General features: G+C 72.1%; 47 protein-coding genes (1 of these 47 running past the window's edge). 31 read left to right on the plus strand and 16 right to left on the minus strand.

Features of this window, described 5'->3' with window-relative positions:
- Positions 1-33: 33 nt before the first annotated feature.
- Positions 34-1,929, minus strand: a complete 1,896-nt coding sequence (locus FLX08_RS27215; RefSeq protein ID WP_167530592.1) for an AfsR/SARP family transcriptional regulator — start codon at positions 1,927-1,929, stop codon at positions 34-36.
- A 163-nt stretch (positions 1,930-2,092) separates the two neighbouring features.
- Between FLX08_RS27215 and FLX08_RS27220 the strand changes: the two genes are divergently transcribed.
- A complete protein-coding gene (locus FLX08_RS27220; RefSeq protein ID WP_142622763.1) occupies positions 2,093-2,746 on the plus strand; it encodes a TetR/AcrR family transcriptional regulator in 654 nt (217 codons plus the stop codon).
- A gap of 19 nt (positions 2,747-2,765) precedes the next feature.
- On the opposite strand, the gene FLX08_RS27225 is transcribed toward FLX08_RS27220, so the two are convergent.
- On the minus strand, positions 2,766-3,188 hold the full coding sequence (locus tag FLX08_RS27225; RefSeq protein WP_142622765.1) for a maleylpyruvate isomerase mycothiol-dependent enzyme family protein: 423 nt from the start codon (positions 3,186-3,188) through the stop codon (positions 2,766-2,768).
- 108 nt (positions 3,189-3,296) lie between these two features.
- Between FLX08_RS27225 and FLX08_RS27230 the strand changes: the two genes are divergently transcribed.
- The 3 genes from FLX08_RS27230 (at position 3,297) to FLX08_RS27240 (ending at position 5,289) form a co-directional block, all read left to right on the plus strand.
- Entirely contained in the window at positions 3,297-3,485 is a 189-nt protein-coding gene (locus tag FLX08_RS27230) for a hypothetical protein (RefSeq protein WP_142622766.1), read from the plus strand.
- Between the two features lie 201 nt (positions 3,486-3,686).
- Entirely contained in the window at positions 3,687-4,064 is a 378-nt protein-coding gene (locus FLX08_RS27235; RefSeq protein ID WP_142622768.1) for a hypothetical protein, read from the plus strand.
- Between the two features lie 40 nt (positions 4,065-4,104).
- Positions 4,105-5,289, plus strand: coding sequence for a serine hydrolase domain-containing protein (locus FLX08_RS27240; protein ID WP_142622770.1), 1,185 nt, complete (start codon positions 4,105-4,107; stop codon positions 5,287-5,289).
- Positions 5,290-5,524: 235 nt separating this feature from the next.
- Here the strand turns inward: FLX08_RS27240 and fxsT are convergent, their stop codons facing one another.
- Positions 5,525-8,023 (minus strand): FxSxx-COOH system tetratricopeptide repeat protein, encoded by a 2,499-nt coding sequence (fxsT, locus tag FLX08_RS27245; protein ID WP_167530593.1) that lies wholly within the window; start codon positions 8,021-8,023, stop codon positions 5,525-5,527.
- Between the two features lie 182 nt (positions 8,024-8,205).
- On the opposite strand from fxsT, the gene fxsA reads away from it, so the two are divergent.
- The 4 genes from fxsA (at position 8,206) to FLX08_RS27265 (ending at position 12,592) form a co-directional block, all read left to right on the plus strand.
- Positions 8,206-8,373, plus strand: coding sequence for an FxSxx-COOH cyclophane-containing RiPP peptide (fxsA, locus tag FLX08_RS27250; protein ID WP_142622774.1), 168 nt, complete (start codon positions 8,206-8,208; stop codon positions 8,371-8,373).
- 114 nt (positions 8,374-8,487) lie between these two features.
- The gene (locus tag FLX08_RS27255) at positions 8,488-9,369 is read left to right on the plus strand and encodes an SIR2 family NAD-dependent protein deacylase (protein ID WP_142622776.1); all 882 of its coding nucleotides are present in this window, start codon (positions 8,488-8,490) and stop codon (positions 9,367-9,369) included.
- On the plus strand, positions 9,366-11,027 hold the full coding sequence (locus FLX08_RS27260) for an nSTAND1 domain-containing NTPase (RefSeq protein WP_142622778.1): 1,662 nt from the start codon (positions 9,366-9,368) through the stop codon (positions 11,025-11,027). The genes FLX08_RS27255 and FLX08_RS27260 overlap by 4 nt, the downstream gene beginning before the upstream one ends.
- Before the next feature lie 245 nt (positions 11,028-11,272).
- Positions 11,273-12,592 carry an HEXXH motif domain-containing protein gene (locus tag FLX08_RS27265; RefSeq protein WP_142622780.1) on the plus strand — a complete coding sequence of 440 codons (1,320 nt, stop codon included), beginning with the start codon at positions 11,273-11,275 and terminating at the stop codon, positions 12,590-12,592.
- 128 nt (positions 12,593-12,720) lie between these two features.
- On the opposite strand, the gene FLX08_RS27270 is transcribed toward FLX08_RS27265, so the two are convergent.
- Positions 12,721-14,235, minus strand: a complete 1,515-nt coding sequence (locus FLX08_RS27270) for an LCP family protein (protein WP_142622781.1) — start codon at positions 14,233-14,235, stop codon at positions 12,721-12,723.
- Between the two features lie 54 nt (positions 14,236-14,289).
- Between FLX08_RS27270 and FLX08_RS27275 the strand changes: the two genes are divergently transcribed.
- Complete coding sequence (locus FLX08_RS27275; protein WP_142622783.1) at positions 14,290-15,348, plus strand: glycosyltransferase family 2 protein; 1,059 nt, start codon at positions 14,290-14,292, stop codon at positions 15,346-15,348.
- Here the strand turns inward: FLX08_RS27275 and FLX08_RS27280 are convergent.
- Genes FLX08_RS27280 through FLX08_RS27290 form a run of 3 tightly spaced genes read right to left on the minus strand, consistent with a single transcriptional unit; the run spans position 15,325 to position 19,286 of the window.
- Entirely contained in the window at positions 15,325-15,939 is a 615-nt protein-coding gene (locus tag FLX08_RS27280; RefSeq protein ID WP_142622786.1) for a Uma2 family endonuclease, read from the minus strand. The genes FLX08_RS27275 and FLX08_RS27280 overlap by 24 nt on opposite strands.
- A 55-nt stretch (positions 15,940-15,994) precedes the next feature.
- Positions 15,995-17,845, minus strand: a complete 1,851-nt coding sequence (locus FLX08_RS27285) for a CDP-glycerol glycerophosphotransferase family protein (protein ID WP_142622788.1) — start codon at positions 17,843-17,845, stop codon at positions 15,995-15,997.
- A 34-nt stretch (positions 17,846-17,879) separates the two neighbouring features.
- Positions 17,880-19,286 (minus strand): bifunctional cytidylyltransferase/SDR family oxidoreductase, encoded by a 1,407-nt coding sequence (locus FLX08_RS27290; protein ID WP_142622790.1) that lies wholly within the window; start codon positions 19,284-19,286, stop codon positions 17,880-17,882.
- Between the two features lie 169 nt (positions 19,287-19,455).
- Here FLX08_RS27290 and FLX08_RS27295 point away from each other — a divergent pair, with 169 nt between their 5' ends.
- From FLX08_RS27295 to FLX08_RS27320, 6 genes are all read left to right on the plus strand, one after another.
- Positions 19,456-20,964, plus strand: coding sequence for a CDP-alcohol phosphatidyltransferase family protein (locus tag FLX08_RS27295; protein ID WP_280117136.1), 1,509 nt, complete (start codon positions 19,456-19,458; stop codon positions 20,962-20,964).
- A complete protein-coding gene (locus tag FLX08_RS43030) occupies positions 20,961-21,626 on the plus strand; it encodes a DUF5941 domain-containing protein (RefSeq protein ID WP_142622794.1) in 666 nt (221 codons plus the stop codon). Before FLX08_RS27295 ends, FLX08_RS43030 begins: the two co-directional genes overlap by 4 nt.
- A gap of 93 nt (positions 21,627-21,719) precedes the next feature.
- Positions 21,720-22,451, plus strand: a complete 732-nt coding sequence (locus tag FLX08_RS27305) for a phosphocholine cytidylyltransferase family protein (RefSeq protein ID WP_142622796.1) — start codon at positions 21,720-21,722, stop codon at positions 22,449-22,451.
- A gap of 44 nt (positions 22,452-22,495) precedes the next feature.
- A complete protein-coding gene (locus tag FLX08_RS27310) occupies positions 22,496-23,536 on the plus strand; it encodes an iron-containing alcohol dehydrogenase family protein (protein ID WP_167530594.1) in 1,041 nt (346 codons plus the stop codon).
- Complete coding sequence (locus FLX08_RS27315; RefSeq protein ID WP_142622800.1) at positions 23,514-24,272, plus strand: CDP-alcohol phosphatidyltransferase family protein; 759 nt, start codon at positions 23,514-23,516, stop codon at positions 24,270-24,272. Before FLX08_RS27310 ends, FLX08_RS27315 begins: the two co-directional genes overlap by 23 nt.
- A gap of 162 nt (positions 24,273-24,434) precedes the next feature.
- Positions 24,435-25,316 carry a glycosyltransferase family 2 protein gene (locus FLX08_RS27320; RefSeq protein ID WP_142622802.1) on the plus strand — a complete coding sequence of 294 codons (882 nt, stop codon included), beginning with the start codon at positions 24,435-24,437 and terminating at the stop codon, positions 25,314-25,316.
- A 22-nt stretch (positions 25,317-25,338) separates the two neighbouring features.
- Here the strand turns inward: FLX08_RS27320 and FLX08_RS27325 are convergent, their stop codons facing one another.
- Positions 25,339-26,217 (minus strand): GNAT family N-acetyltransferase, encoded by an 879-nt coding sequence (locus FLX08_RS27325; protein ID WP_142622805.1) that lies wholly within the window; start codon positions 26,215-26,217, stop codon positions 25,339-25,341.
- Positions 26,218-26,387: 170 nt separating this feature from the next.
- Between FLX08_RS27325 and FLX08_RS27330 the strand changes: the two genes are divergently transcribed.
- Positions 26,388-27,317, plus strand: coding sequence for an ion transporter (locus tag FLX08_RS27330; RefSeq protein WP_208761691.1), 930 nt, complete (start codon positions 26,388-26,390; stop codon positions 27,315-27,317).
- A gap of 27 nt (positions 27,318-27,344) precedes the next feature.
- Here FLX08_RS27330 and FLX08_RS27335 read toward each other — a convergent pair whose 3' ends face one another.
- Positions 27,345-28,094 (minus strand): acetoacetate decarboxylase family protein, encoded by a 750-nt coding sequence (locus FLX08_RS27335; RefSeq protein WP_142622807.1) that lies wholly within the window; start codon positions 28,092-28,094, stop codon positions 27,345-27,347.
- A 149-nt stretch (positions 28,095-28,243) separates the two neighbouring features.
- Between FLX08_RS27335 and FLX08_RS27340 the strand changes: the two genes are divergently transcribed.
- Both FLX08_RS27340 and FLX08_RS27345 read left to right on the plus strand, forming a co-directional pair.
- The gene (locus FLX08_RS27340; RefSeq protein ID WP_142622809.1) at positions 28,244-28,612 is read left to right on the plus strand and encodes a YciI family protein; all 369 of its coding nucleotides are present in this window, start codon (positions 28,244-28,246) and stop codon (positions 28,610-28,612) included.
- Positions 28,596-29,840, plus strand: coding sequence for an RNA polymerase sigma factor (locus FLX08_RS27345; protein ID WP_142622811.1), 1,245 nt, complete (start codon positions 28,596-28,598; stop codon positions 29,838-29,840). Before FLX08_RS27340 ends, FLX08_RS27345 begins: the two co-directional genes overlap by 17 nt.
- Before the next feature lie 4 nt (positions 29,841-29,844).
- Here the strand turns inward: FLX08_RS27345 and FLX08_RS27350 are convergent, their stop codons facing one another.
- The 4 genes from FLX08_RS27350 to FLX08_RS27365 form a co-directional block, all read right to left on the minus strand.
- Complete coding sequence (locus tag FLX08_RS27350) at positions 29,845-30,981, minus strand: glycosyltransferase (protein ID WP_142622813.1); 1,137 nt, start codon at positions 30,979-30,981, stop codon at positions 29,845-29,847.
- A 67-nt stretch (positions 30,982-31,048) separates the two neighbouring features.
- Positions 31,049-33,454: an acyltransferase family protein gene (locus FLX08_RS27355; RefSeq protein WP_142622814.1), complete on the minus strand. Its 2,406-nt coding sequence runs from the start codon at positions 33,452-33,454 to the stop codon at positions 31,049-31,051.
- A gap of 298 nt (positions 33,455-33,752) precedes the next feature.
- Positions 33,753-35,693 (minus strand): LCP family protein, encoded by a 1,941-nt coding sequence (locus FLX08_RS27360; RefSeq protein ID WP_244312914.1) that lies wholly within the window; start codon positions 35,691-35,693, stop codon positions 33,753-33,755.
- A 296-nt stretch (positions 35,694-35,989) separates the two neighbouring features.
- Positions 35,990-37,603: a hypothetical protein gene (locus tag FLX08_RS27365; protein WP_208761692.1), complete on the minus strand. Its 1,614-nt coding sequence runs from the start codon at positions 37,601-37,603 to the stop codon at positions 35,990-35,992.
- Between the two features lie 256 nt (positions 37,604-37,859).
- Here FLX08_RS27365 and FLX08_RS27370 point away from each other — a divergent pair, with 256 nt between their 5' ends.
- The 5 genes from FLX08_RS27370 to FLX08_RS27390 are packed head-to-tail and all read left to right on the plus strand — an operon-like array spanning position 37,860 to position 43,998.
- The gene (locus FLX08_RS27370; protein WP_244312915.1) at positions 37,860-40,007 is read left to right on the plus strand and encodes a hypothetical protein; all 2,148 of its coding nucleotides are present in this window, start codon (positions 37,860-37,862) and stop codon (positions 40,005-40,007) included.
- 19 nt (positions 40,008-40,026) lie between these two features.
- Entirely contained in the window at positions 40,027-40,956 is a 930-nt protein-coding gene (locus FLX08_RS27375; protein WP_142622816.1) for a permease-like cell division protein FtsX, read from the plus strand.
- Positions 40,953-41,879: a permease-like cell division protein FtsX gene (locus FLX08_RS27380; RefSeq protein ID WP_142622818.1), complete on the plus strand. Its 927-nt coding sequence runs from the start codon at positions 40,953-40,955 to the stop codon at positions 41,877-41,879. Before FLX08_RS27375 ends, FLX08_RS27380 begins: the two co-directional genes overlap by 4 nt.
- 53 nt (positions 41,880-41,932) lie before the next feature.
- A complete protein-coding gene (locus FLX08_RS27385) occupies positions 41,933-42,865 on the plus strand; it encodes a glycosyltransferase family 2 protein (protein WP_244312916.1) in 933 nt (310 codons plus the stop codon).
- Positions 42,862-43,998, plus strand: coding sequence for a glycosyltransferase family 4 protein (locus FLX08_RS27390; RefSeq protein WP_142622820.1), 1,137 nt, complete (start codon positions 42,862-42,864; stop codon positions 43,996-43,998). Before FLX08_RS27385 ends, FLX08_RS27390 begins: the two co-directional genes overlap by 4 nt.
- Here FLX08_RS27390 and FLX08_RS27395 read toward each other — a convergent pair.
- Complete coding sequence (locus FLX08_RS27395; protein WP_244312917.1) at positions 43,962-44,915, minus strand: lysylphosphatidylglycerol synthase domain-containing protein; 954 nt, start codon at positions 44,913-44,915, stop codon at positions 43,962-43,964. The two genes, FLX08_RS27390 and FLX08_RS27395, sit on opposite strands and share 37 nt — an antisense overlap.
- A 161-nt stretch (positions 44,916-45,076) precedes the next feature.
- Here FLX08_RS27395 and FLX08_RS27400 point away from each other — a divergent pair, with 161 nt between their 5' ends.
- The 5 genes from FLX08_RS27400 to FLX08_RS27420 all read left to right on the plus strand — a co-directional run bounded on the left by FLX08_RS27400 (position 45,077) and on the right by FLX08_RS27420 (position 50,407).
- Positions 45,077-45,931: a class I SAM-dependent methyltransferase gene (locus FLX08_RS27400; RefSeq protein ID WP_142622822.1), complete on the plus strand. Its 855-nt coding sequence runs from the start codon at positions 45,077-45,079 to the stop codon at positions 45,929-45,931.
- Positions 45,928-46,854: a lysylphosphatidylglycerol synthase transmembrane domain-containing protein gene (locus FLX08_RS27405; protein ID WP_142622824.1), complete on the plus strand. Its 927-nt coding sequence runs from the start codon at positions 45,928-45,930 to the stop codon at positions 46,852-46,854. The genes FLX08_RS27400 and FLX08_RS27405 overlap by 4 nt, the downstream gene beginning before the upstream one ends.
- Before the next feature lie 229 nt (positions 46,855-47,083).
- Positions 47,084-48,328, plus strand: a complete 1,245-nt coding sequence (locus FLX08_RS43475) for a glycosyltransferase family 4 protein (RefSeq protein ID WP_425280645.1) — start codon at positions 47,084-47,086, stop codon at positions 48,326-48,328.
- 11 nt (positions 48,329-48,339) lie between these two features.
- On the plus strand, positions 48,340-49,428 hold the full coding sequence (manB, locus tag FLX08_RS27415; RefSeq protein ID WP_142622826.1) for a mannose-1-phosphate guanylyltransferase: 1,089 nt from the start codon (positions 48,340-48,342) through the stop codon (positions 49,426-49,428).
- Position 49,429: 1 nt separating this feature from the next.
- Complete coding sequence (locus tag FLX08_RS27420; protein ID WP_142622828.1) at positions 49,430-50,407, plus strand: DNA-3-methyladenine glycosylase family protein; 978 nt, start codon at positions 49,430-49,432, stop codon at positions 50,405-50,407.
- Here FLX08_RS27420 and FLX08_RS27425 read toward each other — a convergent pair.
- Positions 50,392-50,739, minus strand: coding sequence for a hypothetical protein (locus tag FLX08_RS27425; RefSeq protein ID WP_142622830.1), 348 nt, complete (start codon positions 50,737-50,739; stop codon positions 50,392-50,394). The genes FLX08_RS27420 and FLX08_RS27425 overlap by 16 nt on opposite strands.
- A 184-nt stretch (positions 50,740-50,923) precedes the next feature.
- On the opposite strand from FLX08_RS27425, the gene FLX08_RS27430 reads away from it, so the two are divergent.
- The 3 genes from FLX08_RS27430 (at position 50,924) to FLX08_RS27440 (ending at position 56,393) form a co-directional block, all read left to right on the plus strand.
- Positions 50,924-53,566 carry a bifunctional FO biosynthesis protein CofGH gene (locus tag FLX08_RS27430; RefSeq protein WP_142622832.1) on the plus strand — a complete coding sequence of 881 codons (2,643 nt, stop codon included), beginning with the start codon at positions 50,924-50,926 and terminating at the stop codon, positions 53,564-53,566.
- A gap of 64 nt (positions 53,567-53,630) precedes the next feature.
- Entirely contained in the window at positions 53,631-54,443 is an 813-nt protein-coding gene (locus FLX08_RS27435) for a carboxypeptidase-like regulatory domain-containing protein (protein WP_142622835.1), read from the plus strand.
- Positions 54,444-54,635: 192 nt separating this feature from the next.
- The gene (locus tag FLX08_RS27440; protein ID WP_142622837.1) at positions 54,636-56,393 is read left to right on the plus strand and encodes a substrate-binding domain-containing protein; all 1,758 of its coding nucleotides are present in this window, start codon (positions 54,636-54,638) and stop codon (positions 56,391-56,393) included.
- Here the strand turns inward: FLX08_RS27440 and FLX08_RS27445 are convergent.
- A protein-coding gene (locus FLX08_RS27445; protein ID WP_142622839.1) for a coenzyme F420-0:L-glutamate ligase crosses the window boundary here: on the minus strand, positions 56,386-57,671 show its 3' portion. 13 nt of this gene lie beyond the right edge of the window; the window shows 1,286 of its 1,299 coding nt (coding positions 14-1,299); the start codon falls outside the window, past its right edge; its stop codon occupies positions 56,386-56,388. The genes FLX08_RS27440 and FLX08_RS27445 overlap by 8 nt on opposite strands.

The raw sequence follows: 57,671 nt of genomic DNA on the forward strand, positions 1-57,671 counted from the left end.
GAGCGAAGGGCGCTCCGCTTTCAAATAGCCACCCTAGACGGCCGAATTCCCGTTCGCGGGTTTTCCGGTGGCTCTGGCGATCTCCAGGGCGTACAGGCGGGTGAGGTCGTTCATCCGGTAGTGGTCCGGGGCGATCGGCTTCATCAGGCGGAGATCGGCCAGCCTGCCGAGCGCCGCCCACGCCGTACGCCGGTCGCGGCCCAGGAGCCCCGCCGCCGTCGCCGACCCGCAGTCGGCCATGCCGAGCTCGCCGAGGCGGTGGAACAGGGCGAGCGCGCTGCCGTTCGCCGTCCCCCCGCACTGCCGCAGGGCCTGGTAGTCGAGGTCGAGGGCGCTGCGCACGGAAAGGTCACCGCAGGTCAGCAGGTCGAGCCGGTGCTCCTCGCAGGCCAGCATGTCGGCGAATGCCGCCAGCGTCCACTCCCGCCGGACCGCCAGCCGCTTGCCCGCGATCCGCAGCGCGAGCGGCAGGTTGTCGCAGAGCCGGGCCACCCTCCTCACCTGCTCGGGATCGACCCGGTCCCGGCCGCAGAGCCGCACCAGCAGCTCGTACGCCGCGTCGTCGGTCAGGGGAGCGAGCGGCAGGTGGTCGACGTCGTCGAGCGCCCCGAGCACCATCCTGCTGGTGATGACGAGCCGGCAGCCGGGACAGGCGCCGATCAGCGGGCGCACCTGCCCCTCGTCGGTCACGTTGTCGAGAAGGACGAGCACCCGCCTGCCGGCCGTGGCGTTCCCGAGCTGGAGCACCGCGTCGTCGAGGTCGGCGGCGATCTCGTCGTCCGCCAGTCCCAGCAGCCCCAGCAGCCGGGCCAGGGTCTCGTACGCGCCGGGCCGGGGAAGGGTCCGCAGATCGACGTGGAACACGCCGCCGGGGAAGGCCGGGGCCGCCATCCGTACGGCGTGCAGGGCCAGGGCCGACTTGCCCACCCCCGCGGGGCCGTGCACGGCGACGGGGCGGACGGGCCGCGGGGGTGCGGCGTTGATCGCTGCCAAGAGCTCGTTCAGCTCCGGATCGCGGCCCACGAGATTCACGAGGCTTCCGGGACCCGCGACCGGCGCCGGTGTCGGCCCCGTCGTCGGCCCTGTTTTCGGCCCTGTTTTCGTTATGGGAGCCGGGTGGGACGGATCGAGGGCGGGGAGCGGGGGAACCGCCAGGAGCGCGGGATCCCGGTGGAGAACGCGCCGGTGCAGCTCGGCCAGCTCGGGACCGGGCTCGACGCCCAGCTCCTCTGCCAGGAACGCGCGCGCCTGCCCGTACGCGGCCAGCGCGGCGGCGGAGTCGCCGGTGCGATACAACGCGAGCATGAGGCTGCCCCACAGCCGCTCCCTGGTGGGATGGGCGGCCACCGTCTCCCGAAGCTCCGGCACCGCCTCGGCGTGCTCGCCCAGCATGAGGCGGGCCTCGGCCTGCGCCTCCAGGGCCAGGCAGCGCTGCTCGGCGAGCGCGTCCAGGCGCGGGCCGAGCGCCGCCGACCTGGGCACGTCCTCGGCCGGCGCGCCGCGCCATCGGGTGAGGGCGGCCGACAGGTGCCGCAGCGCCGTCTCCGGCCGCCCGGCCGACAGCGCCTGCCTGCCCTGCCGCAGGGCGTCGGCGAACTCGCTCACGTCGAGCTCGCCGGAACGCACGGTGAGGACGTAGCCGGGCGGCCGGGCCGTCAGCCGGTCGCCGTCGCCGAGCGTGCCCCGCAGCCGGTTGACGTAGGTGCGGACGTTGGCGACGGCCGAGCGGGGCGGCTCCTCGTCCCACACGGCCATGACCAGCCGGTCGATCGACACGACCCGATTGGGTTCGAGCAGCAGCGCGGTCAGCAGAGCGCGCTGTTTGGGCGAGCCGAGCGGGACGGGCCTGCCGTTCCTCCTGACCTCGACCGGGCCCAGCAACCCGAACCGAAGGTTCGATCCGCCCTCCGGATCGGATGATCGGTGCACGACGGGACCTCCGTAGGCGTCTCGCGAGGAGCGTCTGAAGAGAACCCCACGAAGATCCCTGCCCGCCGCGAACCCGCACAAGCCCGGCGAGCGTCCGGAACAGTTCCGGATCGGGCCCGCCATACGGTGATTAGGGGGGATCCAGGCGGGAACCGACTACCGCATGACGGGTACGGGCAACGGGGACCTGTCCGACCGCGTTCTCCAGGTGGCGACCCGCCTGTTCGCCGGGCTGGGTTACGACGGCACGGACCTACGGCAGATCGCCGATGCCGCGGGCACTGACGTGGCCTCCGTCAAGCGGCAGTTCGGCGACAAGCGAGAGATCTATCTCGAGGTCATGGACCGCATGAACAGCGCCCACAATGCCGTCCTGGAGAAAGGGATCAAGGACATCGTCGGCGCGCCGCCCGACCAGAAGATCGTCGCCCTGCATCGGCTCCTCGACCGCTACATCGACTTCTGCTGCAACCAGCCGGAATATCCGGCGCTCTACACCCACAGGTGGCTCGCCGACGCCACGGACATCCCTGAACTGGAGCCGATGTACGCCGCGCCGGCGGCGCAGTTCGTGATCGACACCATCGCCCCGATGGTGACCGCCCCGAACGTGGACGTGGACTACACGATCAACGCGGTGATCTGGTGCGTGCACAGCTTCGTGCAGAGCGGCGTGTACGACAGGTCGGGCCAGCGATACGACCACAACCACCCCGGCGCGCTGTGGCGCTTCCGCACCTATCTGCATCAGATGGTCCACCGCACGCTCCGCCTGCCGGGGGAACCCCCACCGATGCCGCGTCCCGCGCGCCGGTGAGACGGCCCGTCGCCGACGCTCATCGGCCGAGCCGGGGCGCCGGGCCCTGCATCCGTGCGGTCAGGACGTCCATCCCGGGACCGGACAGGCCGGCCAGCCCGGCCGGACGCCCCGTCGCGATCAGGAGCAGGTCGCCGGCCGTGCCGCTGATCTCCTGCCCGCTGCCGGACGTCCAGTCCACGTCGGTGGCGACGAGGTGAAGGTCTGCGAGACGCGCGGGCGCGTCGTAGAAGCGGTCGCCGGCGACGTAGGTCAGGGCCGCGACCGCGGGACCCGCCGGGAGCGGCCGGTCACGGTGCAGCGGGCGGGCGATGTCCTGCCCGTGCACCCGCTCCATCATCGACCGGCTCGACGCGATCACGCCCGGCCTCGACCCCGCGCGGCGATCCACCGAACGGCTGCGGGCCTTCGGGCTGGCGTATATGGAGGTTGCCCAGTCCACTCCCGGCTGGTACGAGCTCGCCTGCGCCTCGCAGGAGGCGCCGCCGGATGGAGTCGAGGAGGGGGCCCGCCCCCGCCCCACCTCATCCTGCTCGGCATTCTCGACGAGATGACGCGGGCGGGAGTCATGGCGCCGGTTCGCCGTACGGATGCCGAGTGGTCCTGCTGGTCCACCGTTCACGGCCTCGCCGAGTTGCGCGTCCACGGGCCGCTCCAGGCGCTGTCCGGGGAGGAGGCCGTCCGGCTGGCCCGCCTCGCGCTGGACACCCTCATCCTGGGCCTGACCGCGAAGTCATGAATCCTGGGCAGTCGTGGACGCCCCTCCTGCGACGTCCGGGCGGGGCCGCCGGCTTTCCGGGCCGTTGACGATGTCCCACCTCCTGATCTAACTTTGTCTCTGTAGGGGACGAAGTTACCGTAGTGTCTTTGCGGGGCTTCGTCGTGCCCGTGGTAGTAATGAGATCCGCGAAGGAGGCCGTACAGACAGAGTTGGTGCACCATGACCGAGCGGTACCTCGGCGTCGTCGGCATCGGCGAGGCGCTGGGCGTGAGCCGGCACGCGGTGCACAAGTGGCGCTCCCGCTATCCCGGCGGTTCCGAGCACCCGTTCCCCGAACCCGATGTCGAGGTCGACGGAGCTCCCGGCTGGCGGCCTGACCGGCTGGCGGAGATCGTCGAGTGGCGCTCCCGCCTGCCTGGCCGTGGCGCGGGCGGCGGACGTCCCACCGCCGCACGGCAGGAATACCTGAAAGAAGCGGCGGCGCGAGGCATGGACCGGGACGAGGCGCTGCGCGCGCTCGTCACGCTGTCCGAAGAGTTTCCCGAGATGACCGAGCCGGAGATCTGCGCCTGGCTCATCGGGCACTGGCGGAGATAGCACTTTCCCCCGATCAATCCCATAACGAAGGCGATGACGCATGCCCGGAATCGGCGGCGAGACCGCACCCGGATTCGAAGCGGTACGTGAGGCGTTCGCGGCCAATCTGGCCGGCGGGCAGGACGTGGGCGCCGCGGTCGCCGTCTACCTGCACGGCCGGAAGGTCGTCGACCTGTGGGGCGGGATCGCCGACCCCGGGATCGGCCGCCCCTGGGAGCGAGACACCCTGCAGGTCGTGTTCTCCACCACCAAGGGCGTCACCGCCGCCTGTGCGCACCTGCTGGCCGAGCGCGGCGAGCTGGACCTCGACGCGCCCGTCGCCGACTACTGGCCGGAGTTCGCGGCATGCGGAAAGGACCGGATCCCGGTCCGCTGGCTGCTCACCCACCAGGCCGGACTGCCCGCGCTCGATCATCCGGTCAGTCGGGCGGAGGCGATCTCCTGGCACCCGATGGTGACCGCGCTGGCCGCCCAGCGGCCGTTCTGGGAGCCGGGCACCGATCACGGCTACCACGCCCACACGTACGGCTGGCTGGTCGGCGAGGTGGTCCGCCGGGTGACCGGCCGCAGTCTCGGCACGTTCCTCGCCGAGGAGATCGCCGCGCCGCTCGGCCTGGACCTGTGGATCGGGCTGCCGGAATCCGAGCGGCACCGGGTCAGCCGGATCGTCACCGCCCCGATCGACCTCGACGCACTGGCCGGGATCGACCTGGAGGCCCTTCCCGAGCCCGCGCGCGAGGTGATGAGAGCCTATGCCGATCCCACGTCGCTGACCATGCGGGCGATGACGGTCGTCACGCCGATGCTGAACCACGACGACCCGGCCGAGCAGCTCGCGGAGATGCCGTCCACCAACGGCATCTGCACCGCCCGCGCCCTGGCCCGCTTCTACGCAGCGCTCATCGGGGAGGTCGACGGGCATCGCATCCTCTCACCCGCCACCCTGGCGGCGGCGACCGCAGAGCAGGTCAGCGGTGTGGACCGTGTCCTGCGCGTGCCCGTCCGGATCGCCACCGGGTTCGGCCTGCCGACGCCCGACGCCTTCTGGTACAGCCCGACCGCCTTCGGGTTCCCCGGCTACGGCGGATCGCTGGGCTTCGCCGACCCGGCGACCGGCCTGGCCTTCGGCTACGTCATGAACCACATCCGGGAAGGCGTACCGGACCGGAGAGCCGCCACGCTCCTCGACGCGGTCCGCGGCGCCATCGGGACGCAGGCCCGGTAGCACCTCCCCCGGCCGCCTCGCCCGATGACTTCACAGCCTCCCCTCCATCATCCAGCGCGAACTCGGCCCGGACGGCAGCAACTCGATCGTCGGAGGCACTCCCGCCCACCGGCTTTCCCCGCCACGGTCTTCTCTCCCCCTGACGGAGGCCGGGCGGCCAGGCCGGGGGAACCCCCACGGGTGCCGCGTCCCGCGCGCCGACGAATCGCTTCCCGCCTGCGGGGGGGGCGCCGGGTCACAGGACCGGCGGGTCGAAGTCGAAGTCGAGGCGGCGACCGTCCTGCGTCGCCAGGGCGTCGGGGTGGTCGGTGCCGAGCCCCCGCGAGTACCGGTCGATCGTGTCCGCCAGGAGTGCCTCCGCCTCGGCGACGGCCCCAAGCGCCTTCAGGTCCAAGACGAGGTTGGCCGCGCCCGCGAGGGTCAGCGGGTGATCCTCGCCGAGCAGGGCCCGCAGCCGTTCCAGAGTGTTCTCGCCGAGATCCCTGGCACCCTCGGGGTCGCCCAGCTCCGCCAGGTCGCTGGCGAGGTTGATCGCGCAGGTGAGCGAGAAGTGGTGGTCCCGGGTGAGCCGGCGGTCGAAGCCGTCCAGCGCCCGGGCGTCGATCTCCCTGGCCTGGTCCGCCTGTCCGTCCACGCGAAGCAGCAGCGCGAGGTTGGTCTCGCAGCCGTATTTGAACGGGTGGTCGTCGCCGTACATGCGCGGATAGCGGGCCGCCATGTCCTGCAGCAGGGTGAGCGCGTCGCCGATCGCTCCCGAGGCGCGCTGCGCGTTGGCCAGGCACAGCGCCGCGGCCATGGTGTCGGGATGGTCCAGACCGAAGGTGCGCTCCTGCAGCTCATAGGTGACCCGGGCCAGGTCCAGCGCCTCCTCGGCGAGACCGGCACGGCGTTTGGCGATCGACAGGTCCTTGGCGGTGCGCAGCGTCCAGGGGTGCTCGCGGCCCAGCTCCTGCACGCCGTAGTCGTAGGCGTCCTCACCGATGTCGCAGGCCTGTTGATATTCACCGTTCAGCCGCAGGATGCGGGCCAGGCCGTTCCACGAGGACAGCACGTTCTGCTTGCTGGAGCCCGACCCCGGCTGCCGTTGCATGGCGAACGTCCTGGACTGCAGCTCTCGCGCCGTCGTGTAGTCGCCGAGCAGCAGGTGGTCGAGCGCCAGGTTGTTCATGACGCGCAGCGTTCGCCTGTGAGACGGACCGAAGACCGCCTCGTGCCTGCGCAGCGACTCCCTGTCATGTTCCAGCGCCGCCTCGAAGTCGCCGCGGAAGCGCAGGTCGGCCCCGTGGCTGTTGGTGATGAGGAGCGTCTCCTCGTCGTCGTCGCCGAGGACCTGCCGCATGCGTGCCAGCACCCGCCGGTTCAGGTCGAACGACTCCTGGATGTCGCCCAGTTCCCTGATGACGATCGCCTGGTGGCGGTGGGCGGCCAGCACGTACCGGTCGTCGTCTCCGCTGTCGTCCCGCCAGCGATCGATGAACCGCTCGACCAGAGCCCGGGCCGACAGGAAGTCGCCCGACGAATAGAGGTAGCGGACGATGTCCAGCGCGAAGGCGCGGATGTGGGGGTCCCGGCTGCCCGCGATGTCGGCGGGGGTGACATGGCCGAGCAGCCCGCCGTAGCGAGGCCAGGACACGTTGTCGTCCGGCTCGTACGGCGCGGCGGCGGAGGCCAGCAGCAGGTGCACCTCACGTCGGAACGCGGCGCGCTCGGCGTCGTCGAGTTCGTCGCGCAGCAGCGCCTGGATCAGCCGGTGGACTTGGATGGTGCGGCTCTCCGAGTCCATGCGGACGAGCGCGTAGCGCCCGAGCTCCCGGACGGCCCGGCTCACCTGGATCGGGTCGTCGAGCAGGGCGGCCATTCGCGACCCGGCGGAGAAGCGCTCGGGCAGCGGCTCGAAAAGGTCACGGGGAATGGGTTCGGGCCCGAAGAACGCGCAGCAGCGCAGCAGTTCCACCGCCTCGGGCATTTTCTTCTTGAGCTGCGCCACGGACAGCGCCCACGCGGCGGTCATGGACAGGGGATAGTCCGAGGGCTTGTTGGCTCCGAGTAACCGCGTGGTCTGCTCCCGGAGCAGCCGCAGGTACTCGTCGACCGACATGCCTGACTCGACCTGGAACGCGCCGGCCTGTTCGAGCGCCAGCGGTAGGTCGCCGAGTGCCTCGGCCAACCGGTCCGCCTGCTCGTCGGTCATGCCCTTCGGCACCCGGCGCCGGAGGAACTCGACGCTCTCCTCGCGCTCGAAGACGTCGACGGTGACCGTGTCGACGACGCCCTGCCAGCTGTGGTTGCGCGAGGTGATCAGCACGTGACCGGGGCCGCGAGGGATGATGTCGTTGATGTGTTCGGGGTCGTCGGCGTTGTCGAAGATCAACAGCCATCTGTCGTACGGCTCGCCGCGGCGCAGCGCGTCCAGCACGGCTTCGGCCGCGTCCTCGACCCCGGAAGAGGCGGCGTTCGGCAGGTTCAGCTCTCTGGCGAGCCCCGCGAGCGACGACTTCACGAGCATGGGCTGGTCGGCGGGAATCCACCACACGAGGTCGTAGTCGCGCCGGTAGCGGTAGGCGTACTCCATGGCGAGCTGGGTCTTGCCCACGCCGCCCAGCCCGTGCAGGGCGTGGGGGAGCACGGCTGCCGTGGTCTCGGACTTGAGATCGTTCCGCAGCCTGTCGAGCAGGTCCCGGCGTCCGGTGAAGTTCTTGTTCTGCTGCGGGACTCTGCCCCAAATGGCGGGCATGCGACCAGAGTCCGCCGAAAAGTGCGAAACAGACACGCTGCCATCCAGATCGGGCCTCAGTGGTTTGGACAAAGCTTAGGCCGCAACGGCTCGTGTATTGAAGAGTCAAGGCGTCAGACTGATGGCACCTCGCGTGGGGCGTGGGAAGATGAGGTCCGTCAGTTTGATGGACAAGGAGTGCCATGGGCGACATAACCGGCAGTGAGTACGGTGGCGACCTTATCGATGTCACGGGCCTGAGCCTTGGCGAACTCGGACAGGTGGGCGACGACGTCCTCGCGCCGGCCCTGCGCCGTCTGGTCGAGGGGGACGGCTCGGTTCCCTACGCCGGCTTCCAGTCCGCTATCTGAGCAGGCCCGCACGCCAAATCCGGGCCGCCCGCAAACCGATCTCCGTTACCTCGCCGCCGCTGTGGGTCATAATCCAGTCATCAGATAACAATGCGGCGACCTTCGGGATGACGTGTGAACGATGCGGACTGGGACCGGCTTATCAGGCAGCTCCGCAGAGGTGATTGCACGCCCCTTCTCGGCGCCGGTTCCTGCTTCGGCAGGCTGCCTACCGGCGCCGAACTCAGCCGACATTTCGCACACGAGTACAAATATCCGTTCGCCGACGCGGACAACCTGGCCCGCGTGATGCAGTACGCCGCACTCGTGGGCCAGGACCCGGTTGAGCTCAAGCACGAGGTTTGCACCTACCTGAAGCAGTATCGGGCCGGTAGGACTCAGAACCGGCTCGATCCGCACATGGTGCTCGCGGAATTTCCCATCCCCACATTCGTCACCACCAATTACGACGACTTCATGGTCCAGGCGCTGCAGCGGTGCCGGGCCGAACGCAAGTCGCCGGAGGCGTGCACCTCGACGTGGTGGGACACCGAGGCGGACGAGGTCCCGCTGCTCGAACCGACGCAGGATCGGCCGCTGGTCTACCACCTGCACGGTCAGTGGGACGACCCCGCGTCTCTCGTGCTGACCGAGGACGACTACCTGACGTATCTGGTCAACATGGTCGACGCGCGGGCTTCCGGCGTCCGCCAGCCGTTACCCACCCCCGTGCTCGCCGCGATGACCGCCAGCCCGCTGCTGTTCGTGGGCTACAGCCTGCAGGACTGGAACTTCCGGGTGCTCTTCCACGGCCTGATCCGGCCGATCCCGCAGAACCGGAGACGGCGCCACGTCAGCGTCCAGCTCCTGCCGGAGCTGAGCGAGACGGTCGCCGGGGCCGCGCAGAAGGCGGAGGAGTACCTGGAGCGCTACCTCGACGGCTGGCACATCTCCATCTACATCGGCAGCACAGAGGACTTCTTCGAGGAACTGCTCGACAGATTGAGGACGGCATGACGGCGACCGGATCCTCCGCCCCGACCCCCGCCCGCCCCTATGTCGGGCTGCGCCCGTACAGGCGGGACGAGAGCGCCCTGTTCCACGGCCGCGACCGGGAGGCGCGGGAGATCGCCACCTTGTGGGGGGCGGCGGGGCTCACCGTCCTGTACGGAGCCTCCGGCGTGGGCAAGACGTCACTGTTGCAGGCCGGCGTGCTGCCCCGGCTCGATCCCGCCCGGGTCGACCTGCTGCCGGTCGCCAGGGTCCTGCCCAGGACCCGGCCGCCGGAGTCCGCGGGCAACCCGTACGTGGCCGCGCTGCTGTCCAGCTGGGCACCTGAGCAGGACCCGCGTACGCTCGCCGGCCTGACCGTGACGGAGTTCCTGCGCGGACGGCCCGAGCGCACCGACGAGTACGGTGACCCGGTGCCGATCCTCGCCGCGCTCGACCAGGCGGAGGAGATGTTCCACGGCGGGCCGGCGGGAGAGCGCGACCGGACGGAGCTGCTGGAGCAGCTCACCTCCGCCGTGCAGGAGCACACCGGCCTTCACCTGCTGCTGTCCCTCCGGGAGGAGTACCTGTTCCTCGTCCTGCCCTACGAGCGGCCGTTCGGGCAGGGCTCGCGGGCCCGCTTCCATCTGCGTCCCTTCACTCCAGAGGCAGCCCGCGAGGCGGTGGCGGGGCCGCTGCGTGACACGGGCAGGACGATCACCCCGGCCGCCGCGGAGGTGCTGGTCGACGACCTGCGGACCGCCGTCATCGCCGACGAGGCGGGCAACGTGTCCGAGGTCACGCTGGAGACCGTCGAGCCCGTGCAGCTCCAGGTCGTCTGCGCCGCGCTGTGGGAGTCCCTGCCCCCGGACGTCGTCGAGATCACCGAGCAGCACGCCCGCGCGTACGCCGACGTGGAGGAGTTCCTGTACGACTTCTGCAAACGGGCGGTCGCCGAGGTGGCCGAGACGTTCGCCATGTCGGCCGGCGAGATCAGGTTCTGGCTGCGCAACACGTTCGTCACCGAGCACGGCACACGCAACGTCGTGTACGAGGGGCTGCAGCAGACCCGGAGCATGCCCAACGCGGTCGCCAGGGCCCTGGAGGACCGGCACATCCTGCGAGCCGAGCACCGGCGGGGCATCCGGTGGTACGAGCTCGCTCACGACCGGCTCATCCGGCCGATCTCCCGCGCCGACTCTCCTGAGGCATACCTGCGGGCCGCCCGCACCGCCCTGGCCGAACGCAAGTGGGAACAGGCCCGGCGGCTCGCAGACGAGGCGATGCGGGCCTCCGACCTCGGCGAGTCGTGGGTGCGTGCCGAGGCGGCCGAGGTCTTCGCCGACGTGGCGGTCGCCAACGGCGAGATCGAGACCGCGCGACGGCACTGCGAGCAGGCGGCCGAACTCTACGCGGAACGCCAGCGGTTCGACGGCGTGGCCAGGGTGTTGCGAACCGACGGACTGTTGTGGCTGGAGCAGGGGGACCATGCGAAGGCGATCGAGCGCATCACCGCCGCGTTGAGCTGGGCGCCCAACGACATGGCGGCGCATCTGGCGCTGGCCGAGGCGCTGGTCAGGGCGGGCACGCCCAAGGCTGCCGTCCAGGTGGTCAACGGCGTGCTCGACCGGCTGCCGCCCGACCTCCTCAAGCAGGCAAGGGAAATGCTCCGGCAGACGGCGTGATCTCACTATGCTGGGCACCCTGAGGAGCCCCAGCGTGGAGGCTGATCCGCGGTGGCCGACTGGCCGTCGACTCTCGACGTGGAGCGCTGCCGGCGGATGAGCGGACGCTCACCGTCATCGGCACGGCGCAGGCTTCCACAACCCCTCGGTCCGTTGTCCCGATTGTCGGGCGCCCATCTGCCGGGTGGCGTCGTCCAGGCAGGGTTCCCGGCCCGTCCCAAGGAACTCCGATTCAAGGAACCCGGATGACCTCACCGCAGCTGACAGAGCACCGGATCCCGGCCGACGCGTTCGACGAGCTCGCCGCGGGCGCGGGGGGCGCATCCGGGGTCGGCCGCCTGGTCGCGGCCCAGTACAGCAAGCACCTGCTGCTCGTCCGGGGCGTTCTGGAGGCCGCGCGGCGGGCCGGACACACGCGGTGGGCCGCCGCCCGGCGCGCCTACGATCTGCTGGCGGCCGTCCAGGCGGAGCATCCGGAGGCGGTGGCCGCGGTGCTCCGGCACCCTTCGGTGGGGGCGTGGGCGCGGCACGCCGTCGGCACCGGCGAGGGTGTCGAGCAACTGGCCTCCGTCGCCGCCGCGGCAGTCGTCCGGGCAGGCGTGGTCTGCGAGGTCGACGTGCCGGTGGCCGGTGGGGTGGTCACCATCCCCTCGCTGGGCCAGGTCACGCTGCCCGGCGCGAGCGCGGCACGGGATGCCGTCGCCACGGTCCACTCCGCTCCCGACGGCGCCGAGGTGAGCGTGGAGGGCATCGCCGTACGGATCGGGGGAGCCGCCCCCGGGTGGGCGGGGCTGCGGTCGCTGTCGGCCGAGGCGGACGGGCGGCGGTTCCGGGTGCTCGTCGACGACCTCGACCCGCATCGGATGCCCGGCTTGGGCAACCTGCGCGGCCGCCTGAGCGAGTCGGAGACGGAGCGGTGGCAGGAAGTGCTCCAGGAGGCATGGGGCCTGCTGGCGCGCAACCATCCCGGCGTGGCCGACGAGGTCGCCACGGCGATCACCGTCTTCACCCCGCTCACCCCGCCCGAGCAGGGCCTGTCCAGCGCGACCTCGCGGGAGACCTTCGGCTCTATCGCGCTGTCCGCCCCGCCGGACCCGCACACGCTGGCGGTCACGCTCGCCCACGAGACCCAGCACGCCAAGCTGTCAGCACTGCTGGACATCGTCCAGCTCACCCTGCCGGACGACGGCGCCCGCTACTACGCGCCCTGGCGGGACGACCCCCGGCCGATCGGCGGCCTGCTCCAGGGCGCGTACGCCTTCCTCGGCGTGGCGGGCTTCTGGCGCCGGCAGCGGCACCACGAGAGAGGTCAGGACGCGGTCCGCGCCGGCGCCGAGTTCGCCCGGTGGCGCGACGCGGCCCGCGCCGTGTCGGGCACGCTCCTCACCAGCGGCGCCCTCACCCGCCCCGGTGAGCGGTTCGTCGCCCGGATGGCGCGGCGGCTGGACGATTGGCGCCGCGAACCGGTCTCGGCCGTCTCCGCCGCCATGGCCAGGGAGGCCGCCGACCGGCACCTGGCCCTGTGGCGCGAGCGCAATGGCGACGAGTCCGTGGCCCGTCATTGACGCCAACTGAGAGAGCGGCAAAAGCCGGCGCTTTCTCAGTTGGCCCTCAGCGGCCGGCCTGTGCGTCGGAACGGCGTCGAGGGGGTGTGACGGTTCTGCCGGGCCGACGTGAGTGGCGGCCGGGGCGGTTACTTCTTGCAGATGTTCTGCGTGGCGGTGCGGGCGGAGGGGGTCGCCTGCGGCGCGGGCGACGCGGACGCGGCGGCGCCTTCCGGCGCGGCGACCTTCACCTTCTTCACGTCGTGGTTCTTCTGGCCCACCACCACCTCGATGCCGGCCACGTCGGGTTGCTCGCGCAGCTCGGCACCCGGGATGGCGGCGGCCACCGTACGGGCCGAGTCCTCGCGGCCGGGCGGATAGCGGATGACCGTGGTGGCGAAGTCGCGGCGGGTCGTGTCGCCGGGAGGCGACGGCACCATGAACCCGGCCTCGACGAGGCCGGCCTTCGTGGTCGCGCCGAGACCGGTGATGAGCGTGCCGTTGAGCACCTTGACCGAGATGCGGCCCGGCGGGATCGTGAGCGCCGTCGGAGAGGCAGAAGGGGAGGACGCGGGGGAGGCCACGGCGCTCGCGGACGCGGCAGGGCTGCCGGAAGGAGACGCCGAGGGCTTGACGAGGGGCTGGTCGGCGTCGATCCGCCGGAACAGGTCGCGGGCCGCCGTCTTGTCCCACAGCACCGCGGACTCTCCCGTGGGCGTGTGGTAGTTCACATCGGCCAGCGGCACGGTCGCGAACGACACGTCGTCGGTCGAGACGGTCCTGAACTGGTTCACCATGCCGAGCAGGTTCTTCTGCAGGGCCGCGTCGACAGTGAGCGTCTTGAACGTGGAGTCGAGGAACCCGGCGAGCCTGGCGGGGTTGGCCAGCGTGCCGCCGCTGAGCGCCTTGCCGAGCAGCGCGGAGATGACCTGCTGCTGCCGGTCGATGCGGTCGAGGTCGGAGCGCGCCGTGGCCCTCGTGCGGGCGTACGCGAGCGCGTTGACGCCGTCCAGCGTGTACGTCCCCGGCTGCAGGTTCAGTTTGGTCTTCGGGTCGTCGATGGCCACCGGCGTGCAGACGGTGACGCCGCCGAGCGACTCCACCACGTCGATGAACCCGAGCACGTTGACCTCGATGTAGTGGTTGACGCGCAGGCCCGTCGCCTGCTCCACCGTCTTCACCGCCAGCTTCGCGCCGCCGAACTGGTACGCCGAGTTGATCTTGTGCTCGCCCTTGCCGGGGATCGTCGTCCAGGTGTCCCTCGGCAGGCTGACCACGGTCACCCTGCGGTGGTCCTCCGACAGGTGGATCACCATCATCGTGTCGGTGCGCTGCCCGACGTCGCGGCCGAGGTGGAGCTGGTTCTGCTGGCGCCTGGTCAGGTTGTCGCGCTTGTCCACACCCACCAGCAGGATGTTCATCGCGCCCGTGGATTCGGTCTCGCTCGTTCCGGCGTCCACCGAGCGGATCCGGTTGAGCGCGTAGTTCGGCGCGAGCCACGCGACGCCCGAGCCGATCAGCACGACTCCGGACAGCGAGCCCGAAATGACCAGGGAACGGAGGCTCGTCCTCCGCCGGCGGGCGCGTTGCGCCGTCAGCCTAACCCCGCCGTACCCGTCGCCCCCTACGCGGACGCCGGAGTCCTCCTCATGGTCGCCGGGCATTCCCGTCCTCCGGTTGCCGTCTCCACCCCTCCGTACAGTAGCGTGAGCGCCGCCATGAAGCCCTTTCCCGACTCGCGACAGTCGAGCCAGAATCGCGCGCGGCCCTGGCCGCCGGTTTCGGTGATCATGCCGGTGCTCAACGAGGAACGGCACCTGCGCGACGCCGTACGGCAGGTCCTCGAACAGGACTACGAGGGCCCTCTTGAGGTCGTCATCAGCGTGGGGCCCTCCCACGACCGCACGCAGGAGGTCGCCGACGCCATCGCGGCCGAGGACCGCCGCGTCGTCGTCGTGCCGAACCCCACCGGCCGCACCCCAAACGCGCTGAACGCCGCCATCGCGGCGTCCCGCAACCCCATCGTCGCGCGGGTCGACGGACACGCGATCCTGCCCCGCGACTACCTTCGTACGGCCGTGGAGACGCTGGAGCAGACCGGCGCCGACAACGTCGGCGGCATCATGGCCGCCGAGGGGATCACGCCGTTCGAGCAGGCGGTGGCCTGCGCCATGACCTCGAAGATCGGCGTGGGCAACGCGCGGTTCCACACGGGCGGGGAGGCCGGCCCGGCCGACACCGTCTACCTCGGCGTGTTCCGCCGCAGCGCCCTCGACCGGGTGGGCGGCTACGACGAGCACTTCCTGCGCGCGCAGGACTGGGAGATGAACCACCGCATCCGGGAGACCGGCGGGCTGGTGTGGTTCCAGCCGAGGATGCGCGTCACCTACCGTCCCCGGCCCAACGTGCGCGCCCTGGCCAAGCAGTACTTCCATTACGGCCGCTGGCGGCGGGTCGTCTCTCGCACGCACCAGGGCACGATCAACCTGCGTTACCTCGCCCCGCCGGCCGCCGTGGCGGCGATGGCGCTGGGCCTGGTGGTCTCGCCCTTCTTCCTGCCCGGCCTGATCATCCCGGGGGGCTATCTCCTGGCGATCCTGGCGGGCTCGGTCCTCACCGGCCGCGGGCTGCCCGGCGCCGCGCTCGTCCGCCTGCCGGTCGTGTACGCCACCATGCACGTGTCGTGGGGGACGGGCTTTTTGACCAGCCCCCCGAAGCTCAGCAAGCCCCGCCCGAAGCCGGAGCGGGCGAGGCTAGAGGACCTCTTCGAAGACTGAGGTGTCGAGCGTGAAGCCGATCGGGTGGGGGACGAGGATCTCCCGCCCGAACGGCACCGTCGAGGTCACCTGATATCGGCCTTCCTTGGGGTCGCTGTAGACCGTGACCGACGCCGGCCTCGTCAGCGGGTCCACGAGGAGCATCACCGGGACATCGCCCCCGGCGTAGATCACCGGCTTCTTGCCGCGGTCGTCCTCCGCGCTCCCCTTCGAGACCACCTCGGCCACCAGCAGAAGTCCGGAAGAGAACAACTCCCGGTTTCCCCAACGCGGACAGTCGAACGGTGCGATGACGAAGTCTGGCTCTACCGGATCCCGGCTGCCGTCGATGCACACGTCCACGTTGCCGCTGAAGCCCTCCCACCCTCGCTCGTCCATGAGGGGGATGAACGCGCGGAACAGACGCATGGCCGCTCGGGCGTGCTCGGGGGTGCCCACAGGGCTCACTATCAATCTCCCGTCGATGATCTCGGTCCGCAGACCCGGAAGTGGGGGCAGCGAATCGAACAGCTCACGGGGAGTGCCGGGCAGTGGCCGCTCGGGTACGGGTGCCAGAGCGGGACCATGGGATTTGCGTGAGATCGCGACCATGGGCGGGTGTCCCTTCGTGTCCGCGTCGATACGCTGAGTTGACGCGGTCAGTATCTCACTCGTGTACGACAGGATCGAGGGCGCTCAGGCCGAGGGAGCGGGCGCGGGTCCCGGCGCGGGCGGCGGCACGCCGTACGGCCTCCTCGAAGCGGGCCAGCGGGTCCCGCTGGTCGGCGCCGAGCAGGTAGGCGCGCAGCGCCCGCCGGGCGGCGGCCATGTCGTCCTCTCCGGCCACGTCGATGCGGCGCAGGACGCCGGGAAGCTCCGCCAGGTCGGGCCCGAGCAGGTAGGCCGCCCCGGCGGCCGCGTAGCGCTCCCGGAACCGGTCCTCCGGCAGACCCGCCACGTTGGCCACGACGTACGGCTTGCCGCTGGCCACGAAGTCCGACACCACACTGGAGATGTCCGAGATCAGCACGTCGGCCTCGTTGAAGCACTCGTACAGCGACGGCTCACGGCCGGTCACGACGAGGTGCGGCATGCCGGTGCTCTCGGACAGCAGATTGATGATCTTCCGGTGCGCCGTACGGGCGGCCTGCGAGCGGTGGCCGGTCAGCGGGTGGGGCTTGTAGATCACCCGCACCGGCTCGGCGAGCAGGGCGCGCACGATCGCGGGGCCCATGGCGACGAGCGAGCTGTGGAACAGGTCGTCGCTCCATCCCTCCCACGTGGGCGCGTACAGGACGGTCCGGTGCGGCGCCGCCCCCTCGGCGTACGGGCTGGTGCGCCGCACCCCGGCGAGCTGGGGGCGGCCGACCTCCTCGATGGCCTCGTCGCGCACGCCCACCTGGGCGCGCAGGTAGCGGTCGCGCCCGGCCGGCCCGGCCACCCAGACCTCGTCGTACACCTTGGTGTACGGGTTGAAGGACGCCTCCTTGTCGCTGTCGCCGTGGCCGATGAACACGCTCCGCACGCCCGGCACCCGGAGCATGTGGATGTTGTTGCCGACGTTGGCGGGGAACAGCGCGACCCGCACGCCGTCGAGCGAGCGGAAGTTCATGAGGTCGACGGAGGAGGGGACGCACACCACCGGCAGCGTCGTCGATCCGATGGCCGTGACCTGGGCCCGCTCGCGCAGCACCACGAGCGTCCTCGGGCTGATGCGCTCCAGCGTCCCGAGCCACATCGTGGCCTGGTAGGCCGCCGTGACCGGCCCGGAGAAGTACATGACGACCTCGGGCCGGTAGGCGGCGACCCACTCGTCCACGGCCGCGAGCACCCGGCGCCGGTCGCCCAGATGCCTGGCCCGCCGCGCGTGCGCCAGCAGCAGGGCCACCGCGACGACCTCCAGCGCCAGGGCCGCGGCGGCGCCCGCCGCGCCCGTCCAGCCCAGGCCCGTCGCCGCCCCGGCCGCGGCCGGCACGGCCGCGAGCGCGTCGAGGTAGAGCAGCTTGGCGCCCCGGCAGGTGAGCAGCACGCGCGGTGGCGCGGGCGGGACCCGCAGCGCGGGCAGGTCGATGTTGCGGGTCACCACCGGCATCTGGTGGTGCCGCCGGTCGACGTGCTCGGCGAGCCACGTCTGCACCGCCCGCAGGCCGTGGAACAGGAACAGCCCGGCGGCGAACGCCGCGAACCACCACGGACGCCCCGGGGCCAGCCGCGCCAGCAGCACGACGACGGCCGTCTCACGCGACAGGAAGCGGACCGTGGCCCCGAGATGGGCCCGGCTCAGCATCCCCGCCGCCCGGCCCGGCAGCGCGATCTCCGCGGCGTACGACAGCGGCACGAGCACAGCGAAGGTCGCCGGCAGCGGCCACACGGCGGCCGCGAGCAGGGCCGGGTAGGACGCGAGCGTGAGCGCGGTGAACGCGCCCCTGCGCCCACCGGCCAGGCCTCTCAGCGCCGGTCGCCGGGCCAGCCTGACCAGTGCGTGCGGGGCCCTGCGCCCCTTGTTGTTTCCCCCCATGGGCGGGCGCCCGTCCCTCCGTAGATGGTTGCGGTCATCGGTTGAGCCGTACGTCCACGACCTGTCCCGTGAGGCGGGACAGCAGCACGTCGATGCTGGTGCGGGCGACGGCGGCGGGGGAGAGAAGCGTTCCGGCGGGTTCGTCGCCGAACGCGCGCAGCCGCATGGGGGTGGCGGTGCGCTCGGGGTTGACGCAGTTGACGCGGACACCCTGGCAGGCCCACTCGTCGGCGAGTGCCTGGGTGAGGTTGACGACGGCGGCCTTCGTCGAGGAGTAGAGGCTGTAGTCGGCCCGGCCGCGGGTGTAGGACGAGGAGGTGTAGAGCAGCAGGTGACCTCGGGTCTCCATCAGGTATTTCACCGAGGCGCGGGCGATGTTGACCGGTCCGAGGTAGTTGATCCCGATGGTCTCCTCGATCGTGTGCTGCCCGGACTCGCCGAGCTTGCCCATGTGCAGCACGCCCGCCGTGTTGACGACGTAGTCGATCCGGCCGGTCTCGGCGTACACGCGGGCGAGCGCGTCCTCCACCGCGGCGACGTCCTCGACGCGCACGCCGTTCTGGCTGCGGGAGAACGAGTGGACGCTCGCGCCGTAGCCCTTGGCCAGCGCGACGATGTCCGCGCCGATGCCGTAGCTGCCGCCGAAGACCACGAGCGTGCGGCCTTCCAGCCCGGCCCGGTAGGCCTCCTCGTCCAGCGCGGGCGCGGTGTTCTCGGCGAGCTGGAAGAGCTTGTCGGCGATGAAGACGTCGACCGGATGGGTGACCTTCATGTTGTGCTCGCTGCCGGGCACGATGTAGATCGGCACGTCGGGCAGGTAACGCAGCACGACGCCGCAGTCGTCCGTCGTGGGCAGCGAGGGGAACTCGGGGTCGGCCAGGGCCCGCTCGTACGCCGCCCTGATCACCGACAGGCGGAAGCACTGCGGGGTCTGCCCCCGGCGCAGCCGGGAGCGGTCGGGGATGTCGCGGATGATGTCGCCCCGCGGGCCGGGGACGGCCACCACGATCGTGTCGGAGGAGGGGATCGCCACCTCGACCGCCTCGTAGCGTTCGAGCGCGGCCACGCACTCGCTGATGATGCGGGGCTCGATCAGCGGCCGTACGGCGTCGTGCAGCAGCACGTCGCACTCCTGCTCGCCCAGCGCGCACAGCGCCCGCCAGGTCGTCTCGGTGCGGCTCGCGCCGCCTTCGAGCACCCGGCCGACCTTGGTGTAGCCGTTCCTCCTGACGAGCTCCTCGGCCTCGGAGACGAAGCCGGGAGCCATCAGGACGACGACCTCGTCGATCTCCGGGTGGCCGTCGAACACGTCGAGGGTGTGCTCCAGGATCGTCTTCCCGGCGATCTTGAGAAGCTGTTTCGGGGTGTTGAGGCCCACGCGCTGACCGACGCCGCCGGCCAGCACCACCCCCACCCTGCGCAGACGCGATTCGGCGATCATGTTGTCCTCCCCGGAGGAGACCATACCCGTGCCGGAAGCCGGAGAAGGTGATTGCCACCTTGTGATCACTCGGTTACTTTGCGAGGTGAGCACGTGCGGTCAACGTGAAACGGGTTTCCATATGGGGGCGGATCCGAGCAAGCCCGGTACGTCACGGGACACAGAGACGGTGGCGGTCGTCCTCGCGACCTCGCCGGCCGCCGGGCTGCCCTGGTCGGACGGCGCCCGATCCGAGGGCAGCCTCCTGGAGCGGCTCACCGCCCAGCTCCTCACCCTGCCGGTCCGCGAGGTGCTGGTCGTGGTCCGGAGCCAGGACGCCCAGGTGGGGGAGTGGGAGAAGAGTGCGGAGGGCGGCCCGCGCCACCAGATCTGCGTCAGCGACGGGCTCGCCGAGGACCTGCGGATCGTGGCCAAGACCGCCCGCGCCTCGAGCTCCCCCGTCGCCGTGCTGGCGGCCGACGTGGTCGCGCACACCGAGGCGCTGTCGCTGCTGCTCGAACATCCCGCGCGCCCGACCGGCGCGCTCGTCGCCAGTGGCGACCCGGCCCCGCTGCGTCCGCCCGTACGGACGGAGTGGGGCCGCGTCGTGTCGGCGGGCACGTCCTTCCACGAGGTCGAATGGGCCAACGGCACCTTCCGCGGCGTCCTCCAGGTCGGGGAGGCCCACCTGGCCGGGCTGGCCGACATCGCCGAGGACCTGGCCGACCTGGCCCAGCGCCGCCACCTCGGGCGGGTCGGCGACGGCGAGGTGCCCGAGCTGCTGCTCACGGGCCTGGTGCGGGCGGGCGTGCAGGTGCACGCCGTCACGCTGAACACCCTGCACTGCGGGCGGGCCGGCACGCGCCCGGCCGCCGAGCGCGCGGTGCGCGAGCTGGCCGACGTCGACGAGGCGCAGGCCCGGCTCGACGCCGCGGTGAAGAGCGGCGACGGCTTCTTCACCACCTTCTGCGTCAGCTCGTGGTCGCGCCACCTCATCCGCCCGGCCGCCCGTCTCGGCCTGACTCCGAACACGGTCACCGGCATCTCGGTCGCCTTCGCCGCCATCGCCGCGATCTGGTTCTCGGACGGCGGCCGGGCGGGGCTCGTGGTCGGCGCCGTCGCGCTCTATCTGTCGTTCGTGCTCGACTGCCTGGACGGGCAGCTCGCCCGATACACACGCCGTTTCTCCCCGCTCGGGAGCTGGCTCGACGCGATCTGCGACCGGCTCAAGGAATACCTGGTGTACGTCGGCCTGGCGGCCGGATATGTGGCGGGCTCCCGGGAGCCGTGGGAGATCTGGGCCCTGGCGGTGGGCGCGATGATCCTCCAGACGGTCCGCCACATGGTCGACTTCTCCTACGCGGGAGCGGTGGCCGACCGGGCCAGGGCGGCCGGCCTGCGGGCGGCGGCTCCGCGTCCGATGGCCGTGCCCTGGGACGAGGCGCCCGCTGCCGCCGCCGCGAAGGGCACGGGATCGGTGCTGGCGCTGTCGCGGCGGCTCGACGCGCTGAGCGGTGCGCGGGGCGTGGCCTACTGGGCGAAGAAGATGATCGTCCTGCCGATTGGGGAGCGCATGGCGCTGATCTCGGTGACGGCCGCGCTGTTCGACGCGCGGGTGACGTTCCTCGCGCTGCTGGGCTGGGGCGCGGTGGCCCTGGCCTACACGGCCGCCGGGCGGATGGCGAGGTCCTTCGCATGAGTCGTCGTCCCCGGGAGGCCGGTGGGAAGGCTCGGGGCGCGATCTCCGTGCACATGACGCCGGTGCCGCGCAGCGTCGTTGTGGCCAACCGCGACGACGGCCCGCTGTCGAAGGCGATGGGGCTGCTCGTGGCCGGGCAGCTCCCGCCGCTGCCGCCCGCGATCGCGGGGGCCTTCGTGACCGCCGTGCTGCTGGTGCTCGGCATCGCCGGGGCCGACGACTTCGCGGTCTTCGCCCCGGCGGTGGCCCTGCTGCTGGCCGGGGCGGGCAGCGCCCACCGGCACGACGGGCGGCTCGACTGGCTGGCGCCCCCGATCCTGCGGCTGACCGAGTATGGCTTCATCGCCTCGGCCGGGTTCGCCCGCTCCGTGCCGCCGGTGCTCATCGTCGCGCTGCTCGGCGCGCTGGCATTCCACCACTACGACACGGTCTATCGGCTGCGCCAGCACGTGTATCCGCCGCCGTGGCTGGCGACCGCCGGACTCGGCTGGGACGGCCGGATGCTGGTCGTCGCCCTGGGCGGCCTGCTCGGCGTGGTGCCCGTCGTGTTCGTCCTGCTGGCGCTCTACCTGTGGTGCCTGTTCGCCTGGGAGAGCATGACCTGCTGGCTCGCCGCCCCCCGCACGCCGGACGAGGCGGTGGAACCGGCGGCCCAGGATTAACGTCAGACCAACGGTGGATTACCCAATCGGGGTGCCGAGCCAACTAACCTTTGGGGTTACTGTCTGACGCTCGACCTCAAGGAGTGCGGGAAATTGCTCGGAATGGTGCTGGCCGCCGGGGCCGGACGTCGCCTGCGGCCGTACACCGACACGCTGCCGAAGGCGCTGGTGCCGGTCGACGGTGAGACCACGATCCTCGACATCGCTCTGCGTAACCTGGCGGCCGTGGACCTCCGCGAGGTCGTGGTGATCGTCGGCTACCAGGCCCAGGCCGTACGGGAACGGCAGGCCGACCTGGAGCGGCGCCACGGGGTGAAGCTCACGCTTGTCCACAATGACAAGGCCGAGGAGTGGAACAACGCCTACTCGCTGTGGTGCGCCCGCGACTACTTCTCCCAGGGCGCGTTGCTGGTCAACGGCGACACCGTCCACCCGGTGTCGGTGGAGCGGACCCTGCTGGCCGCCGAGAACACCTCCGACATCCTGCTCGCCGTCGACGACGTGAAGTCGCTGGCGGACGAGGAGATGAAGGTCACCCTGGAGGACGGCCGGCTGAAGCGGATCACCAAGCTCATGGACCCGGCCGACGCGTACGGCGAGTACATCGGCGCCACGCTGATCCGGCCGGGCGCGGCCGAGCGGCTCGCCGACGCGCTCAAGGCCACGTTCGAGCGCGACCCGCAGCTCTACTACGAGGACGGCTATCAGGAGATGGTCGAGCGCGGCGAGAAGATCGCCGTCGCGCCGATCGGCAAGGTCGAGTGGGTCGAGGTGGACAACCACGACGACCTCGCGAAGGCCCGTGAGATCGCGTGCCGTTACTGATTTCCGCGGTCTTCTGAGGAGTTCGCATGCCGATTCTGGCAAGGATGCTCCCCGCGCCTCTCACCATGGAGGTGCGGCGGGGCGCGATCGCGCAGCTCGGCACCCTGCTCGCCGACAGCAGGGTGGCCACCTCCGGCCGGGTCGCGGTCGCGGTCGGCGTCGGGCAGGGCGATCGCATCGCGGAGGTCATCGCGCCTTCGCTGGGTGAGGCCAAGGTGCTCCGGGTGGCGGACGGCACCGTGGACGCCGCCGTCTCCCTCGGCGCGGACCTGCGCAAGGGCAACTACGAGGCGGTGATCGGCGTCGGCGGCGGCAGGACGATCGACGCCACCAAGTACGCCGCGTCGCTCGCCGGCATCCCCATGGTCGCCGTCGCGACCAACCTGTCGCACGACGGCATCTGCTCGCCGGTGGCCTCGCTCGTGCACGAGGGCGGCAAGGGCTCGTTCGGCGTCCCGATGCCGCTGGCGATCATGGTGGACCTCGAGTTCGTCCACGACGCTCCGCCCCCGCTCGTCCGGTCCGGCATCGGCGACGTGCTCAGCAACCTGTCGGCCATCGAGGACTGGCAGCTCGGCAACACCGAGCGGGGCGAGCCCATCGACGGGCTGGCGATCTCCATGTCGCGCACCGCCGCCGAGGCCGTGCTCGGCCGGCCGGACTCGATCGAGTCAGACGCGTTCCTGACCGTGCTCGCCGAGGCGCTGATCCTGTCGGGGATGTCGATGGTCATCGCGGGGTCAAGCCGTCCGGCGAGTGGTGGCGATCATGAGATCCTTCATGCTGTGGACCAGCTATTCCCCGGCACCTCCAACCACGGCGAGCTGGCCGGCATCGGCGCGGCGTTCTGCTACTTCCTCCGCCAGGACGCGCACCGGCTCGGCCAGGTGACCGGCTGCCTCAGGCGGCACGGCCTGCCCGTCGCCCCCGGCGACGTGGGCCTGACGATCGACCAGTTCACGGCCGCGGTGATGCTGGCTCCCAGCACCCGGCCCGGCCGCTACACCATCCTTGAGCACCTCCGGCTGTCGGAGCACGAGGTCCGGGGGAGAGTTGAGGACTATGTCCGCGCCGTCGGTCGCTGAGCTTCGCGCGGTCGCCCAGCCGCAGACCACCATGGACCGCCGCAGCGGCGAGCACTGGGCCGGCCTGCTGTACATGCGGCGCCTGTCCATCTACGCCACCTGGCTGCTGGCCAAGACCCCCATCTCGCCGAACCAGGTCACCGGCCTGATGATCCTGTGCGGGGTGGCGTCGGGCGCCGTGCTCGCCCTCCCGGGCTTCTGGGCGGCGCTGGGCGCGGCCCTGCTCATCCAGGTCTACCTGCTGCTCGACTGCTCCGACGGGGAGCTGGCCCGCTGGACCGGCCGGACCTCCATCACCGGGGTCTACCTCGACCGGGTCGGGCACTACTTCGCCGAGGCGGCCCTGCTGATCGGGCTGGGGTTCCGGGCCTCGGAGACCCTGCCCGACTGGTACACGGTGATGGGCGTGGCGGCGGCGCTCGGCGCGATCCTGATCAAGTCGGAGACCGACCTGGTCGACGTCGCCCGTGCCCGGTCGGGCCTGGTGGCGACCACCGAGGCGGCGGCGCAGCAGTTCGTCTCACCGCGCCTCGCGCTGGCCCGCAGGGCCGCGGCGGCGCTGCGGTTCCACCGGGTGATCCAGGCCGTCGAGCTGTCGCTGATCGTCGTGGTCGCGGCGGTGCTCGACAACTGGTTCTCCGCCACCCGCATCCTCGTGGTCGCCTGCGTGGTCATCGCGGCCGTCCAGCTCGTGCTGCACCTGGTCAGCATCCTCGCCTCCCGGCGGCTCTCATGAGCGTGCCGGGTCCCGCGTACATTCACGGTTGGGTAGGGGTTTGGTGTCAGTTCCGATACCCTTGTCCGAAGGTAAACCAGGCAGATTCCGGATTGCCCGGCCATACAGACTCGGTGATCATGAAGTCGTGTGTAGTGCGCCCCACATCGAGGCAGTGACGCGGTGAAAATCTCCTGTGTCATCCTCACCATGGGCAACAGGATCGCCGAGCTCGACCGGGCGGTGGAGTCCGCGCTCACCCAGATCGACGGCGACATCGAGGTGGTCATCGTCGGGAACGGCGCGGACGTCCCGGAGCTGACCGCCCGGCCGCTGCCCGGCACCGCCGCGACGATCAAGACCGTACGGCTGGAGCGCAACGCGGGCATCCCCGAGGGGCGCAACCGCGGCGTTCAGGAGTGCTCGGGTGACATCGTCCTGTTCCTGGACGACGACGGCTGGTATGCCAACTCCAAGGTCGCCGCGCACGTCCGCGAGCGGTTCACGCACGAGCCCGACCTCGCCGTGATCAGCTTCCGGGTGATGGACCCCGAGGGCGGCTCGGTGCAGCGGCGGCACGTGCCCCGCCTGCGAGCCGGCGACCCCGAGCGGTCGTCGCCGGTGACGACCTTCCTCGGCGGTGCCTGCGCGATCCGCAAGTCGGCGTTCCTCCAGGTCGGCGGATTGCCGGAGAAGTTCTTCTACGCCCACGAGGAGACCGACCTCGCCTGGCGCCTGCTGGGCGAGGGCTACCGCATCGAGTATGACGCCGAGCCGGTCATGTACCACCCGCTGGTGCTGCCGTCGCGGCACACGGACTTCTACCGGCTGAACGCCCGCAACCGGGTCTGGCTGGCCCGGCGCAACCTGCCGTGGCCGCTCGCGATGTTCTACCTGCTCAACTGGGTCGTGCTCACGCTCGTACGCGAACGTTCGATGCCCGCGATCAAGGCGTGGTTCCGCGGCTTCTTCGAGGGGCTGCGCGAGCCGGCGGGCGAGCGCCGTCCCATGGCCTGGCGCACCGCCTGGCGCATGCTCCGCCTCGGCCGTCCGCCCATCGTCTAGGTCTGGACGAGCGGCCGGGTCGTCAACCGAGCGCCGACATGAACGAGGCGACGAGACGGGACCGGTCGCCGGGGAGCGGCCTGCCGCCGTGGACCATGAAGGACGTCGTGGAGGACCGCGCCAGCCCACGTCCGGCGAACCACGAGGTCAGCTCCTCGTGGCGGCGGTGGAGGTCGATCCTGATCCGCGCGTCCGACCCCCGGGCCAGGCCGGTGACGAGGGCCCGCACGGTCGCGTCGTCCTCCGCGACGACCGGCCCGACGAACAGCCGGTCGCCGCTCCGCCAGGCCGCCCCGTAGCCGGTGATCTCGCCGTCCCGCTCGACGACCCTGACCTGCTCGGCGAAGGTGAACAGGCGGGCCAGCAGGCGCGATCGGCCGGCCCCGAAGACCTCGATGTCGAGGGCGCACAGCGCGGCCAGGTCCCGCTCGGGCTCGGCGAGCCGCGTGGCGTTCCGGCCGGCACCCGCCTCGCCGTACGGGCCGTCGCCGGCGTCGAAGCGGCCGACCCGGGCCTCGACCACGCCGACCGTCTCGAAGCCCAGCTTCTCGTACAGGGGCCGGCCATACTCCGTCGCGCACAGGAACAGGGTCGCGTCGCCGGCCTCCGCGAGGACGTGCTCCAGCAGACGGCGTCCCAGCCCTCGCCCGCCATAGCGGGAGGCCACCAGCATCATGCCGACGGCGGCGGCCGTCGTGCCGTACCGGGTGAGGACGACCGTCCCCGCCAGCCCGCGGCCGTCCGGGGCGTCGACGCCGAAGCCCTCGCCGTTCTCCAGCAGGAGCCGCCACTTGCGCTCCTCCCGCGGCCAGGAGCGGTCGTGCGCCAGGTCGAGGCAGTGCGGCAGGTCCGCGAGACCGAGACGGCGGACGGGCGGGACGGACGGGTCTGCGGGCTTCATGGGCACCTTTCCCTCGACGGCTCTCCGACGGTAGCGCCCCCGGCGTCCGGAGCGCGGCACCGCACAAAGTCGATCAAAGCAGTGCGGATCGCGCTGCCGACGTTCCTCGGGAACGGCGGTCAGGAGCAAACTGTAGGATTTCGGGCGTTCACGCTGTCTGATCTTGGAGTGTGGGATTGCCCTTCCAGCGCGAGCGGCTCCGTGTCTTCGTCGACTCTCCGGTCTTCCAACGTGCGGTCATCGCCGTCATCGCGCTGAACGGGCTCGCGCTCGGGCTGGAGACGTCGCACGAGCTGGCCGACCGACACGCCACGGTCTTCCTCGTGATCGACCGGGCCATCCTCGCCGTTTTCGTCGTCGAGATCATCCTGCGGATCGCCGTACACGGAAAGGCGTTCTTCCGTGACCCGTGGAACTGGTTCGACCTGGTCATCGTCGGGATGGCCCTCGTGCCGGCCTCGGAGTCGGTGTCGATCCTGCGGCTCTTCCGGTTCCTGCGGGTCCTGCGGCTGATCTCCGTGGTGCCGGGCATGCGGCGGGTCGTCTCGGCGCTGTTCGCGGCGCTGCCGGGGCTGGCCTCCGCCGTGGTCCTCCTGCTGCTGTCGCTCTACACGGCGTCCGTGATCGGCGAGCAGCTCTTCCACGAAGTGGCCCCGCGCTACTTCGGCGACCTCGGGCGGTCGCTGTTCACCATGTTCACGGTGCTCACGGTCGAGGGCTGGCCGCAGGTGGCCGAGGACGTGATGACCAAGGAGCCGCTGGCCTGGATCTTCTTCGCCACGTTCATCGTGATCACGGCGTTCTTCGTGCTCAACCTGCTCATCGGCGTGATCGTTTCCGCGATGGAGGCGGAGGTGAACGCCCAGCGCTGGAAGGAGGACCAGGAGCTGGAGCTGGAGCAGCACACCGCGGTCATGAACGAGATCAGGGCGCTGAGCGAGAAGGTCGACCGGCTGGCGGCCCAGCTGCCTGCGCTCGCGGACGCCCGTCCCCCGGATACCGGCGCCCCCTCGGACGCGGAGCACTGCTCCTGCGGCCATCAGCCGACCCGTGGCGAGGTGCCCCAGGCCGAGGCGGACGGCCGGCGTCAGGGCGAGTGAGGGTGCCGGACGCGGCACGCGGGGGCGTCACGCCGGTCCGGGCTCCTGGAAGGTCATCGACACGTGCTCGGCGGTGGCCGTCATCAGGGCCCGCCGGGGCAGGCCGAGCTCGCTCAGCTCCTTGGCGATCGGGTGGTTGCCCAGGCGGATGAGCGCGCCGCCCGGCCGCCAGCGGACGCCCCGCGCGCGGGCCGTCCAGGGGATGCGGCGGGTGACCCCGTCCAGGTGGGCGTAGGCGTCCGGCACGGGCAGGCCCTCGCCGAGCAGCGGCGCGGGCGTCGCCCGGATGCCGGGCCTGAGCAGCAGGTCGACGACCATGCGGCCGTCCCGCCGCAGCAGGCACCGCTTGTACGGCGAGCCGAGCCGCAGGTCCACGTCGGCCAGCTCCTTGGGAAAGCCCCAGATGGTCCGCCCGGCCTCCAGGGTGAACGCCTGGTCGACCGGCAGCCAGTGGACGAAGGCGCCCGATCCCGCCCCGCGCAGGTCCTTCAACCCGGCCAGGAGCCCAGGTCTCGGCGGGGGGCCCGCGCCGTCCGGCCGTACGAGGAAGGTGACGCCGAACTCGTTGTAGGAGCCGAGATCGGAATCTTGGTAGCGGACGAACACCAGCGAGCACAGGGCCTTGCCCGGCAGGACCTCGGTGACGTCCATCCTGGAGTACGCGAGGACCGCGCGGGCCGCGTCGGCCCGCACCAGGTAGGCGGCGAGGCAGACCGACGCGTCGCGGACCTCCACCGGCGTCTCGACCCTGCGACCCTGGACGAGATGGCTTGCCATGCTCCAAGTACAGCAAGCCGGGCGGCCGGGCGACAGCCGTACGGCGGCAAGGTTGTGCCAGTCCTGATGTCGATTCGCGGGGCGGCCGGTCGTGTAGAAGGTGAACGGGCCCGCGCCGGGCGGGCCTCACCGGAGAGGTGTACGAGGCCATGAGGCACTATCTGCTCAGCATCCAGCAGCCTGACGGCGGGACGCCCCCGCCGGAGGTCCTGGAGCCGATCATGCGGGATCTGGCGGTCCTCAACGAGGACCTGCGCGCCGCGGGGGCGTGGGTCTTCTCCGGCGGGCTGCACGATCCGGGCACGGCGACCGTGGTGCGGGTGCGCGACGGGGAGGAGCTCGTCACCGACGGCCCGTACACCGAGGGCAAGGAGCACGTCGGCGGCCTGACGATCATCAAGGCGCCCGACCTCGACGCGGCGCTCGAATGGGGGCGCAGGCTCGCCCGCGCGACCACGCTCCCGGTCGAGGTGCGCCCCTTCGCGGGCGTCGTGGAGGGCGATGACGACCGGAGGTAGGGACCCCGACATCGAGCGGGTGTTCCGCGAGGAGTACGGCCGGGCCGTCGCGGTCCTGGTCCGCCACTTCGGCGACATCGACGTCGCGGAGGAGGCGGTGCAGGACGCGTTCGCCGAGGCGGTGCGGCGCTGGCCGCGCGACGGGCCGCCGCCCAGCCCGGCCGGCTGGATCATCACGACCGCCCGCAACCGGGTGATCGACCGCCACCGGCGGGAGTCCCAGCGCGCGGACAAGCAGGCGCGGGCGGTCCTGCTGCACGCCCCCGGCGGCGCCGACGACGAACCGGCCGACGAGGAGGGCCCCGTGCACGACGACCGGCTCCGTCTGATCTTCACCTGCTGCCATCCCGCGCTCGCCCCGGCCGCCCGGGTCGCGCTGACGCTGCGCCTGCTCGGCGGCCTCACCACGGCCGAGATCGCGCGGGCGTTCCTGGTCCCCGAGCCGACCATGGCCCAGCGGCTGGTCCGGGCCAAGGCCAAGATCCGCGACGCGGGGATCCCGTACCGCGTCCCACGGGAGGCCGATCTGCCCGACCGCCTCAGGGCCGTGCTCGCCGTCGTCTACCTGATCTTCAACGAAGGGCACACGGCGAGCGCGGGCGACCGGCTGGCCCGCGAGGACCTGTGCGCGGAGGCCGTCAGGCTCGGTCGCCTGCTGGCGGCGCTGATGCCCGGCGAGCCGGAGGTCATGGGGCTGCTCGCGCTCATGCTGCTCGTCCACGCCCGCCGCGACGCCCGCACCACCCCGGCGGGCGACCTCGTGCCGCTGCCGGAGCAGGACCGCGGCCGGTGGGACCGCGCGCTCGTCGCCGAAGGTCAGGACATCGTGCGGGTGTGCCTGCGGCGCGGCCGGCCGGGGCCCTACCAGATCCAGGCGGCGATCAACGCGGTCCACGCCGACGCGCCGATCGCCGCCGCCACGGACTGGCGGCAGATCCTGAGCCTGTACGACCACCTGCTCGCCCTCGCCCCCAACCCGGTCGTCGCCCTGAACCGCGCCGTCGCGGTGGCCGAGGTGGACGGGCCGCAGGCCGCGCTCGCCCTCGTGGACGACCTCGACCTGGACGGCTATCACCTGTTCCACGCCGTCAGGGCCGACCTGCTGCGGCGGCTCGGCCGGGCCGGGGAGGCCGCGCGGGCGTACGAGGCGGCGATCACCCGCACCCGGAACGCCTCGGAGCGGGCCTTCCTCGACCGGCGCCTGCGTCAGGTGCGGGAGCCGGGATAGGGCATCAGGCCGGGACCGTACGGCTCGGGCTCAGGGCCGGGACCGTGTCCGGAGCCTGGGCCCACCGCTCCAGCAGGGCGACGAACTCGCCGGCCACGGCCGGCCAATGGTAGTGGTAGAGCGCCTCGACGTAGCCCCGGGCGCCCATAGCGGCACGCCGTTCGGCGTCCTCGCGCAGGCGGAGCACGCACCGCACGACCGCGCCGGCCACCGCGCCGACCTCGCCGAACGGGACGATCGTCCCGCAGCCGACCCGTCCGACCAGTGACGCCGCGCCTTGCAGCGGGGTCGTCACGACGGGGACGCCGCGGGACATGTACTCGACGACCTTCGTGGGCGTGGACGGTCGACGGTGCGGCGCGTCGTGCAGCAGGGACAGCCCGGCCAGGGCGCCCTCGGCCATCCGCAGCGCGTGGTTGTTGGGGACGTACCCGAACCAGTCGAGCAGCCCCGCGCGCTGCGCGTCGCGCAGCATCGGACGCACCTCGGCGTCGGCGGGCCCGATCAGGTCGAGCCGGATGCCGTACGGCCGGAGCCGCCGGGCGACCTCCACCATCTCGGCCGCGCCGCGCGCGAGGGAGATGTGGCCCACGTAGACGATCCGGTGGTCCCCCGGCGGCGGGGGCGGCGAGGGCGGCACGTACGTGTGGTCGGGCACCACGGGATGCGCGCCGGGGAAGCGCGCACGGTAGGACTCCTCGGCGAGGATCAGATGGACGCGCCGCTCCGCCCGGCTCTCGATCGCGCGGATCAGCGGCGGCAGGACGCTCCGCACCGGCCCCGGCAGGTACGTCTTGGCGTCGAGCGCCCCGATCGTGTCCTCGTGGACGTCCCAGACCGTGGGGGGCCGCCTGCGCGGCAGCGCGAGCAGCAGCTCGATGTCGTGCACGAGCAGCAGGTCGGCGTCTCGGGCCGCCGTGCGCAGGGCGGAGGCGGCGGCCCGCAGCGCCTTGCCGCGGCGCAGGCCCACGGCCCTCGGCACGTCGACGGCCCGGATGCCCGGCCGCGGCGTCACGTTGCAGTGGGTGAACGGCGCGACGAAGGTGACCTCGTGACCGGCGTCGAGCAGCGCCCGGATCTGGCGGTGAGTGATCCGGGCGTCCTCGGGATGATGGACTGTCGTGCCGACGCATACCCTCATGCAGGAAGGCTGACCGCACCGTCCGAAATGACCGGATGTGCCGGGTAAATGCTCCTCGAAATGCCGCTTAACTTCCGGTGCTCGCCGGCTGGGCCGGCCGCGCGCTCGGCCTCCGGTACAGCCAGGTCAGCCGGGGTTCGAGCAGCCACTTGAACGCCGTACGGGTGATCGGCAGGCACAGCACGATGGCCAGCGCGAAGCAGGAGCACGCGATGGCCGCCACGCCGAGCGGGCCGTGCAGCCAGGAGAAGCTGAGCCAGCCCATCTCCTTGGCGATCATCACCGGCACGCCGTGCAGCAGGTAGCAGTAGAGCGTGCGGGTGCCGAGGTCGGTGAACCACGTCTGGCGCCGGGGGATCAGCGACATCACGGCCGCCGACATGGCCAGCGCGGCCACCAGCAGGGCCGTCCGCAGCATCATGCCCTTCCACCAGACCAGGTGGAGGTCCTTGTAGCTGTTCTTGTAGTAGATCGGGCCGAGCTTGATCGAGTAGTTCTTCACCAGGAAGATCGCGACAGCCGCGGCGCCCAGCAGCACGATCGCCGACAGCACCATCACCCAGCGCTGCTTGAGGAAGTCGAAGACCTCCGGCTTGAGCACGAGACCGAGGACGAAGAACGGCATGAGGCCGAAGAAGCGGTCCATGCTGAAGTCGCCGGAGAGCTGGGAGAACCCGGCGAACAGGTAGACGACGATCGAGATGATGAACGGGTACTTCATCCGCTTCCACACGGGTGTGGACAGCCGCCAGAACAACAGCGCGAGCAGATACCAGTTCAACCAGGCGGGGTCCGTGATCGTGATGCTGAACTTGTGCCCGAAGGCGGTGCGCAGCACGGCGTACCCCAGCTCGACGATCACGTACGGCACGAGGAACGTGTCGACGAGCTTGTTGGTCTTCGCGTTGGAGTTCCAGAAGTTCCTGGACAGGTAACCGCTGATGATGACGAACAGCGGCATGTGGAAGACGTAGATGAACAGGTACGCCGCCCGCGAGGAGTCGGCCGCCAGCGTCGGGACCAGCGAGTGCCCGATCGGCACCAGGGCGATGCCGACGAACTTCACGTTGTCCAGGTAGGGGTCACGCGGCTTCTTGCCCCGGGGCACGCGCTCTGGCGCGCCCTCCGTGCCGTCACGCCACCCCGCGCCGCGGGCGGACGGGTCGTCCGGCCGGGCGGGCGCCGCCTCGGCCCAGGCGGGCAGCGGGGCGCGCAGCGGCTTGCCGAGGGGGCCGGTCTGGCGGGGGTCGTTCGCGCCGCCGGGGCCGTCCTGGGAGCGCCGCCAGGGGTCCCACTGGGCGGGGTCGGCGTCCTGGCCTGGCCACGCGGGGGCCGGCGCATACGGCGCGGCGCCGAAGGGGCCGTCCGGGGTCACGGCCGGGCCGGCGCCGGACGGGCCGGTGCCCGACGGGGGAGTGTCGAGGAAGGGGTTCGCCGTCCGTCCGGCGGCCGCCGGCGGTGGCTCCGGGAAGCCGGGAGGTTCGGGGAAGCCGGGTGGTTCCGGAAAGCCAGGGGGTTCGGGGAAGCCGCCGAAGCGCGTTCCCGCCGTCTCGGGCCCGGCGCCGAAGGCCGGAGTGGGGAAGGCCGGGGGCTCGCCGAAGGGCGGCGTGGGGGCGTCGGGGCCGCCCTGTGCTCCTGGGCCGTGTGCTCCTGAACCGTGTGCTCCTGGGCCTGCCAGTGGTCCGGCGGCGGGCGAGCGCCGGGCGGCGGCAGGGAACGCGTCCGCGAGGTTGCGGGGGCCGTTCTCCGGGAACGCCTGCGGCCACGCCGTGGGACCGTCGGCGGCGCCCGTGGGCGAGGCGGAATGCTCCGCGCCTTGATGAGCCGTGTCCTTACGATCCGGGCCCCGGCCCGTGGAGAAGTAGTCGAAGCCCTCCGGCTGCGGGGCGGACGCGGGCGGCATCCCCAGGCGGGAGGCGCCCGGCTGGCGCGGCTTCCGTACGGGCAGGGGCGGCTTGTCGCCCGGTGTGGACGTGCCCGGTGTGGACGTGCCCGCTGTGGACGTGCCGGGTGTCGAAGCGCTTGGGGTGGAGGCAGTGGGGGTCGGGGCGGCGAGGGGAGCGGCCCCTGTGCTCCCCGGCTTGCGCACCGGCAGCGGCGGCTTCTCGTACGACGAGGAGGCGACCGGTGTGGAACCGGCCGGCGCGGGGCCCCCGGCGCTCCCCGCTTCGGCGGCGCCATTCGCGCTGCCCGCGCTGCCCGCGCTGCCCGCGCTGCCCGCGCTGCCTGGGGCCCTCCCGCCGCCGCTCTCGTCGCCGGGCGCCCGAAGGCCGCTCTCGTGACGCCCGTGCCCATGCTGCTCCGCTTCCGGACCGCCCGCGGTCTTCGGCTCCCGCCGCGGCAGGCCGCCGCCGTCCGGAGCGGGCCACTCCCCGGTGATGCGGCTTATCACTCCGGTGGGAGCCTCTTCGGCGTCGGGGTCGTTGCCTTGCGGAGATCCGGGAACCGGGGCGTGATGGCGGGAGTCACTCACGGGAGAAACGCTCAGCTATCTGTTGGGAGGCTCGGGGGAACGGCCACGCATGGCGTAGCGTCGCCGCGTCCTTTCGGACACTAGCGAAGGCGCCCCGGCGCATCAGCCCGAACGGGCGAACAGGGCGCGTCCGCCAGGTGTTCACCCTAACGTTCTTGAACGCTGATGTCGCCTCTGGGGTCGAACGAAGCTCTTGTGGCTTGTGTGGACTTCGTTGTCAGACCGCTGGAAACGGAACGGGCCGGGGCCCTTCGCCCCCATAGAGGACGCAGGAGCCCCGGCCCGGCCGTGACGCGGGTCAGCTCGCGCAGGGGTTGGTGTCGGCGGTGACGGCGTTGTCGCCCAGCTCGATGGGCGAGCGGACGCCCTTCCAGTCGGCGCCGACGACGAGCTGGATGATCGGACCGCGCACCTTGCCCTTGGGCGCGTCCGGCGGGGGCGAGGACGGCGTGAACGGCGTGACCGGGCCGCTCGCCACCTTGCCGGTCTCCGGGCTGACGGGGTTGAGCAGCTTGCCGACCAGCATCTTCGAGTAGTTCCAGCCCTGACCGGTGTAGCGGACCATGGTCTTCGGCTGGTCGGTGCCGTCGGGCCTCTTCGCGTCGCCGACGCCGACGACGTTGAAGCCGAGCGCGGACAGCTCCTCGGCGACCTCCTTGGCCCGTCCGGGGGTGTTGGTGCCGTTGAACACCTGCACCTTGACCTGCTGCGGCTTGGTCACCACGGGGCCGGACGGCGAGGCGGCCGCGCTCGGGGTGGCGCTCGCGGTCGGGGTGACCTCGGTGTCGTTCGCGATGGCCTTGAAGAGGTTGCCCGCAGCCGGCTGCTTCCACTGGACGCGGTTCTTGTCGGCGACGTACGGCTCCCACGGCACGGTGGTGGCCTTGAAGCCCTTCGCCGAGAGCTTCTGCGCGCTCTGCGCGATCTTGATGAGCTCCTCGGTGTTGAGCGCGTCGTCCATCGTGACGGACTTCGCCGCGGCGGCGATGAAGTTCTGCAGCTTGCCGACGTCGGTGAGCAGGGCGCTGCTGGTCGCCTTCTTCACGACCTGCGAGATGAAGACCTGCTGGCGCTTGATGCGGGAGATGTCGCTGCCGTCGCCGAGGCCGTAGCGCAGCCGCACGTAGCCGAGCGCCGCCTCGCCCTTCACGATCTGCCTGCCGGCCGGCAGGGCGAGCTTCGCCTTCTTGTCGTTGACGGCCTGCGGCAGGCAGATCTCGATGCCGCCGAGCGCGTTCACGATGTTCTTGAAGCCGGTGAAGTCCACCTTCACGTAGTGATGGACGCGGATCCCGGTGAGGGTCTCGATCGTGCGGCGCGTGCAGATCATCCCGCCGTCGGAGAACGCGGAGTTGATCATCCCGAGGTGCGCAGGGACGAGCGTCTTGTTCCTGTTGTAGCAGGCCGGGATCATCACCATGGAGTCGCAGGGGAAGCTGAGCAACGTCGCCCCGTCGCGGTTGGGCGACACGTGCAGCAGCATGATCGTGTCGGTGCGCTCGCCGTCGTTGACCAGGTGCTGGCCGTACTTCTTGTTGTCACCCGCGCGGGTGTCGGAGCCCACGAGCAGCACGTTGATCGCGCCGGTCTCGTTGACGGGGCGGTTCTTGTCGAGGTCGTCGGTGGACGCGCCTCTGTTGATCAGGCCGATCGTGCTCCGATAGACCTTGTAGGCCGTCAGCGTGCCGATGACCATCACACATGTGAGCACCACGCTGATCCAGCCGCCGATCCCCAGGCCGGACCGGCCACCGCCCCCGCCGCCTCCGCGCCGGCGGGACGGCTTGTCGTCCGGGGGGAGGTCGCCGCCGCCTCCTGAGGCGCGGCTCGGGGCGGTGGGGGGCGGGCCGTAGCCGTCATCGTCGCCGCCACGCCTGCGGCCGCGCCGCCGCGGCGGCTCCTCATCCTCGTAGAGGGGATCACCGGGCTCGAAGAAGGGCTCGGGCGGCTCGGCGCGCCGCCCGCCTCTGCGGCGTCCTCCCCCGTCGTACGCCTCCGGCGGGTAGTCGTCTTCGGGCGGTCGCTGCCGGCCTCGTCTCCCCGGCATCTCCGCGTAGCCCGCGGGGGCGGTGGCCACCGGCACGTCGGCGTATCCGGCGGGTCCGGGAGCCCCTCTGCGGCCGCGGGGAGCCTCGAAGGCGCCGTCGTACGCGCCGTCTTCCTGGGGACCCCAGACTCTCTGGTCTGCCGGAGCCGGCGGACGGCCGGAACGCGCGCCGACGCGCCTGTGCTCGCTCATCGCAGGCCCGCCAGGCAGGCGGGTGTACGGCCTGGTAGGGCGGCCGGACGAGTGGGCGAGGGGCCGGCAGGATTACTGGTTCGCTCGCACACTTGTCCTCCTTGCCTGGCGATCACGTGGCGCTCCGAGGTTAGGTCACTGGAGCGTCTGCGGGCGCCGCGATTGGGAGGATCCGGGCCGCGATCACGGCGTGCCACGTCCCCCTGATCCAGGGGCAGAGCATACTAAACACCGACATTATGGGTATGACATTGAGTTTCCCTTTACCGGGATTTGATGTTTCAGACGTTGTTTGGTCAGCTCAGCGGGTCATGTCCGGTCCGGGATGCCCGGACGGACAGGGCGGCGGCCAGACAGGCGAGCGGCGCCGCGGGCAGGACGTAGCGGTAGTCGAACTGGGCCGTGGCGGGCGGGACGAGCAGCAGCGCCCACGCGGTCGCCCAGGCGACGCCCCAATTCGAGGCGGCCCCATGGGCCCGGCTTGCGACGGCCCCGTCCGAGGGTGCCGCGTTCGAGGGTGCCCCCTCCGAGGGTGCGCGGTGCGCGGGCGGCCGCCGCGTCCGCGCCGCACTCGGCGACCATCGGGCTCGCGCCGCGCCGGGCCACCACCGGGCCCGTACGGCCCGGGCGGCAGGGGGCACCAGGAGGATGACCAGCAGCGCCGTCCCCGGCAGCCGTACGACGTCCTGATAGGCCCGCATCACGCCGGCGAACGGCTCGACGACGTCCACCGTGATGGGTCCCTGCTCGTAACGCTGCGCGAACTCCTTGCCGACGAGCGCGGGGTGCCGGCCGGGCGACGGCGGCACGGTCGCGGGGAACTCGTAATACCCGTACGTCTCGGGGTCCGGATAGACGGGCCTGCCGAGCGTGAACGACCTGCCGAGCTCGGTCAGCATGCCGCGGAGGTAGTCGAGCGGCTGGCTGCGGATCGCGAGCGAGGCGAACCTCCCGGCAAGGGTGTCGGTCTCCTTGGTGAACGTGATGCCGGGCAACCGCACGAGCGGGGATTCGGCGTTCCAGATGTACTCCTGCGACGCCGGCCGGGACGCCGGAGGCCGGGGGTCGCACAACACGGCGAGGTCGGGCGGCGGCTTCATCACCGAACAGTCGGCGAACGCCATCGTGCGGGCGTAGAGGAAGACGCCGTTGGAGCCGACCAGCCCGACGCGCTGGTAGGTCGCGTAGAACCAGCCCGCGTAGCCGGCGACCGGCAGGAGCGCGGCGACCAGGAACGGCACGGTGAGCCGGGCCACCACCCTGCCCGGGCGGGCGCCCTCGGCCGCGCGGCGCACGCCGTAGGCGAGCAGGAGGAGCGCGAAGACGGCGATCAGCGGCAGCCCGACGGTCCTGGTCAGCATGGCGGCGGCCAGCACGAGGCCGAGCGCGGCGGCCGAGCGCGGCGTCAGCGTGCGGCGCATGGCCAGGCACACCGCCCCCACGACCAGGAACGTGAACAGCGTGTCGGAGACGAGCAGGTGCTCCAGCTCGATCTGGTACGCGTCGAGCAGCACCGGGACGCAGGCCAGGACGGCCGCCCACCGAGGGCCGCCGCGCCGCAGGACGGTCACGTAGAGCATCACGCCGACGAGCAGCCCCAGCACGTGTTGCACGGTCACGACCAGGGCGAAGCTGTGGAAGGCCTCCAACAGCCGGAGGAACATCGAGTAGCCGGCCGGGCGGACGAGGTCGGGCCTCGGCCGCATGGCCGTGACGACGTAGGTGTAGGAGTCGGGGAACCACAACGCGGGCCGGTAGCCGAGCGTGGTCACCAGCCGCAGGAGCGCCCCCAGCCCGAAGACCACGAGGAACCACCGGTGCCTGCGCGCCCACCCGCGAAGCTCCGTACGCGCCCAGGCCACGGGGTGCATCGGATCGCGGGGCGCCAGACGCTCGCGGACCCGGCTCATCGGCCCCGGGGACGGCGGCTCGCCGGACCGGGCAGGCTCGGGACGCGCGTGCCGGGGCCCGTCCCACCCGGGCCAGGGCGCCGAGCCCCGGCTGTCCGACACCCTCATATGCCCCCTGCCTGCCTCCCGGCGTACGCTACCGGCTCCGTACGACCCCCCGTGCGAGCTGAGCACGCCCCTGTGGACAACCGCGACGCGCGCAGCGGACGATCTTCCCGGTGAAGGCGTGGGGGCCGCTAATCTCGGGGGCATCCCAGTGAACAGATCCGGCCGCCCACGCGGCCGCACACGGCTGCCGTCCGAGCAGGAGGCGGCGGGCAGGACGCTCGCGGCCGCCTCCGTCGTGCCCGCGCTCGCGCTGAGCGGGTGGCTGCTCGCCGGGCTGCCGCTGCTGCTGCTCGGGTGGTTCCGGCCGCTGCCGATGGCGCTGCTCGGCGGCGCAACCGCCCTCCTGCTGTGCGTGTGCGGCCTGCGCCGCCTGCCCGGGACCGCCGCCCCGCCGCACCGGTGGGCCACGGCCGCGACATTCGCCGTGGCGCTCGGCTCGGGGGTGTTCAACGGGCTCCTGCACGGCGAGCAGCTGATCGTCCGGCGCGACCCGTCGACCTACGCGCAGTATGCCGTCTGGCTCGCCCGGCACGGCTCGCTGCCGATCCCGGTGGGCGACTTCGGCGGCCCCGATCCCGCGCTCCGCTTCGACAGCATGGGCGTCTACATGACGGGCGACGGGATCGTCCCCCAGTTCATGGCCGGGCCGCCGATGACCTACGCGATCGGCCACTGGCTCGGCGGCGTCCCCGGCCTGCTGCTCGTGCCGCCCGTGCTGGGCGCGCTCGCGGTGCTCACCGTCGCCGGGACGGCCGCGCGGCTCGTGGGCACGCGCTGGGCGCCCCTCGCCGCGCTCGTGTTCGCGATCAGCCTGCCGATCCTCTACACGTCGCGGACGACGTTCAGCGAGATCCCCTCGCTGATCCTGCTGTTCGGCGGGATGAACCTGCTGCTCGACGCCCGTGCCCGGCTCGGAGCGGCGCTGCCCGGCGCGGGTTTCCCGTCCGCCGCGCTCGCGGGGCTGTCGTTCGGGCTGGCGCTGCTGGTGCGCATCGACGGCCTGCGTGACGTGCTGCCCGTGCTCGCCTTCGCCGGGATGCTCGTCGCGCTGCGGCGGATTCCCCGCGAGAGGCCCTTCCCCGAGGGACGGCTGGGCGTGCCCCTGCTGATCGGCCTGGTCGTGGGCGGCGCGTGGGGGTTCACCGGCGGCTATGTCCTCGCCCGGCCCTACCTGGAGTATCTGTCGGGCTCGCTCGTCCCCCTGCTCGCGATCTGCGCGGTCGTCGTCGTGCTCACGGCCGCCGGTACGGCTCTCGCGCCCTGGATCGCCGTCCGCGCCCGCCGTCTCCCCAAGGCGGGGTGGCTGCCGAACGTCGCCGCGGCCCTGGTCGTGCTGGTCATGGCCGGCTTCGCCGTACGGCCCTGGGCGCAGACCGTGCGCCGTTACGCGGTCACGCCCGAGGACCGGCTCACGGCCGACTTCATCGAGAAGACGCAGATCGCCAACGGCCTTGCGAAGGACTCGTCCCGGCTCTACTACGAGCACTCCCTCGACTGGGTCTTCTGGTACGTCGGGATTCCCGCCGTCGTGCTGGCCACCCTGGCGGCGGCCGTGCTCGTGCGCCGCCTGATGAGGGGCGGCCTGACGAATGCGGCGGAGTTCGGCTGGCTGCTGCCGCTGGCGGTGATCGGGTGGACGACGGTGACGACGCTCTGGCGTCCCGCGATCACCCCCGACCACCCCTTCGCCTCGCGCAGGCTGGTGCCGGTCGTCATCCCCGGCCTGGTGCTGCTCGCCGTCTGGGGGCTGCGCCGGCTCACGGGGTGGCTCTCGGAAAGGCTCCCGGAAAGGCTCGCGCGTACGCGCTGGTTCGCCGCCGGCCCGGCTCGCTCACGGGTCGCCGTCGCGGCGGGGGCGCTGCTGCTCGTGGTCCCGCCGGCGATCACGTCGATCGGCACCGCGTTCACGCCGGTCAACCGGGGGGAGGCCGCCGCGGTGGCGGGCCTGTGCCGGGCGATCCCGGCGAACGCCTCGGTGCTCATCGTCGAACGGGTCACCGGCGACCGGCTGACGCAGGTCGTCCGCGGCCAGTGCGGGCTCCCGGCGGCCCGGGTGGTCTTTCCCCAGAAGTCCGACGTGCCGCTCCAGGCCGACGTGCTGCGCCTGGCCGAGGCCGTCCGCCGTACGGGCCGCGTGCCCGTGCTGCTCGCCGCCGAGCCCGAGCAGCTCATGGCGTACGGCCCGGCGACGCGGGTGATGAGCCTGCACACCCGGCAGGACGAACGCTCACTGGTGGACCCGCCCAACGGCACCTGGTCGCTCACCATCAACGTCTGGATGACCATACCGACCTGATGGATCTAGGGTTCGGCGTGTGGATTCTCCTGAGATGGAGGAATTGTCCTTCGGTGACGAGCGGCAGGAGCCGGAACCCAGGACGGGTCGTTTCCGAAGGCCGCTGGTCGTCGCCGGTCTGGCGGTCGTGCTCCTCGGCGGGATGGCGGCACTCGGCATCGGCGGGTGGCGGTTTTACGGGCAGTCGCGCTGGCCGCTGTCCCCGCCCGAGGAGGCACCGCCGCCGTCGGGGTTCTTCTCGATCTACATGTGTCTGCTTCCGACGCCTGAACTTCCGACCTGTCATGACGGCGCGGCGACCGAAGAGGACAAACGCCAGGTCGAGGCCGCGCTCAAAGCGTCGCCGGAGGTCCGGATCTTCCGTTTCCGGACCCGGGAGCAGGGGTGGGAGGACTTCCAGGAATGGGTCACGCCCGGGGATGGCTCCGGGAGCGCGAGCGTCTACGAGCCCGCCGACGTGCCGGAGGCCTACCACGGCGCGCTCGGCCCGGGGGATTGGCAGGGGGTCAAGCGCAGGTGGGAGGGCCTGCCCGGTGTCTCGGACGTCATCGTTTTCGGGGACACCGCATGGCGCGGGAGGGCCGACATCGTGATCGAGTTCTGTCCGGACAGAGGCGACGACGCCTACGAGCCATGCGAGAGGACTCCGAGGGCTTCGGAACAGGAGAAGGCGGCCGTGCTCGGCAGGATCGAGGACCTCGACGGGGTGGAGGCCGTCTACTTCGAGGATCTCGCCCACGCGCTGCAGGACAGGCGGCGCATGCTGTGGGAGGCGACAGAGGTCGACCCGCTCGTCGTGCCCGAGGGCTTCTGGCTCAAGCTCGACAGGCCGGGCAGGTCGAGCGAGATGAGAGAGATCTTCGGACGGATGCCGGGCGTCGCCGCCGTACTCGAGGTGTCCGCGCCGCCGCAGTGGCGGTTCGCGGTGACTCCCGGAGCCGGAGGATGACGGCGATCTCCGAGGAACGGGTGCCGTGGAGAAGGCCGCTCGCGGTCGTGACGGCGGTACTCATGGTGGCGTCCTGCGGCACCGCCGGGCCGTCAGGGCGGCCTCGGCCCGTCGCGTCGCCGTCCCCGTCCGGATCCGCACCGCCGTGGCCGCCGCCGGACGATCCGTGGCCGCGCACGAGCGCGCTCACGCCCTTGCCGCCCCCGGACGGTCCGTGGCCGGAGAGGGGACAACTGGCCGTGTACTTCTGCGCGCGCACCACCTTCTTCGACGCCTGTAACGACCGGGGAGCGGCCACGCGGGGAGAGATACGGAAGGTGCGGGCGCTGCTCGGGGCCGCGCCGGAGGTGGAGAAGGTCCGCTTCGTGTCGCAGGCGGAGGAGTTCCGGCGAACGCGAGAGGCGCTGCGGGACAAACCCGATCTGCTGGAAGGCGCGGACCCCGCGGACGAGTCCGCGTCCTACATCGCGCGGGTGGGGCCGGGGGACTGGCCCGCGCTGATCCGCCGCCTCTCGAGGGCGGCGGGGGTGTCCACCGCGTTCGTGATCCGCGACGACTACTGGCCGGGCAGGGCTGACGTCATGGTCCAGCTGTGTCCCCGGGCCGACCTCGGCGAAGGTCGGCGAGGGCCCTGCGAGGGGCGAGGGTTGGCCACTCCCGCGGAGAAGAACGCCATTCTGGACCGCATCGGCGATCTCCCCGGGCTGGAGAAGGTCTATTTCCAGGCCCGCTCCCACCAGGCCCCGATGTGGCGTCGCCGGATAGTGCCGGAGGAAGACTTCGGCGGCTACCTTCCCGAGGTCTTCTACGTGAAGTTCAGGACCCCGCCGGCGCTGCGCGAGGTCAAGCGGGCGTTGCGGGGCGTGGCCGGGGTGTTCCTCGTGGGCGCTGTCGACGCGACCACGAAGGACAAGCGGCTGTGACGACGTCGGGAAGTGAGACCGCGATTCGCCGGGGCAGAGTACCCTAACCGGACGTGACCTCGCCTGAGACCTCTGGAAGCGCCTTGACTCCCGCAGAAACCCCGTACGTCACGATTGTCCTGCCCTGTTACAACGAGCAGGACCACGTCATCGACGAGGTCGAGCGCATCTGCGCGGCCATGGACGCCAGCGGGTACACCTACGAGCTGCTGGCCGTGGACGACTGCTCCACCGACGAGACGCTCGCGCGCCTGCAGGCGGCCGCGCCGCGCTTCCCGCACATGCGGATCAGGGCGTTCCACCGCAACGGCGGCTCGGGCACCGTACGCAGGATCGGCAGCCAGGAGGCCCGCGGCGAGATCGTCGTGTGGACCGACGCCGACATGAGCTACCCGAACGAGCGCATCCCCGAGCTGGTCCAGATCCTGGAGAAGGACCCGACGATCGACCAGGTCGTGGGCGCGCGCACCACGGAGGAGGGCTCGCACAAGGTCCTGCGGGTGCCGGCGAAGTGGTTCATCCGCAAGGTGGCCGAGCGGCTGGCCGGGCAGAAGATCCCCGACCTCAACTCGGGCCTGCGGGCCTTCCGCAAGTCGGTCGCCAAGCCCTACCTGCGGCTGCTGCCCCCCGGCTTCTCCTGCGTCACGACGATCACGCTGGCGTTCATGTCGAACCAGCACGACGTCTACTACCTGCCCATCGAGTATTCGAAGCGGGCCGGGAAGTCGAAGTTCAACTTCGTCTCCGACGCCTACCGCTACATCCTTCAGGTGCTGCGGATGGTCATGTACTTCAACCCGCTCAAGGTGCTCATGCCGCCCGCGCTCTGGCTGGTCGGCATCGGGTTCGTCAAGGGCCTGTACGACGTGATCCGCTATGGCTTCTACCTCACCAGCAACGCCATCGTGATCTTCATCTCCGGCATGCTGATCGGGGCGGTGGCCCTGCTGGCCGACCTCATCGTCCGATCCCGGGGTGATGTGTGAGGATCGCGATCGTCGGCCCGACATATCCATACAAGGGCGGCGGGGCGCAGCACACAACGGAGCTGGCCCACCGGCTGCGGGCGCGGGGCCACGACGTGGTCATCGAGTCGTGGCGGGCGCAGTATCCCTCGTTCCTGTACCCGGGGCAGCAGACGATCGACAGCCCCGAGGGCGAGCCCTACCCGGACACCCGCCGCGATCTCGACTGGCGGCGGCCGGACGGCTGGGTGGCCTGCGGGCGGCGGCTGCGCGGGGCCGACCTCGTGGTGTTCGCCGTGCTCAGCCCGGTGCAGGTGCCCGCCTATCGCGGCATCCTGTACGGCCTGCGCCGCCGGGCCCGTGTCGTCGCGTCGTGCCGCGAGGCGCGCGTGGTGGCGTCGTGCCGCGAGGCGCGCGTGGTGGCGCTGTGCCACAACGTGCTGCCGCATGAGAGCAAGCCGTACGACAGGCCGCTGATGACGGCGCTGCTGCGCCGGGTGGACGGCGTGCTCGCGCATTCGGAGCAGCAGGCGGACCTCGCCCGCGCGCTCACCGGTGCGCCGGTGCGGGTGGCCGCCCTCGCACCGCACCTGCCCACGCGCGGCGCGCGGGAGGCCGCGGGCCGACAACCCACGGGCAGGCTGCTGTTCTTCGGCATCGTGCGGCCCTACAAGGGGCTCGACCTGCTGCTCGAGGCGCTCGCGCAGGTGCCCGGCGTACGGCTGACGGTCGCGGGCGAGTTCTGGGGCGGCCTGGAGGACACCAGGGCCCTGATCGCCCGGCTCGGCCTGGCCGACCGGGTGGAGATCCGGCCGGGATACGTGGCGGCCGAGGACGTCCCCGGGCTGTTCGCCGAGGCCGACGCTCTGGTGCTGCCCTACCGGTCGGCGACCGCGAGCCAGAACGTGTGGCTCGGTCACGAGCACGGCGTGCCGGTGATCGCCACCCGGGTCGGGGCGCTGCCCGACAACGTGCGCGACGACGTGGACGGCCTCCTGGTGGAGCCGGGCTCGGCCGGCCCGCTGGCGGAGGCGATCAAGCGGTTCTACGAGCCGGGCACGCCGGAGCGGCTGCGGGCGGGCGTGGCGCCGGTCGATCCCGAGCCGCACTGGGCCGTCTACCTCGACACGTTGCTCGACGCGTCGGCGAGCTGAGCGGCCGGGACGGCGTGGCCGCGGGCGAGCAGGTAGCCGAGCCCGGCCCAGACGGCGTCGCCGACGGTGAACATCACGCGGGACACCACGGCGACGGCCAGCGCCCGCGGCGTGCCGAGCACCGGCGCCAGCGCCACGACCATCGCGCCCTCCCGCACGCCGATCCCGGCGGGGACCACGACCGTGAGGATGCCCGTGGCCCAGGCCAGCGCGTACGCCCCGGCCGCGACGGCATAGAGGGACAGGCCCGCGGGCCGCATCCCGCCGACGAGGACCCACAGGTGCACGCCGTACACGAGCCAGCCGGCCATCGTCCAGGCGGCGGCCCTGGCCATCTCCGCGCCGCTGAGCACCCGGTCGAGCGGCTCCCTGCGGGCGACGCGCAGGGCGAGGTTGAGCCCCCATGTCATCACCCGGGGGTGGAGGCCGACGAGGATGAGCGGGACCAGCGCGAGCAGCCACCACGCCTGCCTGGCGATCTGTCCCGACAGCGTGGCCGCGGCGAGGGCGAGCGCGCAGCCCAGGGAGGTCACCAGGCCGAGGGCGGTGGCGCTGAACGTCCGCCGCGGGGGTGCGCCGTGGTCGCGGGCCAGCTCGATCATCGCCGCGAACGCCCAGACCGAGCCGGGGATGTACTTGCCGAGCTGGCCGACGAACAGCACCCGCGCGGCCACGCGCAGCGGCAGGGGCGAGCCGAGCCCGGCGAGGATGTCGCGCCAGGCGACCAGCATGAACCCCAGCCCGGCGAGCACGGCCAGGAACGAGCCGCCGAGCGACCACCACGACAGCCGCGACAGGGCGGCCGAGGTCTCCGTCCAGTTGCGGGCCAGGCCGTACGCCAGGAAGGCGAGCGCGACCAGGGCCAGCAGCGCCCGCAGCAGCGGGCTGGAGCGCAGGCGGTTCAGCAGGCGCGGCACGCGCCCCAGGGTAAAGCCTGAAGCTACTGATCGGTAGGTCCGCCGCGCCGGGTTGTCCACAGGGCCGGCCGATCGGGAGACGGGGGCGGCGCGGGCACGGGTACTGTTGGGCAGCGTGAAGACGAGGGTGAGCGGAGGACGAGAGTGAGCGGGGGGCGAGGATGAGCGCGGAACGCGCGGCCCAGCTCGAATACTCCGAGTTCCAGGCCGCGATGCTCGACGAGGACAAGCGCAGGCGCAAGGCAGCGAAGATCATCGCCGTGCTCGCGCACTTCCTGGGCACAGACGCGGCCAAGCCCGGCGAGGCGCTGTCGGGGCTGACCGTCGGCGACGTCGGGTGCTCGGCCGGGTTCATCGCCGACGAGCTCGCCGCCGCGGGCGCGCGCCGCACGCTCGGGCTCGACATCGACGTGCCCGGCCTGCGCAAGGCGTCCGACCGCTTCGGCGGGCGGGTCGGGTTCGTCTGCGCGGACGGCTCCCGCCTGCCGTTCCCGGACGGCTCGATCGACGTGCTGGTCTTCAACCACATCTACGAGCACGTGGTGGACCCCGACGCCGTGATCGCCGACATGCACCGGGTGCTGTCCGACGACGGCGTGCTCTACCTCGGCCTGGGCAACCGGCTCGGGATCATGGAGCCGCACTACAAGCTGCCCTTCCTGTCCTACCTGCCGCCCGCCGCGGCCGACCGCTACGTGCGGGCGTTCGGCCGGGCCGACCACTACTACGAGCGCTTCCGCACCCGCCCGGGGCTGCGGCGGATGCTGGCGGACTTCCACGTGTGGGACTACACGTTCCCGGTGCTGGCCGCGCCCGAGCGGTTCGCCGGGGGCGAGCTGTTCCCCGGCGCGGCCGGCCGCGCCGCCAAGGCCACGCTGGAGCGGACCCCGCGCCCGGCCCTGCGGGCCCTGCTGCCGGTCGTCCCCACCTATCTGTGGGTCGCGACCAAGACGCCCCGCCGTCCCCTCGGCGCGCCGCTCCCGCAGTCGCCCGAGCCGGTCCGCACGTCCCGATGACCCGGCGCAAGGCCGTACGCGCGCTGTTCCTGCTCGTGGCGCTGGGGTTCGGCGTCTGGGCCGTGGCGAGCCAGTGGACGGCCGTGGCGGACGGGTTCGCCCGCCTGTCGTGGGTGGAGCTGGCCGGCTCGCTGGTGGCGGTGCTCGGCGCGCTGCTGTCGGGGATGCTCATGTGGCGGGCGCTGCTGACCGACCTGGGCTCCCCGCTGGCGTTCACCGACGCGTCCAAGATCTTTTTTGTGGGCCAGCTCGGCAAGTACATTCCCGGGTCGGTGTGGCCGATGCTCGCGCAGATGGAGATGGGCCGCGACCACGGCATCCCCCGGCCGCGCAGCGCCGCGGCCTTCTTCCTGACCTACCCGATCTATCTCGGCACCGGGCTGCTGGTCGCCGTCGTCACGCTGCCGGTGCTCGCCGGGCAGTCGGTGATGAGATACGCCTGGCTGCTGCTGCTCGTGCCCGTGGTCGCCGCCGCCCTGCATCCGAAGGTGGTCAACGGCGTCATCGCGTTCGGGCTGCGCATGCTGCGCCGCCCGCCGCTCGAACGGCCGCTCACCCGGCGCGGCGTGCTCGTCGCGTGCGGCTGGGCCCTGCTGGGCTGGGCGGCCTACGGCGTGCACCTGGCGCTCATCGTGCACGGCCTCGGGGCGGGCGGGCCCTCGGCCGTGATCCTGAGCTTCGGCGCGTTCGCGCTCGCCTGGTGCCTGGGGTTCGTGTTCGTGATCGCCCCGGCGGGTGCCGGTGTGCGGGAGGTCGCGATGGTGGCCGCGCTCGCCCCGGTGCTCGACCGGCCCGCCGCCATCGCCGCCGCGCTGTGCTCCCGGCTCATCGTGTCCGTCGGCGACCTCGTGTGCGCCGGCGTCGCCGGTCTGGCCTCCCGGCGTGTGATCCGTACGCGGGAGGAAACCGTAACCCGGGCCTGAATCCGTGGAATCGGCGCGGGTCGGCCACCTACGGACATGATCCTCACGTGATATCCCTCACGTTTCGGGGGACGCCGGAAATAGAGTGACAGGGAGGGATGCGGGGGAAGGCGTCAGTTCGTGGCGTGGGCCCCCGGCCCTGCCCGAACACCGCCGGAACCAGCGGGACCGCGCGGGCAGGGAGCGATCCTCCCGGCCCGGTGCGGGCCCAGTGAGGGGAGCGATTCATTTGACACCCCGGGTGCTCGTCGACGCCGCCGCGGTCCCCGCCGATCGCGGCGCCCTGATCAGGTATGTCGATGGACTGGTCGCGGCCCTGCACGAGGCGGGCGCGGACCTCGCCGTGGTCTGCCAGCGTGCGGACGCCGAGCGGTACGCCGCCCTCGCCCCCTCGGCGCGGATCCTGTCCGGACCGCCCGCGATCACGAACCGGAACAAGCGGCTGGCCTGGGAGCAGACCGGGCTGCCGGTCCTCGCCCGGCACGCCGGCGCCCAGGTGATCCACGCTCCCTACTATTCGATTCCGCTGGGCTCGGGCCTGCCGACCGTGGCCACCGTGCACGACGTCACCTCGTTCACCGACCCCGACCAGCACGACCCCGTCAGGGCCTCGTTCTTCCGGTCGGCCACCCGCACCGCCGTACGCCACGCCAACCGGGTGATCGTGCCCTCGAAGGCCACCATGGACGAGCTGGTGCGGGTGCTGGCCGCCGACCCCACCCGGATCGACGTCGCCTATCACGGAGTGGACCCCGCGTTGTTCCACCCGCCGGCGCCCGAGGACGTGCGCCGGGTGGCCGGGCGGATCGGCCTGCACGGCCGGCCGTACGTCGCCTATCTGGGCGCGCTGGAGCCGCGCAAGAACGTGCCCAACCTGGTGACCGGGTTCGGCCGGGCGGTCGCCCACCTGTCCGCGCCGCCCGCGCTCGTGCTGGCCGGCGGCCCCGCCTGGGACGAGGAGGTCGACGCCGCCGTGGCCGCGCTGCCGCCCCGGGTGAAGGTCGTGCGTCCCGGCTTCCTGCCCTTCGCCGACCTGCCGGGTTTCCTCGGCGGGGCGCTCGTGGTCGCCTCCCCGTCGCGGTGCGAGGGGTTCGGGCTGCCCGTGCTGGAGGCGATGGCGTGCGGCCCCCGTGCTGACCACCCACCGCGCCTCGCTGCCCGAGGTGGGCGGCGACGCCGTGGCCTACACCGAACCCGACGCCGACAGCATCGCGCGGGCGCTGCGTGCCCTGCTGGAGTCGCCGGAGCGGCGCGCGTCGCTGGCGCGGGCGGGCGTCACCCGCTCGCGCGAGTTCACCTGGCGGCACTCGGCGGAGGCCCATCTGCTCGCCTACCAACGGGCGGTCGAGGGATAGAGATCATGAAAGTTTCGCGCGGGGGCCGGAGGTCGCGCCACTGTCATGAAACGTCCGCGCAACGGTCGGCGTCGGCGTGCCATGCGGAGGGCCCGGCTAGGCTACCCTCGCGGCTGTGAGGGAGAGTTCTGTGCGGTCGCCTGACGGTCTCGAGGCGATCCTTCTCGTGGGCGGCCAGGGCACGCGTCTGCGGCCGTTGACGCTCAGCACGCCCAAGCCGCTGCTTCCGACGGCGGGGGTGCCCTTCCTCGCGCACCAACTGGCGAAGGCGCGGGCCTACGGGGTGCGCCGCGTGGTCTTCGCGACGTCCTACCGGGCGTCGATGTTCGGGGAGGCGTTCGGCGACGGGTCGGGCTTCGGCCTGGAGATCGTCTACATGACCGAGGAGACCCCGCTCGGCACCGGCGGCGCGATCCGCAACGCCGCGCGGGCGCTGACCTGCCCGCCCGAGGCGCCGGTGCTCGTGCTGAACGGCGACATCCTGTCGGGCCACGACATCGCGGAGCAGGTGGACCTGCACGTCTCACGGGGGGCCGCGGTGACCCTCCACCTCACGGAGGTGGACGACCCGTCGAGGTTCGGCTGCGTGCCGACCGACGACGACGGCCGGGTCAGCGCCTTCCTGGAGAAGACCCCCAACCCCGTGACGAACCGGATCAACGCCGGCTGCTACGTCTTCCAGCGCTCGGTCATCGACGCGATCCCCGAGGGCCAGGTGGTGTCGGTCGAGCGGGAGACCTTCCCCGGCCTGATCGCGGCCGGCGAGCTGGTGCTGGGCTACGCCGACACGTCCTACTGGCTCGACGTGGGCACCCCGGCGGCGTTCGTGCAGGGCTCGGCCGACCTGGTGCTGGGCAAGCTCGGCTCGCCCGCGCTGCCGGGCCCGGTGGGCGAGTGCCTCCTGCTGGACGGGGCCGTCGTGTCGCCCGAGGCCAAGGTCACCGGCGGCACGGTCGTCGGCGCGCGCGCCACGGTCGAGGCCGGTGCGAGCGTGCGCGGCAGCGTGCTGTCCGAGGACTGCCACGTCGCGTCCGGCGCGACCGTCGTGAACTCGGTCGTCGGCGTCGGCGCCCGCGTCGCCTCCGGCGCCGTGCTGCGCGAGGTCGTCGTCGGCGACGGCGCGCTCATCGGTACCGGCAACGAGCTCACCTCCGGCATGCGCGTCTGGCCCGGCGTGAACCTGCCCGAGTGCGCCGTCCGCTTCTCCAGCGACGTGTGACATGATCCCCGCGGCCTCGACCGGACGGCGAAGCGAGCGGCGCTGGCGGCCGTCCGCGCAGCTCGACCTCGCGCTGACGTTGTCGCCGCACCGGCGCGGGGGAGGCGACCCGGCCTGGCGGCGTACGCCTGACGGGGCGATCTGGCGCACCTCGCGCACCCCGGAGGGGCCCGGCACCCTGCGCGTGACGGCGGGCCACGGCGAGGTCCACGCGCAGGCGTGGGGGCCGGGGGCCGGCTGGCTGCTGGAGACGCTCCCGTCGCTGCTCGGCGCCGACGACGACATCGCGGGCTTCGCCGCCATGCTCGCGCGGCTCACCCGCTCGGACGACCCCCGGCAGGCCCGCGCCGCCGCGTTCGTCGCGGGCCTGGCTGGGCGTGCCGCCGGGCTGCGGATCGGGCGCTCCCTGCGGGTCTTCGAGGCGCTCGCGCCCGCCGTGCTCGAACAGAAGGTGGTCGGCAGGGAGGCGTGGCGGGCCTGGCGGTTCCTGCTGCGCCGTTATGGCGAGCCGGCCCCGGGCCCGGCCCCCGAGGGCATGTACGTCGTCCCGCCGCCGGAGGTGTGGCGGGCGGTCCCGTCGTGGGACTGGCATCGGGCGGGCGCGGAGGCCGTACGGGCCAGGACGATCGTCAACGCGGCCCGGCACGCCGAGAAGTTGGAAGGCACCACCACCGCTGCGTCATCGGAGGAGGCGGACCGCCTGCTGCGGGCGCTGCCGGGCATCGGCGTGTGGACGTCCGCCGAGGTGCGCCAGCGGGCCCACGGCGACCCGGACGCCCCGAGCGTGGGCGACTTCCACCTGCCGGCGATCGTCGGCTATGCGCTGACCGGGCAGAAGACCGACGACGACGGCATGCTCGGCCTGTTGGAGCCGTTCCGGGGACACCGCCATCGCGTGGTGAGGCTGATCGAGCTCAGCGGTGTCAGGCCGCCGGCCCGCGGCCCGCGCATGGCCGCGCGGGACTACCGGGCCTTCTGACGACGTGCGTTCAGGTTCTGGTTGATCCCGCAGTCGTCGATCCCGTCCACGCACCTGCCGCTGAGGGTGTCGGTGAAGACGCTGACGCTCGTCACCTGCTGGAGGCCGGTGAACGCGAGGCTGTTGTTGCCGGCGGGGGCGTTCACGTTGCGCCTGCCCCTGGAGATCTGCCGGGGGCCGCTGGCGATCGCGGGCGTGTTGGCCGTGTTGCGGCCGTCCGTGACCTGCTTGGCATGGCCCTTGCCAGATCCGTCGCCGTGCCCCGCCGCGAACGCCGCACCAGCGAGCGGCGTACTAGAGAGCGGCGCCGACAGCGCGACGACGAACGCCATAATCAGACAAAACGCACCATCCACCCTGATAACGGCCATCAATTCCCCGCCCGTTCATCGATCTCGCTCCAGCGCTCATACCCTCCGGCCGCAAACTCCCCGGCCCGCCCGCGCCATGACTTCTCCCGTACGTGCGGGCGGGGCTGAGTGCGCCGGACGGACCCACGCCTCATAGGGTGCGCGTATGACGGCGAAGCGACTCCCGAACGTCAGCTCCGACAGTGGCACCCGCCGGGCACTCGCGCGGGCCAGGGACGGCAAGACTCTCGACCTGGCCGAGGCGGCGATCCTGCTGCGCGCCCGCGGCGACGACCTGGACGCCCTGCTCGCGCACGCCTCGCGGGTCAGGGACGCGGGGCTGGAGGCCGCCGGCCGGCCCGGCGTCATCACCTACAGCCGCAAGGTGTTCATCCCGCTGACCCGGCTGTGCCGGGACAGGTGCGGCTACTGCACGTTCGCCACCGCGCCCCACAAGCTGCCCGCCGCCTTCCTGTCCCCGGACGAGGTGCTGGACATCGCCCGCCAGGGCGCGGCGATGGGCTGCAAGGAGGCGCTGTTCACGCTCGGCGACCGGCCGGAGGACCGCTGGCACCAGGCGCGCGAGTGGCTCGACGCCCACGGATACGACGACACGCTGTCGTACGTCCGGGCGATGGCGATCCGGGTGCTGGAGGAGACGGGGCTGCTGCCCCACCTCAACCCCGGCGTGCTGACCTGGAAGGACCTGCAGCGGCTCAAGCCGGTCGCGCCGTCGATGGGCATGATGCTGGAGACCACCTCGCGGCGGCTGTTCACCGAGAAGGGCGAGGCCCATTATGGCTCTCCCGACAAGGACCCCGACGTGCGGCTGCGCGTGCTTGAGGACGCGGGACGCTCCAACGTGCCGTTCACGACGGGCCTGCTGATCGGCATCGGCGAGACGATCGAGGAGCGGGCCGAGTCGATCTTCGCGATCCGCCGCGTCGCCCGGGAGTACGGCGGCGTCCAGGAGGTCATCGTCCAGAACTTCCGCGCCAAGCCCGACACGGCCATGCGTGGCATGCCCGACGCCGACCTGCACGAGCTGGCCGCGACGATCGCGGTGACGCGGCTGGTGCTCGGCCCGAAGGTGCGCGTGCAGGCGCCGCCCAACCTGATCGGCGAGGAGTACGCGCTGATGCTGCGGGCGGGCATCGACGACTGGGGCGGGGTGTCGCCGCTCACGCCCGACCACGTCAACCCCGAACGCCCCTGGCCGCAGATCGACGACCTGGCGGCGCGCACCGCCGGCGCCGGGTTCGCGCTGCGCGAGCGCCTCACGATCTATCCCGAGTATGTGCTCGCGGGGGAGCCGTGGCTCGACCCCCGCCTCACCGAGCACGTGGCGGCGCTGGCCGACCCCGCCACCGGGCTCGCCCGGGAGGACGCCGTGCTCCGGGGCCGTCCCTGGCAGGAGCCCGACGGCGGCCTCGGTGGGCTCGTCACCGGCGGGCGGGCCGACCTGCACACCGCCGTCGACGCCGAGGGCCGCACGGGTGACCGCCGTGCCGACTTCGACAGCGTGTACGGCGACTGGGACGCACTGCGCGAGCGCCTGCCCAGTGGCGGACGAGACGGGGCTGTGCGGGCGGACGTGCGGGAGGCCCTGCGCCAGGCCGAGGCCGACCCGCCACGGCTGACCGACGAGCAGGCGCTGACGCTGCTCGACCTGGCCGGGGACCAGTCGGGGGCGGGCGCCGACGACGCCGGTCTCGACGAGCTGTGCCGGATCGCCGACGGGCTGCGCCGCGAGGCGGTGGGCGACGACGTCACCTACGTCGTCAACCGCAACATCAACTTCACCAACGTCTGCTACACCGGCTGCCGGTTCTGCGCGTTCGCCCAGCGGCGCACCGACGCCGACGCCTACACCCTGTCGCTGAGCGAGGTCGCCGACCGGGCCCAGGAGGCGTGGGAGGCCGGGGCGACCGAGGTGTGCATGCAGGGCGGCATCCACCCCGACCTGCCCGGCACGGCCTACTTCGACATCGCCCGCGCCGTGAAGGAACGCTGCCCCGAGATCCACGTGCACGCGTTCTCGCCGATGGAGGTCGTCAACGGCGCGAGCCGTACGAACCTGTCGGTCGAGGAGTGGCTGCACGCGGCCCGGGAGACGGGGGTCGACTCGCTGCCCGGCACGGCCGCCGAGATCCTCGACGACGACGTGCGGTGGGTGCTGACCAAGGGCAAGCTGCCCACCCGGGAGTGGATCGAGGTCATCACCACCGCCCACCGGGTCGGCATCCCGACGACCTCGACCATGATGTACGGCCACGTGGACACCCACGAGCACTGGGTGCGCCACATCCGGCTGATCCGGACGATCCAGGAGGAGACTGGCGGGTTCAGCGAGTTCGTGCTGCTGCCGTTCGTGCACCACAGCGCCCCGATCTACCTGGCGGGGATCGCCCGGCCGGGGCCGACCGCGCGGGAGAACCGGGCCGTCCACGCGCTGGCGCGGATCATGCTGCACGGCGCGATCCGCAACATCCAGTGCTCCTGGGTGAAGCTGCGCGACGACCTGTGCCGTGACGTGCTCGCCGGAGGCGTGAACGACCTCGGCGGCACGCTCATGGAGGAGACGATCAGCCGGATGGCCGGCTCGGAGAACGGCTCCTACAAGACGATCAGCGAGATCGCGGCCATGGTCGCGCCGACCGGCCGCCCGCTGCGCCAGCGCACCACGGCGTACGGCAGGCCGAGCGAGGAGCGGGCCGATGCGGCCCGGCGCAGCGACGGGGTGTGCCAGTCGGTCCGCGGGCCGCGGTTCCTGGAACCGCCGCAGGTGCGGCGGCAGCCGATCGGGTAGCCCGGAGGCCGCCGCGTACGTCCTCCAAGCCGATTGCAAGATCGCGCTCTTAACATTGGCCGGCATGAAGAGACGGCTGGTGCTCGGCGTCCTGCTGATGACGGTCCTCGGCGGATGCGGGCTTCTGCAAGAGGGCGTGATGAGTGACTCGGTGAGCGACGGGCGGGTCGAGGATCCCCGGGAGACCGGCCCCGGGGACATCGACCCCGGGGAGGTCGAACGCGGCGTGCTGAAGGGACGGGTGGTCGACGAGCGGGGCCGCCCGATCGAGGGGGCCGAGGTCGTCGCCGACAACCAACTGCTCTACGACAGCAACGAGGTCGTGCGGACCGGCGGCGACGGCCGCTACCGCGTCGCCACGAACATCGGGGCGACCTTCCACGCGTCGGCGACGATCACCAGGCGCTACAACGGCCGGGAGTACTCGCTGAGCCTGGCGCCCGACGACGACGCGCCGTTCGCCGGGCCGAGCGGCGCGATCAGGAACTTCACCTGGAAGCTCGCGGGGGAGAAGCCCGGCGGCCTCGGTTTCTACGGGGGCAAGGTGCTGTTCCGTGTCGACCTGAACGACCAGCTCGACGCGGACACCTTCCTGGACGACGAGAAGGTGCGGCTCACCCTCGTCCCGGACGGTCCGCTGATCGACGGCTCCGAGGGGAGCCGGATCGTGCGGACGGCCACCCGGAACGGCGACGGCTCGGGCCTGGAGGACGTGCCCATCGGCCGCTACCGGATCACGGCCGACTACGAGGGCCGCCCGCTGGCGGTGAAGCTCCGCGGCGGCGGCGACTACGCGCAGGAGGTCGTGGCCGACTTCACTCCCGTCATGACCGGCGTCCACTGGATCGAGCTGGAGCTCGGGCTCCCCCGGGGATGAGGGCGCCCGTCCAATCGGACGCCGGCTGGTTGGACGCCGCCTGATTGGACGCCGCCTAATTGGACGCCGTGTATATAACAAGTTCTACGTTGCTCTTGCGCGGGGCGCGGGGGTGCTGGGCAGAATCGTGACACTCGGCAGCGCGCCACAAGACCCTTGCGAGAGCCACGAGAACTGGGGGAGGACCCGCACGTGCCCTCCGGTCGTCACCGCGCCGCCTTCGCCGTCGAGCGGCGCCGCAGGCAGGCCAGATGGAAGGGCTGGGTCGCGGCCCTGACGGCCGTCGCGATCGTCGTGGCGGGGATCGTCCTGTTCCTCACGCGCTCGACGGGAACGTGTTCCGCCCGCGACCCGATCCTGGTGAGCGTCGCGGCCGCCGTGGACGTCGCGCCGCCGGTCATGGACGCGGCCGAGCGGTTCAACGCCTCCGGCGCGGGGGTGGACGGGCGGTGCGTCCAGGTCCAGGTGGCCGAGCAGCCCCCGGCGCCGGTGCTGCGCACGCTGATCGGCGACCGGGCCGGTGTGCTGCCCGACCGTCCGGACGGATGGATCGCCGACTCCTCCGTCTGGGTGCGGCTGGCCCGCGCGCAGGGCGGGCAGGACATCGCCGCCGACGAGACCGTCGTCGCGACCTCCCCGCTGGTCTTCGCCACCCGGCGCTCGCTCGCCGAACGCTTCGCCGCCGGGGGCACGGCGATGAGCTGGGACATGGTCTTCCCCGCCACGGTGCGGGGACGGCTCCAGCCCACCGAGCACGAGCCCGACATCGTGCGCATCCCCGACCCGTCGGTGTCGGGGGCGGGGATCGCGACCGTCGCGGCGGCCCGCGACATCGTCGGCGCCGGCGAGAAGGCCGACCGCGACCTCACGGCGTTCGTGCGGATGGCGCAGTCGGGATCGGCCCCCGACTACCGCAGCATGCTCGGGGCGGTGGACGCCCCCGGCTTCTGGTCGCGTCCCGTGGTGATCGTCCCGGAGCAGTCGGTGTGGGCGCACAACAGCGAGAGCGGCGCCGAGCCCGTGGTCGCCCTCCAGCCCAAGGAGGGCACGATCAACCTCGACTATCCGTACGTCGTCACGGCCGCCGACCCCGGCCGGGCGGCGGCCTCGCGGCTGTTCGCGGCGTGGCTGCGGTCGGCGGCGACGCAGGAGGCCGTACGGAAGGCCGGGTTCCGGGGCGCCGGCGGGCAGCCGCCGTTCGACAGTGGCGTCGGCATCTCGACCGAAGTGCCGCGCCCGCGGCCGTCGATCACTGCCCAGGTGATCGACGAGGCGCTGGAGGCGTGGAGCAGGCTCGCCCCGCCGAGCCGGCTCCTCGTGCTCGCCGACGTGTCGAAGGAGAACGCCGAACCGATCAGGGGGCACGGCGGGAAGACGAGGCTGGACGTCGCGGTCGAGGCGGCCAAGCTCGGTCTGCAACTGTTCCCGAACGAGACCCACATGGGCCTGTGGGAGTTCGCCCGCGACCTGGAGGGCGGCGCGGACCACCGCGAACTCGTCGGCCTCGGCCCGATCGGCAAGCCCGACGACGGCCAGGAGGAGATCCGTAAAACCGCCCTGTTCCGGGTGGCCGACGGCATCAGGGCACGCGGCGACCGGACCGGCTCGCTGTTTGACGCGATCGACGCGGGCTTCCGGGCGGTGTCGAAGGGCTACGACCCGGAGATGAGCAACGCCCTGCTGGTGCTCACCGCGGGCGTGGACGACGGGAAGGGCGTGTCGCGGCGGGACCTCGTCGAGAAGCTCCGCAAGGAGTGGGACCCGGACAAGCCGGTGCAGATCATCGTGGTCGCGTTCGGCAAGGCGGCCGACCGGCGGGCGCTCGGCGAGATCGTCTCGGCCACCAACGGCCAGCTCTACGTGGCCCAGGAGCCGGGCCAGATCATCGACGTGTTCCTGTCGGCGCTGGCCCGGCGGCTGTGTCACCCCACCTGCTCGCCGGTCACCTGACGACGTAGAAGTCGGCCGGGTCGCGCGGCGGACGGTCCTTCGGCGGCGCGGCGGGATGGCCGATTGCCACGGCGCCCATGGGGTCCCAGTTCTGCGGCAGGTCGAGCACCTTGCGCACCACGTCACGGCAGAACATCGTGGACGACACCCACGCCGAGCCCAGCCCCTGCACGGCGAGCTGGACCAGGAAGTTCTGCACGCCGGCGCCGGTGGCCACCACGAACATCTCCCGCTCGGCGGCGTTCCTGCGGTCATCCCGGTAGGTGTGCGAGCCGTCCATCACCAGGCACGGCACCGCCAGGTAGGGCGCGTTGCGCAGCACGTCGCCGCGCCGGATCCGCCGGGCGATCGACTCCTCGGAGAAGCCGTCGGAACGCAGGTCCTCGATCCAGGCGTCCCGCATCGCGTCGAGCAGCTCCGTACGCGCCCGCGGGGTCTCCAGCAGCACGAACCGCCACGGCGTGGTGTGGTGCGGGGCGGGCGCCGCGACGGCGGCGGCCACGGCCCGCCGTACGGCCGCCGCGTCCACCTCGGCGTCGGAGAACTCGCGGATCGTGCGGCGGGCGAAGACGACGTCGGCCGAGCCGAACCGGAACATGTCCTCGTCGGCGGGGCGGACCAGCGCCCGCCCGCCCGGGCCGTCGTCGTCGGTCACCAGGTCGCCCAGCCCGCGTACGACGGCCACCGGGACGCCCGACAGCTTGCCCTTCGCCAGGTCGCCCGCCGCCGCGATCTCGTCGATCAGCGCAGTGACGGTGGCGTTGAGCGGGTTGCCGTAGCCGTCGGCGCCGCCGCGCAGGTCCTCCAGCGGCCGCACACCGGACGCGCCGATGGCGACGTCGGTCAGGCCGTGCCGCCAGGGCCGGCCGAAGGTGTCGGAGACGATCACCCCGGCCCGCACGCCGAGCCGCTCGCGCAGCCCCCGGCGGATCCGGCCCGCCGAGGCGTCGGGGTCCTCGGGGAGCAGCAGCACGGTGCCGGGGGAGGTGTTGGAGGCGTCGACCCCGGCCGCGGCCATCACGAAGCCGTGCCGCGTCTGCGCGATGACCGTGTCCCCGCGCCGCGCGACCACGCGCTCGGTCTCCTCCTCGATGGCGGCGGTACGGCTGTCGTCTTGCCTGATCCGGCCTTCGGCCTTGCTCACGATCTTGGAGGTCACGACCAGGATGTCGCCGTCCTCCAGGTCCGGCGCGGCCTGCGCCACGAGCAGGGCGATGTCGTCGCCGGGCCGCACCTCGGGCAGGCCGGGCACGCCGCTGACGGTGATCTGGGGCATGT

This window comes from Microbispora hainanensis (assembly GCF_006874475.1).
In the GTDB taxonomy this organism is placed as follows: Bacteria; Actinomycetota; Actinomycetes; order Streptosporangiales; family Streptosporangiaceae; genus Microbispora; species Microbispora hainanensis.

Excerpts from the sequence above, each read along its gene's own strand:
- FLX08_RS27220 (WP_142622763.1), top strand. The coding sequence starts at position 2,093 with ATGACGGGTACGGGCAACGGGGACCTGTCCGACCGCGTTCTCCAGGTG.
- FLX08_RS27230 (WP_142622766.1), top strand. The coding sequence starts at position 3,297 with ATGACGCGGGCGGGAGTCATGGCGCCGGTTCGCCGTACGGATGCCGAG.
- FLX08_RS27235 (WP_142622768.1), top strand. The coding sequence starts at position 3,687 with ATGACCGAGCGGTACCTCGGCGTCGTCGGCATCGGCGAGGCGCTGGGC.
- FLX08_RS27240 (WP_142622770.1), top strand. The coding sequence starts at position 4,105 with ATGCCCGGAATCGGCGGCGAGACCGCACCCGGATTCGAAGCGGTACGT.
- fxsT (WP_167530593.1), bottom strand. The coding sequence starts at position 8,023 with ATGCCCGCCATTTGGGGCAGAGTCCCGCAGCAGAACAAGAACTTCACC.
- fxsA (WP_142622774.1), top strand. The coding sequence starts at position 8,206 with ATGGGCGACATAACCGGCAGTGAGTACGGTGGCGACCTTATCGATGTC.
- FLX08_RS27260 (WP_142622778.1), top strand. The coding sequence starts at position 9,366 with ATGACGGCGACCGGATCCTCCGCCCCGACCCCCGCCCGCCCCTATGTC.
- FLX08_RS27265 (WP_142622780.1), top strand. The coding sequence starts at position 11,273 with ATGACCTCACCGCAGCTGACAGAGCACCGGATCCCGGCCGACGCGTTC.
- FLX08_RS27270 (WP_142622781.1), bottom strand. The coding sequence starts at position 14,235 with ATGCCCGGCGACCATGAGGAGGACTCCGGCGTCCGCGTAGGGGGCGAC.
- FLX08_RS27275 (WP_142622783.1), top strand. The coding sequence starts at position 14,290 with ATGAAGCCCTTTCCCGACTCGCGACAGTCGAGCCAGAATCGCGCGCGG.
- FLX08_RS27280 (WP_142622786.1), bottom strand. The coding sequence starts at position 15,939 with ATGGTCGCGATCTCACGCAAATCCCATGGTCCCGCTCTGGCACCCGTA.
- FLX08_RS27285 (WP_142622788.1), bottom strand. The coding sequence starts at position 17,845 with ATGGGGGGAAACAACAAGGGGCGCAGGGCCCCGCACGCACTGGTCAGG.
- FLX08_RS27290 (WP_142622790.1), bottom strand. The coding sequence starts at position 19,286 with ATGATCGCCGAATCGCGTCTGCGCAGGGTGGGGGTGGTGCTGGCCGGC.
- FLX08_RS43030 (WP_142622794.1), top strand. The coding sequence starts at position 20,961 with ATGAGTCGTCGTCCCCGGGAGGCCGGTGGGAAGGCTCGGGGCGCGATC.
- FLX08_RS27310 (WP_167530594.1), top strand. The coding sequence starts at position 22,496 with ATGCTCCCCGCGCCTCTCACCATGGAGGTGCGGCGGGGCGCGATCGCG.
- FLX08_RS27315 (WP_142622800.1), top strand. The coding sequence starts at position 23,514 with ATGTCCGCGCCGTCGGTCGCTGAGCTTCGCGCGGTCGCCCAGCCGCAG.
- FLX08_RS27325 (WP_142622805.1), bottom strand. The coding sequence starts at position 26,217 with ATGAAGCCCGCAGACCCGTCCGTCCCGCCCGTCCGCCGTCTCGGTCTC.
- FLX08_RS27335 (WP_142622807.1), bottom strand. The coding sequence starts at position 28,094 with ATGGCAAGCCATCTCGTCCAGGGTCGCAGGGTCGAGACGCCGGTGGAG.
- FLX08_RS27340 (WP_142622809.1), top strand. The coding sequence starts at position 28,244 with ATGAGGCACTATCTGCTCAGCATCCAGCAGCCTGACGGCGGGACGCCC.
- FLX08_RS27345 (WP_142622811.1), top strand. The coding sequence starts at position 28,596 with ATGACGACCGGAGGTAGGGACCCCGACATCGAGCGGGTGTTCCGCGAG.
- FLX08_RS27350 (WP_142622813.1), bottom strand. The coding sequence starts at position 30,981 with ATGAGGGTATGCGTCGGCACGACAGTCCATCATCCCGAGGACGCCCGG.
- FLX08_RS27360 (WP_244312914.1), bottom strand. The coding sequence starts at position 35,693 with ATGAGCGAGCACAGGCGCGTCGGCGCGCGTTCCGGCCGTCCGCCGGCT.
- FLX08_RS27365 (WP_208761692.1), bottom strand. The coding sequence starts at position 37,603 with ATGAGCCGGGTCCGCGAGCGTCTGGCGCCCCGCGATCCGATGCACCCC.
- FLX08_RS27380 (WP_142622818.1), top strand. The coding sequence starts at position 40,953 with ATGACGGCGATCTCCGAGGAACGGGTGCCGTGGAGAAGGCCGCTCGCG.
- FLX08_RS27400 (WP_142622822.1), top strand. The coding sequence starts at position 45,077 with ATGAGCGCGGAACGCGCGGCCCAGCTCGAATACTCCGAGTTCCAGGCC.
- FLX08_RS27405 (WP_142622824.1), top strand. The coding sequence starts at position 45,928 with ATGACCCGGCGCAAGGCCGTACGCGCGCTGTTCCTGCTCGTGGCGCTG.
- FLX08_RS27420 (WP_142622828.1), top strand. The coding sequence starts at position 49,430 with ATGATCCCCGCGGCCTCGACCGGACGGCGAAGCGAGCGGCGCTGGCGG.
- FLX08_RS27425 (WP_142622830.1), bottom strand. The coding sequence starts at position 50,739 with ATGGCGTTCGTCGTCGCGCTGTCGGCGCCGCTCTCTAGTACGCCGCTC.
- FLX08_RS27430 (WP_142622832.1), top strand. The coding sequence starts at position 50,924 with ATGACGGCGAAGCGACTCCCGAACGTCAGCTCCGACAGTGGCACCCGC.
- FLX08_RS27435 (WP_142622835.1), top strand. The coding sequence starts at position 53,631 with ATGAAGAGACGGCTGGTGCTCGGCGTCCTGCTGATGACGGTCCTCGGC.